This window comes from Kribbella sp. NPDC003505 (assembly GCF_040610875.1).
Classification (GTDB): Bacteria; Actinomycetota; Actinomycetes; order Propionibacteriales; family Kribbellaceae; genus Kribbella.
Genome location: NZ_JBEXNA010000005.1, coordinates 1 through 55035 on the forward strand (window position 1 = coordinate 1; position 55035 = coordinate 55035).

57 protein-coding genes, 1 tRNA gene and 6 pseudogenes (1 of these 64 only partly in view) are annotated in these 55035 nt (G+C 69.1%); 33 read left to right on the forward strand and 31 right to left on the reverse strand.

Annotation, left to right across the window (positions count from 1 at the left end):
- Positions 1 to 130 precede the first annotated feature (130 nt).
- Entirely contained in the window at positions 131 to 1390 is a 1260-nt protein-coding gene (locus ABZX12_RS17790) for an AlkA N-terminal domain-containing protein (RefSeq protein WP_355694317.1), read from the reverse strand.
- An 84-nt stretch (positions 1391 to 1474) separates the two neighbouring features.
- Here ABZX12_RS17790 and ABZX12_RS17795 point away from each other — a divergent pair, with 84 nt between their 5' ends.
- The 3 genes from ABZX12_RS17795 (at position 1475) to ABZX12_RS17805 (ending at position 3604) form a co-directional block, all read left to right on the forward strand.
- Entirely contained in the window at positions 1475 to 2017 is a 543-nt protein-coding gene (locus ABZX12_RS17795) for an AAA family ATPase (protein WP_355694319.1), read from the forward strand.
- A gap of 121 nt (positions 2018 to 2138) precedes the next feature.
- Positions 2139 to 2825 (forward strand): RraA family protein, encoded by a 687-nt coding sequence (locus ABZX12_RS17800; protein ID WP_355694321.1) that lies wholly within the window; start codon positions 2139 to 2141, stop codon positions 2823 to 2825.
- Positions 2822 to 3604, forward strand: a complete 783-nt coding sequence (locus tag ABZX12_RS17805; protein ID WP_355694322.1) for an aldo/keto reductase — start codon at positions 2822 to 2824, stop codon at positions 3602 to 3604. The genes ABZX12_RS17800 and ABZX12_RS17805 overlap by 4 nt, the downstream gene beginning before the upstream one ends.
- A 127-nt stretch (positions 3605 to 3731) precedes the next feature.
- On the opposite strand, the gene ABZX12_RS17810 is transcribed toward ABZX12_RS17805, so the two are convergent.
- Positions 3732 to 4616, reverse strand: a complete 885-nt coding sequence (locus ABZX12_RS17810; RefSeq protein ID WP_355694324.1) for an LLM class flavin-dependent oxidoreductase — start codon at positions 4614 to 4616, stop codon at positions 3732 to 3734.
- A gap of 92 nt (positions 4617 to 4708) precedes the next feature.
- Here ABZX12_RS17810 and ABZX12_RS17815 point away from each other — a divergent pair, with 92 nt between their 5' ends.
- Both ABZX12_RS17815 and ABZX12_RS17820 read left to right on the forward strand, forming a co-directional pair.
- Positions 4709 to 5125 carry a MarR family transcriptional regulator gene (locus tag ABZX12_RS17815; protein ID WP_355694325.1) on the forward strand — a complete coding sequence of 139 codons (417 nt, stop codon included), beginning with the start codon at positions 4709 to 4711 and terminating at the stop codon, positions 5123 to 5125.
- Positions 5125 to 5784, forward strand: a complete 660-nt coding sequence (locus ABZX12_RS17820; protein ID WP_355694327.1) for an alpha/beta hydrolase — start codon at positions 5125 to 5127, stop codon at positions 5782 to 5784. Before ABZX12_RS17815 ends, ABZX12_RS17820 begins: the two co-directional genes overlap by 1 nt.
- Here the strand turns inward: ABZX12_RS17820 and ABZX12_RS17825 are convergent.
- The 3 genes from ABZX12_RS17825 to ABZX12_RS17835 form a co-directional block, all read right to left on the reverse strand.
- Entirely contained in the window at positions 5781 to 6293 is a 513-nt protein-coding gene (locus ABZX12_RS17825) for a YciI family protein (protein ID WP_355694329.1), read from the reverse strand. The two genes, ABZX12_RS17820 and ABZX12_RS17825, sit on opposite strands and share 4 nt — an antisense overlap.
- 49 nt (positions 6294 to 6342) lie before the next feature.
- Entirely contained in the window at positions 6343 to 7434 is a 1092-nt protein-coding gene (locus tag ABZX12_RS17830; RefSeq protein ID WP_355694331.1) for a hypothetical protein, read from the reverse strand.
- A 158-nt stretch (positions 7435 to 7592) separates the two neighbouring features.
- Positions 7593 to 7862: a hypothetical protein gene (locus ABZX12_RS17835; RefSeq protein ID WP_355694333.1), complete on the reverse strand. Its 270-nt coding sequence runs from the start codon at positions 7860 to 7862 to the stop codon at positions 7593 to 7595.
- A 1303-nt stretch (positions 7863 to 9165) separates the two neighbouring features.
- On the opposite strand from ABZX12_RS17835, the gene ABZX12_RS17840 reads away from it, so the two are divergent.
- From ABZX12_RS17840 to ABZX12_RS17865, 6 genes and pseudogenes are all read left to right on the forward strand, one after another.
- Positions 9166 to 9330, forward strand: coding sequence for a hypothetical protein (locus tag ABZX12_RS17840; protein WP_355694335.1), 165 nt, complete (start codon positions 9166 to 9168; stop codon positions 9328 to 9330).
- Between the two features lie 1201 nt (positions 9331 to 10531).
- A complete protein-coding gene (locus ABZX12_RS17845) occupies positions 10532 to 10891 on the forward strand; it encodes a hypothetical protein (protein ID WP_355694336.1) in 360 nt (119 codons plus the stop codon).
- A 30-nt stretch (positions 10892 to 10921) separates the two neighbouring features.
- A pseudogene (locus tag ABZX12_RS17850) lies at positions 10922 to 11797 on the forward strand (IS630 family transposase); the annotation flags it as partial.
- A gap of 66 nt (positions 11798 to 11863) precedes the next feature.
- Positions 11864 to 13058, forward strand: a pseudogene (locus tag ABZX12_RS17855) (IS3 family transposase).
- A gap of 41 nt (positions 13059 to 13099) precedes the next feature.
- Positions 13100 to 13360, forward strand: a pseudogene (locus tag ABZX12_RS17860) (IS630 family transposase); the annotation flags it as partial.
- Between the two features lie 964 nt (positions 13361 to 14324).
- A pseudogene (locus tag ABZX12_RS17865) lies at positions 14325 to 14486 on the forward strand (IS5/IS1182 family transposase); the annotation flags it as partial.
- A 222-nt stretch (positions 14487 to 14708) separates the two neighbouring features.
- Here the strand turns inward: ABZX12_RS17865 and ABZX12_RS17870 are convergent.
- Both ABZX12_RS17870 and ABZX12_RS17875 read right to left on the reverse strand, forming a co-directional pair.
- On the reverse strand, positions 14709 to 15239 hold the full coding sequence (locus tag ABZX12_RS17870) for a hypothetical protein (protein WP_355694338.1): 531 nt from the start codon (positions 15237 to 15239) through the stop codon (positions 14709 to 14711).
- 915 nt (positions 15240 to 16154) lie between these two features.
- A tRNA-Tyr gene (locus tag ABZX12_RS17875) sits at positions 16155 to 16237 on the reverse strand.
- Between the two features lie 82 nt (positions 16238 to 16319).
- On the opposite strand from ABZX12_RS17875, the gene ABZX12_RS17880 reads away from it, so the two are divergent.
- Together ABZX12_RS17880 and ABZX12_RS17885 are read left to right on the forward strand one after the other, a co-directional pair.
- Positions 16320 to 16811: a YajQ family cyclic di-GMP-binding protein gene (locus ABZX12_RS17880; RefSeq protein WP_355694340.1), complete on the forward strand. Its 492-nt coding sequence runs from the start codon at positions 16320 to 16322 to the stop codon at positions 16809 to 16811.
- 57 nt (positions 16812 to 16868) lie between these two features.
- Positions 16869 to 17798: a phosphotransferase gene (locus ABZX12_RS17885; RefSeq protein WP_355694342.1), complete on the forward strand. Its 930-nt coding sequence runs from the start codon at positions 16869 to 16871 to the stop codon at positions 17796 to 17798.
- A 118-nt stretch (positions 17799 to 17916) separates the two neighbouring features.
- On the opposite strand, the gene ABZX12_RS17890 is transcribed toward ABZX12_RS17885, so the two are convergent.
- Positions 17917 to 19011: a vanadium-dependent haloperoxidase gene (locus ABZX12_RS17890; RefSeq protein ID WP_355694344.1), complete on the reverse strand. Its 1095-nt coding sequence runs from the start codon at positions 19009 to 19011 to the stop codon at positions 17917 to 17919.
- Positions 19012 to 19149: 138 nt separating this feature from the next.
- On the opposite strand from ABZX12_RS17890, the gene ABZX12_RS17895 reads away from it, so the two are divergent.
- A complete protein-coding gene (locus ABZX12_RS17895; RefSeq protein WP_355694346.1) occupies positions 19150 to 19890 on the forward strand; it encodes a LuxR C-terminal-related transcriptional regulator in 741 nt (246 codons plus the stop codon).
- On the opposite strand, the gene ABZX12_RS17900 is transcribed toward ABZX12_RS17895, so the two are convergent.
- Together ABZX12_RS17900 and ABZX12_RS17905 are read right to left on the reverse strand one after the other, a co-directional pair.
- Positions 19887 to 20621 (reverse strand): hypothetical protein, encoded by a 735-nt coding sequence (locus tag ABZX12_RS17900; RefSeq protein ID WP_355694348.1) that lies wholly within the window; start codon positions 20619 to 20621, stop codon positions 19887 to 19889. The two genes, ABZX12_RS17895 and ABZX12_RS17900, sit on opposite strands and share 4 nt — an antisense overlap.
- Positions 20622 to 20631: 10 nt before the next feature.
- Positions 20632 to 21414, reverse strand: a complete 783-nt coding sequence (locus tag ABZX12_RS17905; RefSeq protein WP_355694350.1) for a helix-turn-helix transcriptional regulator — start codon at positions 21412 to 21414, stop codon at positions 20632 to 20634.
- A 102-nt stretch (positions 21415 to 21516) separates the two neighbouring features.
- Here ABZX12_RS17905 and ABZX12_RS17910 point away from each other — a divergent pair, with 102 nt between their 5' ends.
- Together ABZX12_RS17910 and ABZX12_RS17915 are read left to right on the forward strand one after the other, a co-directional pair.
- Positions 21517 to 22392, forward strand: a complete 876-nt coding sequence (locus ABZX12_RS17910) for a phytanoyl-CoA dioxygenase family protein (RefSeq protein ID WP_355694352.1) — start codon at positions 21517 to 21519, stop codon at positions 22390 to 22392.
- Positions 22389 to 22685: a hypothetical protein gene (locus ABZX12_RS17915; RefSeq protein WP_355694354.1), complete on the forward strand. Its 297-nt coding sequence runs from the start codon at positions 22389 to 22391 to the stop codon at positions 22683 to 22685. The genes ABZX12_RS17910 and ABZX12_RS17915 overlap by 4 nt, the downstream gene beginning before the upstream one ends.
- Here the strand turns inward: ABZX12_RS17915 and ABZX12_RS17920 are convergent.
- Positions 22682 to 23695 carry a lactonase family protein gene (locus tag ABZX12_RS17920; RefSeq protein ID WP_355694356.1) on the reverse strand — a complete coding sequence of 338 codons (1014 nt, stop codon included), beginning with the start codon at positions 23693 to 23695 and terminating at the stop codon, positions 22682 to 22684. The two genes, ABZX12_RS17915 and ABZX12_RS17920, sit on opposite strands and share 4 nt — an antisense overlap.
- A gap of 18 nt (positions 23696 to 23713) precedes the next feature.
- Positions 23714 to 24322, reverse strand: coding sequence for a GNAT family N-acetyltransferase (locus ABZX12_RS17925; protein ID WP_355694358.1), 609 nt, complete (start codon positions 24320 to 24322; stop codon positions 23714 to 23716).
- 20 nt (positions 24323 to 24342) lie between these two features.
- Between ABZX12_RS17925 and ABZX12_RS17930 the strand changes: the two genes are divergently transcribed.
- On the forward strand, positions 24343 to 25194 hold the full coding sequence (locus tag ABZX12_RS17930) for an arylamine N-acetyltransferase (protein ID WP_355694360.1): 852 nt from the start codon (positions 24343 to 24345) through the stop codon (positions 25192 to 25194).
- Here ABZX12_RS17930 and ABZX12_RS17935 read toward each other — a convergent pair.
- The 11 genes and pseudogenes from ABZX12_RS17935 to ABZX12_RS17985 form a co-directional block, all read right to left on the reverse strand.
- Complete coding sequence (locus ABZX12_RS17935; RefSeq protein WP_355694361.1) at positions 25172 to 26623, reverse strand: NADH-quinone oxidoreductase subunit N; 1452 nt, start codon at positions 26621 to 26623, stop codon at positions 25172 to 25174. The genes ABZX12_RS17930 and ABZX12_RS17935 overlap by 23 nt on opposite strands.
- A complete protein-coding gene (locus ABZX12_RS17940; protein ID WP_355694362.1) occupies positions 26620 to 28149 on the reverse strand; it encodes an NADH-quinone oxidoreductase subunit M in 1530 nt (509 codons plus the stop codon). The genes ABZX12_RS17935 and ABZX12_RS17940 overlap by 4 nt, the downstream gene beginning before the upstream one ends.
- Positions 28146 to 29909: an NADH-quinone oxidoreductase subunit L gene (locus ABZX12_RS17945; protein WP_355694363.1), complete on the reverse strand. Its 1764-nt coding sequence runs from the start codon at positions 29907 to 29909 to the stop codon at positions 28146 to 28148. The genes ABZX12_RS17940 and ABZX12_RS17945 overlap by 4 nt, the downstream gene beginning before the upstream one ends.
- Positions 29906 to 30214, reverse strand: coding sequence for an NADH-quinone oxidoreductase subunit NuoK (gene nuoK, locus ABZX12_RS17950; RefSeq protein ID WP_355482322.1), 309 nt, complete (start codon positions 30212 to 30214; stop codon positions 29906 to 29908). The genes ABZX12_RS17945 and nuoK overlap by 4 nt, the downstream gene beginning before the upstream one ends.
- Positions 30215 to 30216: 2 nt before the next feature.
- Positions 30217 to 30711, reverse strand: coding sequence for an NADH-quinone oxidoreductase subunit J (locus ABZX12_RS17955; RefSeq protein ID WP_355694365.1), 495 nt, complete (start codon positions 30709 to 30711; stop codon positions 30217 to 30219).
- 116 nt (positions 30712 to 30827) lie between these two features.
- Positions 30828 to 31049: pseudogene (locus tag ABZX12_RS17960) on the reverse strand (4Fe-4S binding protein); the annotation flags it as partial.
- 181 nt (positions 31050 to 31230) lie between these two features.
- Positions 31231 to 31983, reverse strand: coding sequence for a methylenetetrahydrofolate reductase (locus ABZX12_RS17965; protein ID WP_355694367.1), 753 nt, complete (start codon positions 31981 to 31983; stop codon positions 31231 to 31233).
- Between the two features lie 38 nt (positions 31984 to 32021).
- Positions 32022 to 33217 (reverse strand): annotated as a pseudogene (locus ABZX12_RS17970) (RNA polymerase sigma factor).
- Entirely contained in the window at positions 33214 to 33558 is a 345-nt protein-coding gene (locus ABZX12_RS17975) for a YciI family protein (protein ID WP_355694368.1), read from the reverse strand. Before ABZX12_RS17975 ends, ABZX12_RS17970 begins: the two are co-directional and overlap by 4 nt.
- Before the next feature lie 34 nt (positions 33559 to 33592).
- A complete protein-coding gene (locus ABZX12_RS17980; protein WP_355694370.1) occupies positions 33593 to 34810 on the reverse strand; it encodes a HAMP domain-containing sensor histidine kinase in 1218 nt (405 codons plus the stop codon).
- Complete coding sequence (locus ABZX12_RS17985; protein WP_355694372.1) at positions 34807 to 35463, reverse strand: response regulator transcription factor; 657 nt, start codon at positions 35461 to 35463, stop codon at positions 34807 to 34809. Before ABZX12_RS17985 ends, ABZX12_RS17980 begins: the two co-directional genes overlap by 4 nt.
- Positions 35464 to 35568: 105 nt before the next feature.
- Here ABZX12_RS17985 and ABZX12_RS17990 point away from each other — a divergent pair, with 105 nt between their 5' ends.
- The 4 genes from ABZX12_RS17990 to ABZX12_RS18005 are packed head-to-tail and all read left to right on the forward strand — an operon-like array spanning position 35569 to position 39054.
- Positions 35569 to 36078 carry a hypothetical protein gene (locus ABZX12_RS17990; protein WP_355694374.1) on the forward strand — a complete coding sequence of 170 codons (510 nt, stop codon included), beginning with the start codon at positions 35569 to 35571 and terminating at the stop codon, positions 36076 to 36078.
- Positions 36078 to 37130, forward strand: a complete 1053-nt coding sequence (locus tag ABZX12_RS17995; RefSeq protein ID WP_355694375.1) for a peptidoglycan-binding domain-containing protein — start codon at positions 36078 to 36080, stop codon at positions 37128 to 37130. The genes ABZX12_RS17990 and ABZX12_RS17995 overlap by 1 nt, the downstream gene beginning before the upstream one ends.
- Positions 37127 to 37792, forward strand: a complete 666-nt coding sequence (locus ABZX12_RS18000; RefSeq protein WP_355694376.1) for an ABC transporter ATP-binding protein — start codon at positions 37127 to 37129, stop codon at positions 37790 to 37792. Before ABZX12_RS17995 ends, ABZX12_RS18000 begins: the two co-directional genes overlap by 4 nt.
- Positions 37789 to 39054 carry an ABC transporter permease gene (locus tag ABZX12_RS18005; protein ID WP_355694378.1) on the forward strand — a complete coding sequence of 422 codons (1266 nt, stop codon included), beginning with the start codon at positions 37789 to 37791 and terminating at the stop codon, positions 39052 to 39054. Before ABZX12_RS18000 ends, ABZX12_RS18005 begins: the two co-directional genes overlap by 4 nt.
- Positions 39055 to 39158: 104 nt before the next feature.
- On the opposite strand, the gene ABZX12_RS18010 is transcribed toward ABZX12_RS18005, so the two are convergent.
- Positions 39159 to 40106 (reverse strand): complex I subunit 1 family protein, encoded by a 948-nt coding sequence (locus ABZX12_RS18010; protein ID WP_355694379.1) that lies wholly within the window; start codon positions 40104 to 40106, stop codon positions 39159 to 39161.
- A gap of 62 nt (positions 40107 to 40168) precedes the next feature.
- Here ABZX12_RS18010 and ABZX12_RS18015 point away from each other — a divergent pair, with 62 nt between their 5' ends.
- Genes ABZX12_RS18015 through ABZX12_RS18025 form a run of 3 tightly spaced genes read left to right on the forward strand, consistent with a single transcriptional unit; the run spans position 40169 to position 42035 of the window.
- Positions 40169 to 41368, forward strand: coding sequence for an NAD(P)H-binding protein (locus ABZX12_RS18015; protein WP_355694381.1), 1200 nt, complete (start codon positions 40169 to 40171; stop codon positions 41366 to 41368).
- A gap of 23 nt (positions 41369 to 41391) precedes the next feature.
- Positions 41392 to 41613, forward strand: a complete 222-nt coding sequence (locus ABZX12_RS18020) for a ribbon-helix-helix protein, CopG family (protein ID WP_355694383.1) — start codon at positions 41392 to 41394, stop codon at positions 41611 to 41613.
- Complete coding sequence (locus tag ABZX12_RS18025) at positions 41610 to 42035, forward strand: PIN domain nuclease (RefSeq protein ID WP_355694385.1); 426 nt, start codon at positions 41610 to 41612, stop codon at positions 42033 to 42035. The genes ABZX12_RS18020 and ABZX12_RS18025 overlap by 4 nt, the downstream gene beginning before the upstream one ends.
- On the opposite strand, the gene ABZX12_RS18030 is transcribed toward ABZX12_RS18025, so the two are convergent.
- The 4 genes from ABZX12_RS18030 to ABZX12_RS18045 are packed head-to-tail and all read right to left on the reverse strand — an operon-like array spanning position 42026 to position 45156.
- Entirely contained in the window at positions 42026 to 42958 is a 933-nt protein-coding gene (locus tag ABZX12_RS18030) for a GNAT family N-acetyltransferase (RefSeq protein WP_355694386.1), read from the reverse strand. The two genes, ABZX12_RS18025 and ABZX12_RS18030, sit on opposite strands and share 10 nt — an antisense overlap.
- A complete protein-coding gene (locus ABZX12_RS18035; RefSeq protein ID WP_355694388.1) occupies positions 42955 to 43752 on the reverse strand; it encodes an NADH-quinone oxidoreductase subunit C in 798 nt (265 codons plus the stop codon). The genes ABZX12_RS18030 and ABZX12_RS18035 overlap by 4 nt, the downstream gene beginning before the upstream one ends.
- Entirely contained in the window at positions 43749 to 44306 is a 558-nt protein-coding gene (locus ABZX12_RS18040) for an NADH-quinone oxidoreductase subunit B family protein (protein ID WP_355482292.1), read from the reverse strand. Before ABZX12_RS18040 ends, ABZX12_RS18035 begins: the two co-directional genes overlap by 4 nt.
- A gap of 4 nt (positions 44307 to 44310) precedes the next feature.
- Complete coding sequence (locus ABZX12_RS18045; RefSeq protein WP_355694390.1) at positions 44311 to 45156, reverse strand: alpha/beta hydrolase; 846 nt, start codon at positions 45154 to 45156, stop codon at positions 44311 to 44313.
- Between the two features lie 80 nt (positions 45157 to 45236).
- On the opposite strand from ABZX12_RS18045, the gene ABZX12_RS18050 reads away from it, so the two are divergent.
- The 7 genes from ABZX12_RS18050 to ABZX12_RS18080 all read left to right on the forward strand — a co-directional run bounded on the left by ABZX12_RS18050 (position 45237) and on the right by ABZX12_RS18080 (position 51755).
- The gene (locus ABZX12_RS18050; RefSeq protein ID WP_355694392.1) at positions 45237 to 46688 is read left to right on the forward strand and encodes a cytosine permease; all 1452 of its coding nucleotides are present in this window, start codon (positions 45237 to 45239) and stop codon (positions 46686 to 46688) included.
- Between the two features lie 2 nt (positions 46689 to 46690).
- Positions 46691 to 47203: a cysteine hydrolase gene (locus tag ABZX12_RS18055; RefSeq protein WP_355694394.1), complete on the forward strand. Its 513-nt coding sequence runs from the start codon at positions 46691 to 46693 to the stop codon at positions 47201 to 47203.
- The gene (locus ABZX12_RS18060) at positions 47200 to 47910 is read left to right on the forward strand and encodes a GntR family transcriptional regulator (protein ID WP_355694396.1); all 711 of its coding nucleotides are present in this window, start codon (positions 47200 to 47202) and stop codon (positions 47908 to 47910) included. The genes ABZX12_RS18055 and ABZX12_RS18060 overlap by 4 nt, the downstream gene beginning before the upstream one ends.
- A 134-nt stretch (positions 47911 to 48044) precedes the next feature.
- A complete protein-coding gene (locus ABZX12_RS18065; protein WP_355694398.1) occupies positions 48045 to 48203 on the forward strand; it encodes a hypothetical protein in 159 nt (52 codons plus the stop codon).
- Between the two features lie 216 nt (positions 48204 to 48419).
- The gene (locus tag ABZX12_RS18070; RefSeq protein WP_355694399.1) at positions 48420 to 48548 is read left to right on the forward strand and encodes a hypothetical protein; all 129 of its coding nucleotides are present in this window, start codon (positions 48420 to 48422) and stop codon (positions 48546 to 48548) included.
- A 13-nt stretch (positions 48549 to 48561) separates the two neighbouring features.
- A complete protein-coding gene (locus ABZX12_RS18075; RefSeq protein ID WP_355694401.1) occupies positions 48562 to 48723 on the forward strand; it encodes a hypothetical protein in 162 nt (53 codons plus the stop codon).
- A gap of 113 nt (positions 48724 to 48836) precedes the next feature.
- Complete coding sequence (locus ABZX12_RS18080) at positions 48837 to 51755, forward strand: AAA family ATPase (RefSeq protein ID WP_355694403.1); 2919 nt, start codon at positions 48837 to 48839, stop codon at positions 51753 to 51755.
- 17 nt (positions 51756 to 51772) lie between these two features.
- On the opposite strand, the gene ABZX12_RS18085 is transcribed toward ABZX12_RS18080, so the two are convergent.
- Entirely contained in the window at positions 51773 to 51994 is a 222-nt protein-coding gene (locus ABZX12_RS18085; RefSeq protein WP_355694405.1) for a hypothetical protein, read from the reverse strand.
- A 218-nt stretch (positions 51995 to 52212) separates the two neighbouring features.
- Between ABZX12_RS18085 and ABZX12_RS18090 the strand changes: the two genes are divergently transcribed.
- Positions 52213 to 53112, forward strand: coding sequence for an ornithine cyclodeaminase family protein (locus tag ABZX12_RS18090; RefSeq protein WP_355694407.1), 900 nt, complete (start codon positions 52213 to 52215; stop codon positions 53110 to 53112).
- A gap of 12 nt (positions 53113 to 53124) precedes the next feature.
- On the opposite strand, the gene ABZX12_RS18095 is transcribed toward ABZX12_RS18090, so the two are convergent.
- Together ABZX12_RS18095 and ABZX12_RS18100 are read right to left on the reverse strand one after the other, a co-directional pair.
- On the reverse strand, positions 53125 to 53481 hold the full coding sequence (locus ABZX12_RS18095) for an NADH-quinone oxidoreductase subunit A (protein ID WP_355694408.1): 357 nt from the start codon (positions 53479 to 53481) through the stop codon (positions 53125 to 53127).
- Positions 53482 to 53491: 10 nt separating this feature from the next.
- Positions 53492 to 54256 (reverse strand): hypothetical protein, encoded by a 765-nt coding sequence (locus tag ABZX12_RS18100; RefSeq protein ID WP_355694410.1) that lies wholly within the window; start codon positions 54254 to 54256, stop codon positions 53492 to 53494.
- Between the two features lie 262 nt (positions 54257 to 54518).
- Here ABZX12_RS18100 and ABZX12_RS18105 point away from each other — a divergent pair, with 262 nt between their 5' ends.
- A protein-coding gene (locus ABZX12_RS18105; protein ID WP_355694412.1) for a 2-oxoacid:acceptor oxidoreductase subunit alpha crosses the window boundary here: on the forward strand, positions 54519 to 55035 show its 5' portion. It continues 1469 nt past the right edge of the window; 517 of the gene's 1986 nt are visible here — the first part of the coding sequence; the start codon lies at positions 54519 to 54521; its stop codon lies off the right edge, out of view.

Genomic DNA, 55035 nt, shown 5'->3' on the forward strand with positions numbered 1-55035 from the left:
GGTGCTCGGTGCGGTAGCTCGGCGTGCGGGAGCGAAGGTCTCGATGCGGCGCATCGTGGCCTTTGCTCACGTGCGGCGAGATGCCGTGCCGAGCACCTCCTCGCGACGGCGCTGGATTATCAGACATGCCCTAGGCGACCAGTTGGTAGACGGCGGCGAGCGAGCGCCAGGGGCGGAGGTGCTCGACCTCGCCGCCGAGCGGCCAGGCATCCCGGGACCCGAGGCGCAGCGCGATCTCCTGCGCCGCCCGGCTGCTGGTGACGGTCTCCAGCGCCGGAACCAGCCTCTCCGAGTCCTCCAGCCTGATGTTGCCATTGACAACTTCTCGGGCGAGCGGCCCGACCAGCTCGGCCGCGGCCAGCGCCTCCGGCCCGGGGAACGCGTGCGTCAGGCCATGGCCGAGCCCGGGCACCGGCACGCCGTACACCTCGACGAGCTTGCGCAGCGCGTCACTCGCCTCGTCCGGAGCGAGCCCGTCCCGGACGACGGCCTGGACGGCGACCTCGAACGGGCCCCACGCCCCAGGCACGCGAACGCCGGGCCGCGCCGTCACCAGCGGCCCGAGCTCCGGATCCGCGGACAGCTGCGCACGCGCACGGACCGGTTCGCCGTCGAGCCCGACCAGGCGCGCGGCCCGGTCGACGACATGGATGACGCCCTCCCAGAAGGGCAGGTGCGCAGACAGGATCAGGTGGTCGTCGCCGCCCGCACCGATCTCCAGCAGGCCGGGCTCGCCGTCGAGCGAGATCGTCCGCCGGTACACACCGTCCACGACCGACTCGACGCCCGGGACCGCCCGCGCACCGAGGTACGAACTCATGGCCTCCCAGTCGTACGGCGGGGTGAACGGCAGCCGCAGCACCAGCCCGCCGTCGGCCGCGAGGCGATCGCCGCGACGGCGCCGGTCGCGCAGCTCCCGGGGCGTGGCCCGGAAGATCTCCCGCATCGCCCGGTTGAACTGCCGCAGGCTGCCGAACCCGGCCGCGAACGCGACCTCGGCGATGCCGAGGTCGGTGTCGTCCAGCAGGCGGCGCGCGAAATGCGCCCGGCGGGAGCGGGCGAACTGGTCCGGCGTGACCCCCAGGTGCTCGTGGAACATCCGCCGGAGGTGTCGCGCCGACACTCCCAGCCGCGCCCCCAACGCCTCCTCGCCGGCCTCGTCGAGCAGGCCGGCGATGATCAGCTGCACCGCGCGGCAGACCAGCTCGGGGGTCTCGTCCGCGACCGTCCCGGCCACCCGGTACGGCCGGCAGCGCAGGCAGGCGCGATACCCGGCCGCCTCCGCGGCGGCGGGCAGCTCGAACGTGCTCACGTTTTCCGCGAGCGGCTTGGCTCCGCAGCCCGGCCGGCAGTAGATGCCGGTCGTCCGCACCGCCGAGTACGTGGTCACGGAAACCACGCTAGAGGCGGCCTCCGACAGTTCCTGACACGCGGTTTGCACCGAGCGTCCGCGGTGCCGGATAAGGTACGGCGGGTGCAGCCGAAACCGATGCTCGTCGTGGTCAGTGGTCCTCCCGGGACCGGCAAGACGACGCTGGCGCACCGGATCGCGACGGCGATCGGCTGCCCGGCGATCTGCCGCGACGAGATCAAGGAAGGCATGGCGCACGCCACCCCCGGATTCGTGCCGGGCCCCGGCGACCCGCTGACGATGCGCACGCTGTCGACGTTCTTCGACGTGATCGGCCTGCTGGTCGGCCGCGGTACGACGGTGGTCGCGGAGGCGGCGTTCCAGGACCGGTTGTGGACGCCTGGTCTGAGCCCGCTGCTCGGCCGCGCCGACCTCCGGATCCTGCACTGCACGGTCCCGGCGGAGGTCGCGCTGGAGCGGATCACCGCCCGGACCACCAACGACCCGCGCCGGGCCGCGCACGAGGACAAGCAGATCAGTCCGGACGCACGGCTGCGGACCCACAACGCCTTCCAGGCCGTCGATCTCCCGGTCCCCTCGCTGACCGTGGACACCAGCACCGAGCCGCCGCTGGACGGGATTCTCGCCTTCCTGCGTCGGGAGTGAGGTACCTAACGACAGGATGTGTCCCCACCGGGCGCCGTTCAGGAGCAAACTGCGAGCAGGGAGGACAGAGCGGCCGGCGGAGACCTCCTGTCGCTAGGGCACAACCTGGAGGGTGATGGGCATGCTGGAGCGGTTTGCCGGGTTGACGACGGCGCATGTGGCGGACGCCTGCGTGCGGGCCAAGGTTCCGGTCCGGACGGTCTCGGTGACGGCGGTTTCCGGCGCCGGCCGGGTCGCGGGCCGGGTGTTGCCGGCGCAGCACGTCGGAAGTGTCGACGTTTTCCTGGAGGCGTTCGAGTCCGCCCACGCGGGCGACGTACTGGTGGTCGACAACGGCGGCCGTCGGGACGAGGCCTGTGTCGGCGACCTCGCCGCGCTGGAGGCCGCCGCGGCCGGCGTCGTGGGGATCGTGATCTGGGGACTGCACCGGGACACCGTCGAGCTCGCCGCGATCGGGCTGCCGGTGTTCAGCCTCGGCGCGTTGCCGACCGGTCCGCTGCGGCTCGACCCGCAGCCGGCCGATGCCTTGTCCAGGGCAACGATCGGCGAGTGGACGGTGACCCGGGACGACGTCGTCCTGGCGGACGAGGACGGCGCGATCTTCGTCCCGGCAGACCGGCTGGAGGAGCTGTTCGGGCTGGCGGAGTCGATCCGGGACACCGAGCGCCGGCAGGCGGACGCGATCCGGGCCGGGCGGTCGTTGCGCGAGCAGGTGAGCTTCGCACAGTACCTCGAGCGCCGGGCCGCCGACCCGTCCCTGACCTTCCGGCAGCACCTGCGCGCGGTCCGGGGAGCGATCGAGGAGTGACCACGTGGCGGTTGGGTGACGTCACCGTCGGGCGGCTCGGCTTCGGCGCGATGCGGCTCACGGACCCGGACCAGGCGATCGCCGTACTGCGCCGCGCGGTCGAGCTCGGCGTCAACCACCTCGACACGGCCGCGTTCTACGGGTCCGCGAACGAGCTGATCCGTGCGGCGCTGACGCCGTACCCGGCCGGGCTCGTCATCGCGACCAAGGTCGGTCCGGGCACCGATCCGGAGCGTGGGTTCTACAACGCGACGACAGCCGCGGAGCTGCGCGCGCAGGTGGAGACCAATCTGCGGCAGCTCGGCGTCGACCGTCTGGACGTCGTGAACCTGCGGATCACCGGCGACGGCTCGCTCGCCGAACGGTTCGAGTGGCTCGCGGCGCTGCGGGACGAGGGACTGATCCGGCAGCTCGGCGTCTCGAACGTGCGGCTCGAGCACGTCCGGGAGGCGCTCGCGATCGCGCCCGTCGTGTGCGTTCAGAACAGTTACGCCGTCGACCGTCGGGGCTCCGAGGACGAGGTGATCAGCTTCTGTGCAGAGCGCGGCATCGCCTACGTGCCCTTCGGTTCCATCACCGACGCTTCCACCTCAGCCGCCGTCGACGCGGTCGCCGCGACGCACCACGCCACACCTCAACAGATCCGCCTCGCCTGGACGCTGCACCGCTCCCCCAACATCCTCGCCATTCCTGGCACCGGGAGCGTCCGGCACCTCGAGGAGAACGTCGCTGCGGGCAAGCTGGAGCTGTCCGCTGCCGAGCTCGCATCCCTCAGCTGATCCCTCGCATCGCTCGGCTGGGCTCGGCCGACCTCGCGCCCTTGGCTGGGTCGAGGCCGACCTCGCGCCCTCGGCTCGGCTCGGGTGACCTCGCGCCCTCGGCTGGGCTCGGCCGGCTTCGCGCCGGTCAGTTGATCGCGGCGCGGACGGCGGGGACGACCTCCTGCGACCAGCGGGAGAGCTGGGTCTCGAACGGGTCGGTGCCGCGCGGAAACAGCGTGAAACCGGCCGCGCCGTGGTTGAGGACCGCGTCGCTGAGCTCCTCGACCCACTGCTCCGGCGAGCCGCCCAGCCAGCGCCCATCCTCGTCGCGGGTACGACGCAGCGGGGTCGCGGTGATCGCGCCGGGGAAGTTGTAGACGGTCGCCACGTCCGACGGTTTCCGGCCGACCGACAGGGCCGCCTCGTCGATGATCGGGCGGGACCAGTGGTACCGGTCGCTGAGCCAGTCGGCGGCGTGGCCGGGGATCCAGCCGTCGGCGTTCCGGCCGGTCGCGGCCAGCGATTTCGGGCCGTTCGAGCCGGTCCAGATCAGCGGCGCGGGTACGGCGGCCGGGCGGAGCGTGCCGATCGGGTAGTGCTTGGTCGGCGCCGGCGTACCGCCGTCGGACAGCGAGTGGACGAGTTGCATGGCCTCCTCGAACGCCTCGACCGCCTGGGCCGGGCGCAACTCCGGGACGCCCATCGTCGTGATCCGGTCCCATGCTCCGCCGGCGCCGAGTCCGAGGACGAAGCGGCCGCCGGACAGCGCCGACAGCGAGGTCGCCGTCCGGGCGAGGACCGGCGCCGGCCGTAGCGGCAGGTTGGTCACGTTCACGAACGCGGACAACCGCTCGGTGCGTCCGAGGACGAATGCGATCGCGGCGCACCCGTCGAGCATGTCCGCGACGTACGGGTGGTCCGCGAGGCTGACGTGGTCGAGACCGTCCCGGTCCGCCTGCTGCGCGAGCCGGACGATCGCGCCGGCCTCCCGCACCGCGTCCGGCGAGCCGTATCCGAACCGCACGTTCATGTCGCACTCCTCAAGTAGTTCGCTGTTCTAACTAGTTGTAGCACGAATCATTCGAACCGCAAACTATTAGGTCAGCGGACTATCATGGGGGCATGGAGACGACGACGGCCCGGGACACCGACCTCGCGAGTGCGCTGGTGCAGACCATGCACCGGCTGCAGGACGTGCACGCCGAGACCAGTCGCCCGCTCGGCCTCACCCCGCAGCAGGCGCACCTCCTGTGCGTGCTGATTGCCGGCCCGCTGGGCATGACCGAGCTCAGCCGCATCCTGAGCATCGAACGCTCCAGCCTGACGAGCATGGTCGACCGCCTGGAGCGCCGCACCCTGGTGACCCGCATCCCCAGCCCCACCGACCGCCGCGCCTGTCAGATCGAACTGACCCCCGAGGGCCTGTCCCTGGCCCACGACGCCCACAACGCCGTCGTCGACCGCATCAACACCTTGACGGCAAACCTCCCCGCCTCAACCCGCCAAACCCTGGCGACCGCCCTGCAATCCATCATCTGATGACCTACCGGTACGTCGAGCGCTCGGGCGCGCGCATCGCGTACCGGGTGAGCGGCGCCGGGCCGGCCCTCGTGCTGATGAAGAACAGTCGCCGCCCGCTGGACTATCCGGTCGTCACCCCGCTCGCACAGCGGTTCCGGGTGCTGCAGATTCATCCGGTCGGCTTCGGCTCCAGTGACCGGCCGGACGACTACGACTTCGGCTCCGTCGGCGACCAGGTCCTCGCGGTTCTCGATCACGAAGGGATCGGCCGGTTCGGGATCTGGGGATTCTCGCAGCCGGCCTGCATGGCGGCACTCGTTGCCAGGTCGACGGACCGGGCCGTCGCGCTCGTCATGGGCGGAGTCACACCGATCGGGTTTCCGACCGACGGCGAGATGCGGCGGATGGAACGGGAGCCTCGGTTGCCGCGTGCTGCACTGGAGTTCTGGCGGGCGTACCGTTCGTTCGATTGGCATCACGAGCTCAGGCTGTACGGCGGCGCCAAGGTTGCCTACCTGGGCACGGCAGACCCGGCGATCCGTCGTCTCCGGCGGCTGCAGCCGGTGCTGGAAGGTATCGGGTTCGAGTACCTGGAGTTCGAGGGGCTGAACCACAGCACGTGCGGGCTGGGCGACGCGTCGGCTGACGGTCGTCGCGTCGCGTCTGACAGGACCTAGCGGCGGCCGCCGAACTCCCACGGGTGTACTTCGGCGGCGTCGGCTTGGATCAGTGCGGCGGCTGCTTCGGCGGACGGGGCTTCCAGGAGTGCGGCGCGACCGATGTGGGTGTCGCCGTCGAGCAGGTCGCCGTACATGATCAGGTGGTCCGAGGTGAACGGTCGCGAGGCGTCCTTGGTGAGTGCCAGGTAGCGGCGTTCGCCGGTGCCGGTGAAGTCCCACATCGTGCGGCCCGGGTAGCGGTTGCGGAAACGGTGGATTTCCACGGTCTCGAAGGCGCCGGCGCGGTAGTACGGCTCGTCGTACGCGAAGGACCGGACCGCCTCGTCGTCGGGCAGGTCGACGATGTGCAGACTGCCGGTGGCCCGTTCGCCGTCCTCGGTCAGCGTCGGGCCGCGGGCGATCAGCCCGTCGGCGTACCTGTCCATGAAGGACCAGTGCTCTTCGTTCAGAGCGACCTTGATCTCGAAACCATCCACCGCGTCCCGGCCGTAGACGAAGTACTCCATAGGCAGACCCTACGGAAGTACCGGCCGGGACACGGTGGCGAGCAGGCGGTCAGCCGTTCGTGGCGAGGTGGAAGCGGAGGATGGTGTCGTAGTCGATGACCTCCACGCCGGCTGCCGGGGCGACCGGCTCCTGGGAGGAGACGATCACGACCTGGCGCGGATCGGCGACGTCGACGTCGTACTTCGACTTCACCTGCGCGCGGTTCTCGGCGTCCTTCAGGTAGTCGGCGTACTGCGCGAGCTCGGCCGCGCTGTCCTGCACCGGCGTACGGAAAACGCGGCGCCGCTTTTTTCCGTTCACGGTGTCGACGACCGGGAGCTCGAGCCGTCCGACGACGTGGCTGCCGTCGGCGCGCTCGAGGATGAAGTCCGGGTGCAGGTCGCCGAGCGCCGGCCGGCGGACCAGCTTCGTCGCGTCGAACGCCGACAGCAGGATGCTCTCGTGCTTGTCCAGGAAATCGTCCACGCCGCTGTCCTGCAGGCCGTGCGCGAGGTAGGTGCTCTCGAACGCGTCGGCCTTCAGCGCGGCCGGGTCGATCGGCAGGCTGATCGTGCCGACCGGGTCGAGGTGCGGGCGGGAGTTGACATAGTTCCGCAGGAAATCGAGGTACTTGTCGGCCGGCTCCGACCGGTGGATCGCCAGCGCGAAGAACACCCAGTGCGCCCGCAGCGAGTCACCGGACGTCTGCACGAGCAGGGCGCGGTCGAACGTCGAGTAGTTTCCGGGCGCGAACCGCAGCAACTCGTCGGCCGGGCCGACGAGCTCTTCGCCGAGCATGTTTCCGGCTTTCGGAAACTGCTCGACCAGCGTTTTCCGGCCGGCCTCGGTCGCGATCGTCGCGTCCTTGAACCAGTTCTGCCCCTGCAGGTTCGCGACCACCGTGCGGCCGCCGCCGAGCCCGAAGTACTCCTCGATGCTGCCCACCTTCTGCCGCCGGACCTCGAGGCTGCGGTACTCGCGACTGAGCCCGACGAGCTCGAGGATGTTCCAGTCCGGCGTCTCGGTCAGCACCATCATCCGCGGGAACAGCATCGGCCCCGGCAACTCGCTGCGGTGACTCACCGGCAGATGCCCGGCCACTCCCTTGAGGTGCTCCCCCCAGAACTGACCGTTCACCTTCACGAACTCGGTGGGTTTCATCGTTCTCCTCGCTCAGACACTCCGTCGCAACCTTCAACTCCCGCCCGAGCCGACCCTATTCCCTGCGGTCCGAGGCCGTTACTCGCCCATGGGGGGATGTCCTGGAATCCGACCTGGGAGGTGTGATTCAGCCCGTTGAAGACCACCGGCGCCCTGCCCTACGACACCATCGCGGTGGCCGTGCCGTCGAACTTGCTGATGCCGTCCAGGTAGCCGGCCTGGGTGTCGTGGTCGACGGCGACGATGACCGTCGGTCGATTGACGCCGCACTTGTCGACGGCCAGTGACTCGAACGCCGTCCACCCGGACTTCCGGACCAGCTTCACCACCGGCTTCGCACCGGCCGTGATCGGGATGTGGATGGTGTAGAGCGCGCCGGCCGTCGTCGTCATCAGCAGGGTGTCGTAGGTCCGCTCCTCGCTGATCATCGTTATCGCCTTGAAGCCCCGGAAACCGGCGAACGAGCCCGCCGACCGGTAGCCGGTGCGGTTCGGGGCGTAGCGGTACAGGTTGCCGTTGGTGTTCAGGCCGTACAGGTACGCGGGCCGGGACCCCTTGAGGGGATAGTTCGAGGTGGCGATGGACTTGAAGCTCCCCCACCCGGTTCCAACCCGAACCGCCTTTGACTGCCACGGACTCGGCCCCGAGAAGACGGTCGTCTGCCGGTACAGATTCGAGCCCAGCAGGGAACTGGCCGAACGCGTAGTACTGCCTGCCCGCGGCGTTCCACACCGAGTACCACCTGTCCATGTAGCGGCTGGCGAAGAACCTCGAGTACACGTACGGCGGCGTCACCGGCGTCACCGGCGTCGGCGGCTTGTGCGTGGTGATGTCGGCCGTGTCCACGACGTTCGCCCTGGTCGGCCAGACGACCGAGTTGGAGCACAGTTGCGCCGCGGCCGCGGGCGCCGCAGAAGCCGTGCTGATGGTGCTGGCAGCCACCAGTCCGAACGCAGCCAGAGCAAGCGCACAGCGCCGAAGCTTTCATCGAGCAGTTCTCCCCAGAACACCTGACCCGGACGCCTGACCCTTGACGGCAACCCGTGAGTAACACCCGAACCCGGCCCCAACCGCCGAGCGAAGCGAAGGCGCCGGGGGTGCGGGTGGCGGAGCCCCCGCCGGCGGCAAGCGAAGCGCAGCCGCACAACACGACGAAGGCGAGGCGGTCAGCGCAGGAACTGCGCGACACACCTCGCCCATCGCCTTCGTGGCGGGTGCAGGGTTCGAACCTGCGTAGGCATACGCCGACAGATTCACAGACCGGCGCGTTGGACCGACTTACCAGCGGGAACGGGTCCCACTGGACCGCCCCGGACACGCCCTCGACACGGACCTGAGAAGCAGGAACTGTCTGCTGGGCGGGTTACCGGCGATGTTACAGATGCCGTCGCGCGGTCAGATGCCTAGGGTCACGCATCGTGATGTCTTTTACGTGTATCGGCGCTGCGGCATGCGGGCGCTGCCGTGAAGTGTCGGCGGCTCTTACCGGCCCGATCCACGGCGTTTGGTGGCTCGTAACGTTTTCTGGGCCCGCGACGACCGGCCTTCATGCCCGCCTGTCGGCTCGGGTCTAGACCTCTGTGCGGGCGTCAAGTTCCCGCGTTGGTTCGTTTCGGCGGGCCCGAGGGAAGGCAGCACCCATGCAGCCTGGCCTGGCAGGGTCGTACATCACGGCATGGCACGCGCACACCAGGCCAAATCAGTAAATGTCAAAATGTGAGGAGAGTTCTCATGGCGAATGAAGAGAAAAAGACTCCAGAACAAGCGGCCGCGGCCGAGGCCGCGGAACTGGAAGCCTTTGACAAGAGATCCCAGCATGCAGTGGCAGGAATGAGGTATCTTGATCGTGAGCGCCAACGCAAAGCAAACCCCCTCACCAGAAGAGGGAGGGAATGAGCTGAGACTTCTGTGCTCGAGGGAAGGCAGCACCAATGCAGAATAGCCCGGCAGGGTCGTACATCACGGCATGACACGCAAACACCAGGCCAAATCAGTAAATGTCAAATGTGAGGAGAGTTCTCATGGCGAATGAAAAGACAAAGACTCCAGAACAAGCGGCCGCGGCCGAGGCCTCGGACGCGGCCAAGGCCGCGGCCGAGGCAAAGCAACGGCTGGATGACAAGAGGGCAGCGCAAGGTGCAGATTCGATCAGGAAAGCTGCTCGCGACAGAATGGACGGTATTACTAGGTAAACTGATTGAGCCGAAATCTATGAGACTTCGGTCTGATCGGCAAACACCCCGGATCTGGCCTCGGTTTTGGTGTCATCCGTGACCGTTCGCCAGTTCGCGGAGGCAGCGAATCCGGATGCTCTGGTCGATATGAACGCGTCGAGCCACTCCCGAACGGATTTTCAAGGAATTGGCAAGCGCGTTGGAGGCAACCCTCACGAGTCGAAACTCGTATCCTCCGCCACTTCCTCAGAGTCGTGGAAACGTTGTGGACGATGAATACCAAACGGGCCGGGCGCTGTGGCATTCGGCCCATCGGCCGTTACAGGACATGCGGACCGCCAAACAGGCCCGAGACGCCCAGGTTGACTCCGTGAGCCTCACCACCGCTGTCGTAGCCGCCGAATTCAGGAAGGGATACCATGTCAACAGAACATGAAGCGATGGATAGTTCAAAGAAGCCAGTCACGCCAAAGCGGACAGGCACGCCAACAGAGAAGCCAACGAAGTCAACGGGCCTGTCGGAGACGGCGAGCCTGCCGGTCGGCCCGGGCCGGAAGCCGTCGGTTCAGACGAGCCCACCGGCCAGGCCAACTGCCTACCAGCGGAGGACAGCACCGAGGGCGACGGGGCGCGGAGGCAGGAGCTGAGCCCGGTGCGCACGTGGCATCTGACCGGGCACAACCCCGTGCGCGACCGATGCCAGAGCGAAAGGGTATGACCGGGATGAAACAACCCCGAACCGGGTGCAACGTAGTCCCGACCTTATCCACGGCTGTCACGCGCCGACTATGATGCGGCATTGGGGGACTCCAACTCCAGCTCGCAGACCACCGCGAGGACCGACCGCTCAAGCACCGTTCCGCGAGGAGTACGCGTATAGTGCCCGCCTGCCCTGAGCTGGTGGCGTTGCTGAGGCGCCCCACTTGAAGGAGTTCGGCACCGGGCCGGGCGGGCGACTGTTCGTGACACAGACTGGCCCGTTCGGACGGGTGCCTTTGAAGGCGTACTGCAACCCAGTTCATCCGAACACGTCGACGCGGTTCTGGGACAAGGCTCGCAAGAAGGCCCTGAGCGCTGCCCAGTACGCGTCACCGCTGGCACGGCGGCCGTACGACCTCCGGCACGCATGTGTGAGCCTCTGGTTCAACTCTGGTGTACCGGCGACGCAGGTGGCCGAGTGGGCTGGGCACAGCGTCAACGTGCTGCTCAAGGTCTCCGCCTCATGCATCGACGGGCAGGACGAGGCGGCTAAACGACGGATCGAGCTAGTGTCCTGCTTCTGAAATTCGCAACATAAGTCCAGGGTGGGTTGTATGCCTAGGACTGGGCGGCCGAAGGCCGAGTTGGTGCTGAGTGTTGATGAGCGTGCGCAGTTGGAGCGTTGGGCGCGGAGGGCGAAGTCGTCGCAGGTGCTGGCGTTGCGGTCGCGGATCATTCTTGCCTGTGCGGTGCCGGGGGCGGTGAGTAAGGAAGTGGCGGCGGCGTTGGGGTGTGGTGAGTCGACGGTGGGTAAGTGGCGGCGCCGGTTTCTGGCGGAGCGTCTTGATGGTCTGGTTGATGAGGATCGGCCTGGTAGGCCGTCGTCGGTGAGTCTGGATCAGGTTGAGGATGTGATCGTGGCGACGCTGGAATCGAGGCCGGCTGACGCCACGCATTGGTCGCAGTCGTCGATGGCGAGGCGGACTGGTTTGTCGCGTTCGACGATCGGGCGGATCTGGCGCGATTTCGGTCTCCAGCCGCACCGGGTGGACGGGTTCAAGGTGTCGACCGATCCGTTGTTCGTGGAGCGGGTCGTCGATGTCGTCGGGCTGTATCACAATCCGCCGGAACGGGCGGTGGTGTTGTGTGTGGACGAGAAGTCGCAGATCCAGGCGCTGGATCGGTCGCAGCCGGTGCTGCCGATGATGCCGGGCATGCCGCAGCGCCGCACGCACGACTACCGGCGTAACGGGATCACGTCACTGTTCGCGGCCTTCAACGTTGCCGACGGCACCGTGATCACCGAGCTGCACCGCCAGCACCGCGCGAGTGAGTTCAAGAAGTTCCTGGCCACGATCGACAAGACCGTCCCCGAAGACCTGGACATCTACATCGTGGCCGACAACTACGGCACCCACAAAACCCCGGCGATCAAGGCCTGGCTGGCCAAACACCCCCGCTTCCACATGCACTTCACCCCGACCGGGTCATTGAGGTGCCCCGAAGCTCCCGGACAGCGACCCGACTAAGATTGGGTTGTCTGGAAAGGAAAGACTTTGCCGCGTCCGAAGAGGGAATTCTCGCCTGAGTTCCGGGCTGAGGCCGTGAGGTTGGTTATTGAGACCTCGCGTCCGATCGCTCAGGTGGCTAAGGAGCTGGGGATTAACCCGGGAACTCTTGGCAACTGGGTTAACGCGTATCGTCGGGAGCATGCCGGCGAGGAGCCGGTGCTCGGTGTGTCGGAACGAGCGGAGCTGGCGGAGTTGCGGCGTCGCACTCGTGAGCTCGAGCAGGAGAACTTGTTCCTGAAAAAAGCCGCGGCGTACTTTGCCAAGGATCATCGGTGAGCGACAAGTTCGAGTTCATCGACGCGGAGCACGCAGCCAACACCATGAACGCCGAAGCCGCGTTGTCCATCGTCAAGATGTGCGCACTCCTGGAAGTGTCCCGGTCCGGATTCTACGAGTGGAAACACCGGCCAGCGTCAGCCACCGCGCAACGACGCGAAGAACTCAAGCTGCTCATCACCAAGTCGTTCGAGGACTCCGACGCCACCTACGGCTACCGCCGGGTTCATGCCGACCTGGCCGACTGGGCGTACAGTGCGGGCCCGAGCTCGTCCGCAACCTGATGCGTGAGCTGGGCCTGGAGCCATGCCAGCCCAAGCCCTGGCGGACCTGCCTGACCGACAACGACGGCCGGACACTCGACATCCCCGACCTCGTCGGCCGCGATTTCACCGCCGACGCTCCCGGGCAGAAAATGGTCGGTGATATCACGTATATCGAGACCTGGGAAGGCTGGGTCTATTTAGCGACCGTCATCGACTGCCACACCAAAGCCGTGGTCGGCTGGGCGATGGATGACAATTACAAGACCCCGCTCATCGAGGCCGCCATCGGCATGGCTGCCCGCAACCACAAGCTTGCCGAAGGCGCGATCTTTCACTCCGACCGCGGCAGCAATTATACATCCACCCAGTTCGCCGAGACCTTGGAGAAATACAACATCCGGCAATCGGTCGGGCGAACCGGGATCTGCTACGACAATGCTATGGCGGAATCGTTCTTCGCCGCACTGAAGAACGAACGCGTCCACCGCACACAGTACCCTACCCGCGCACACGCCTACCATGACGTTGCCCGCTATATCGAACTCCGCTACAATTCACGACGTCGCCATTCAGGACTCGGCTACCGGACCCCACGACAGGCCCACGACGAATACCTGGAACGGCGGTTCGCAGCATAAATCACCCATTGAAGACCTGTCCGGAAAACGCGGGGCGCATCACATCGTGGCTCAACCAGGTCGAACGCTGGTTCGCCTACCTCACCGACCACAAGATCCGCCGCGGAGCCCACAAGAGCGTCCAGGCACTGGAAGCCGACATCCGCGCCTGGGTGAAGTCCTGGAACGACGACCCGAAACCGTTCATCTGGACCAAGACCGCCGAGGAAATCCTGGACTCCCTCAGCCGCTACCTCCAACGCGTCACCGGGCAAACAACCCAAGATCGACTTATGCCACGAACTTCAGAAGCAGGACACTAGCGTTCAAGGACGAGCCTCGAAAGGACGCTGCCTGACTTGGACACGTATTAGACACGGGTACCCGTGGATCGCCGTGGTCATCCGGACACAGCCAGACATCGACGACGGATGCAAATGTCCCCTGATCCGCGTTTCCGCATCAGGGGCCATTTTCACGCTTGCGACAAGCTGGTGGCGGGCGCAGCGTTCGAACCTGTGTAGGCATATGTCGACAGATTTACAGAGGGTGACGTGAAGCGCGCTGACCTGCGTCGATGCGAGCCGGACGCCAAACGTCCGCATTGGTGCCGCACAGACCATGCCGAGCTCGTGCAGGCTTGCACGATTTCGAGGTCCCCTCGAAGCATTCGCTGGGTTATGCGTGGGCAGCCATTACCTCTATAGGTTCGTCATCTGCCCGCACAGCGCCACCCTCGTCTCGAGAATCCAGCCGCTTGCGCCAGGGCCTCTGGGCGCGGTTTGGGTATGAGGACGCTCGCTCACATCCGGGCAGCGGTCGCGCTAACCCAACGAGAACGGGCCTGACGGCGACTCAGCCCGAGCTTCATTCTTCTCGCTCACCTCGACTGGCTTGACGGTGCCAAGCGGCAACTCGATTCTCGGTTGGCACCGCGTGCGACGCGGTTTGCGGGCAGCCGCCCTGATGCGCCGCGCCGTCGATGATCCGAGAGGAATCAACAAGACTGCGGTCCCGAGGAGGACGTACGTCAGCCAGATTCCTCGGTCGCCTTGGCTCGCCAGCGCCTTCAACGGCCCTAGGAGTGGCTGCGCGAATCCCGAGCTGGGCAGGCGATTGATCACGTCGAAAGCTTGAGCAATCGCAGGCAAACCAAAGAGGACCCCGAGAACTACTGCCAGGCCGGCCATGAGATTGGCCCGACGAACTGCATACAGCGCGCGGTCATTGGCGGATCGTTCCTGCAACTGAAGGGCGACAAGCTTGCCACCGGCAACCGGGCGCCGCGACGCCATGATCAACGCACTGCGCGCACCAGCCGAACGCGCGAACGCTTTGCTCAAAAGCACGTTGCGGGCATTCCGCGTGATCACCCTGGACCCCTGGAGAATCGGCGCGATCACCGCCGCCGCGCTCGTCCCACTCCACCTTCACAAACCAAGTAGGTGAGAAAACCTCAGTATCGATAATAGTCCCGGAGACGACGATCGGGCCCCAAACCCGTACTGGGCTTGGGGGCCGATCGTCGTGCTCTGCGGACACGCTTAGTGACCTTCGCAGATCTGACTTTGCACTTGGCCCAGCGGTGCCCCCTCTTTATCGGAGACCTCCCAGTCTACCGATCAGCGACACGCCACGGAGACTGCGAAACACCGCAAAGGCCGGAAGGGGTCACTGGAACCAGTTGAAGTTGTTCTTCGGCCCGACGTAGTTATACGTGGTGATCTTGCTCCAAGAAAACCCGTACTTGTTGAAAACTGCGGAGCTCGTGATCCAGTCAAATCCGGAAGGGTAACCGGCGTTGGCGTTGTCCCAGATATAGACCGCGTTGATCCCGGACTCCTTGACGAGCTGAGCACCGTACATCGACGTCCCAAAAACGCAGGAATCTAGGGAGTCGTTGGCAACCGTTTGGATGCCGGCGTAGCTGTCCCAGAGCTTGAAATATACGTCGCTGGGGATGTAGCGGAGATAACCCCAGGGGTCCACGAGGTACACGGACGAGTACGACGCTTCCTTAACGCGCTGCCCGGAGACCACCGGGCAGGAGGAGGTGAGATTGGCGGCGGTCCTGGGGGACGGAGGTTTCGTGACGGCCGCGGTGGTAGGCGGCGCGGCCACCGCCGAACTGGTGGCAAGGGCTCCCAATCCCAGTGTGGCCATCACCGCGGCCATTACAACGGCCGCCAGTCTCTTCTTCATGACGAGTGTGCGCACTCTACTCCTTTGCGGAATCGACTTCACGTCGGCTGATATACGGGTACGAAGAGGCCACAAGAGATGCACCGAGCGGCACATGACGTCGCCCTCCACGCCTCGGCAGTCTCCGCCGCAGAACGCGGCGCTCGCATCCGCAAGATCGCTAGCGGCGCGATGAGGCCCCGGTGGCCAACCACATACACCGCCTGCCCGCCACACATCAAGGGCGCGCCCCCGGCGCCGCTCCGCAACCGAGCAAGCCCCACGCAGGACACGCCCCTGTTCACCACAACGTCGCCTCAGGCAACGGCATCACACGGCCAACCAACGCCTGGTGAGAAGACCTCAGTGGCATGCCATCGAGAATGTTGGTGTCGATTACCACCATTAGACTGTTGGGATCGACGCCATCAAGCTTTGCTCTCGCCTGCACAGTTTCGCATGCGATCCAGTCCCATCGTCATTCATCAGCTGCCTCGCTATTTCTCATGCATTTCTGAAAGAGCGTGCGACTCAAACGCGCTGCAACCTTACAGGTCCGCACATGCCCGAATCCACGGTCGAGGCAGTCCTGGTGAAGCTCGGCGTTCGTACTCCAGCACTCGAGAACCGAGCGGAGGGGAGTACCCGACCGCGTCGGTGACTGCCCACCCTGGTGCCGGCGAGCCCGGCTGCCGAGTGGGCCGGACACAGCTGCCGCGTGCTGCTGACGGTCTGAGCCAAAGTGCCTCCACCGGACGAGCTGGCGAGGTGGCGGATCCAAGCGGCGCTCAACGAGAGCATGTCGCCGCGAGTCACCGAGGATCAAACTTCCGCACGGACAGCCATAGATCCCCCGGTGTCAACCGGACACAACCGGACACAGCAAGAGAGCCCCTGGTCTGCGTTTCCGCAGGTCAGGGGCTTTTTTCTTGCGTGTGGCGGGTGCAGGGTTCGAACCTGCGTAGGCATACGCCGACAGATTTACAGTCTGCTCCCTTTGGCCGCTCGGGCAACCCGCCAGGGTGCTGCCGGTTCGTGAACCGGCGTGGGAGACGATACAACAGGTAGTGGCCCTGACAGCAAATCGGAAAGGAAGTGCCCATGGCTTCGGAGTCCTCCTTCGACATCGTGAACAAGGTGGACCGTCAGGAGGTGGACAACGCCGTGAACCAGGCGGCGAAGGAGATCAGCCAGCGGTTCGACTTCAAAAACGTCGACGCCGGGATCAAGTGGTCCGGTGAGGCGATCGACATGCAGGCGAACACCGAGGAGCGGGTGAGCGCCGTCCTGGACGTGTTCAAGGACAAGCTGGTGAAGCGGCAGATCTCGCTCAAGGGGCTGCAGGCCGACGAGCCGAAGCTGTCCGGGAAGATCTACAAGATCAACGCGACGATCGACGCCGGCATCACCCAGGAGAACGCGAAGAAGCTCTCGAAGCTGATCCGCGACGAGGGCCCGAAGGGCGTCAAGGCGCAGATCCAGGGCGACGAGCTGCGGGTGTCCAGCAAGAGCCGCGACGACCTGCAGGCGGTCCAGTCCCTGATCAAGTCCCAGGACTACGACTTCGCCGTCCAGTTCGTGAACTACCGCTGACGCGCCCTGCCCGGTAATCGGTTCGCTGCGGACCTGTTTGCCGGGCATGCTGGCGTCGTGGGTGAGACGTTGTTGCGGAAGTGGTTGCTGGCGGACTTCGGGCTCGACGTGGTGGAGCTCACACCGGTGGCGGACGGCGCGGATATCGCCGCGCAGGTGTGGCGGGCGAGTACGGCGACCAACGTGTACGCCGTGAAGTGGAGCGGCGCCGGGACGAACACGGGGCATCAGGTCGCGGCGTTCCTGGCCGATTCCGGGCTTCCCGGCGTACCGGAGATGATCCGGACCGTCGAGGGCGGGCTGTGGAGCGTGCACGCGAAGAAGCGGTTGACGATCACGCCGTGGATCGACGGGCCGCGGGCGGCGCGGACGGGGCTGACGGACGAGCAGTGGTCCGAGTACGGCGCGTTGCTGCGGCGCGTGCACGACGCCGAGCCACCCCAGCGGCTGCGGGACGCGCTGCCGAAGCACAGCCATATCGACGCGCGGACGCCGGCGCTCGCGGTGGAGGTGCGGACGCGGCTGGAGACGCCCGAGGGTGAGGTCGAGGAGGAGCTGGCGGCGGTGTGGAAGCAGTACGACCACATCATCGAGGACCTGCTCACCAACCGGCCTCCCGCGCCGACCGGCCCGCGGGTCGTCTGCCACGGCGACCCGCATCTCGGCAACGTCCTGATCCGGGACGGGCTGCACCTGATCGACTGGGACGACGTCATCTTCGCGCCCCGCGAACAGGACCTGATGTTCATGCTCGGCGGCATGGGCGACGTCGGCCCCACCACGACAGACCAGCTGGACGCCTTCCTGGCCGGCTACGGGCCCCATACCGTCGACCAGGAAGCCGTCCACTACTACCGGCACGTCAGAGCCTTCGAAGACGTCGTCGGCTGGTCCCACCAGGCCATCACCGGCCCGGAGGAGCCCTACGCGCTCCAGGTGACCAAAGGCATCCTCACGACTGGCTTGGCCGCCCTGGCCGGCCAGTAGCGACCCACGCCGCCACCTGGCTGCCCAGCACCTCGCCGTCGAGCATGGAGTGGCGGAAGTGCAGACCGGACACGATCCGGGCCTCACGGACGTCGCTGCGTACTGCGGCCAGGTCTGCTTACGAGCGGGTGGTATTGGTGATCAGACTGGTCATCGTCAGAGGGACCCTGCCCGTGTGGAAGAAGCCCTGCAACGCACCGGTCACGCCCGCGGTGAAGCATGCGTGGCCGGACGGGTACTCCGGGTGGTTGACGTTCAGCAGGGCCTGCCACGTCGGATCGGCCTGAGTACGACGGTTTCCGTCGGTATCGGCGCGCTGGATGGCGTGGACCGGCCGCCACGACAGGTAGTGGAACTTAGCGTCCCAGCAGGCGATGACCGCGTCGCCGGCCGAGACGTGAGCCAGCGCGAGCATCTGCGCGGCACTACCCAGCGAGAGGTGGCGGTCAAAGGCCAACTGCAGCAGCGCCCGGCTCCACTGCTGAGCCGTCTGCTCGGACCAGAACATCGCCGTTTCCGTCTGGACCGCCGTACGCGTCAGGCTGTCCTTGCGACCCACTGAAGCCACCTCGGCGACGTCACGCGCGTAACGCTTGCTGGCCAGCGGATACGGTCCGGCCGGGCGGAACTGCGCACGAGAGCGCAGCGCCAGCGGCCTGACCTGCGTGAGCACGATGTCGACGGGCGGTGTCGCGGCCGTCGGCTCCCACACGCCTGGGCCTGGTGGGGCCTGGATGTAGGGCACTGTGTTGCTCAGACCGTCGCCCGCGCGCCACGCGAGTACGCCCGCCGCCACAGCTCGGCCCAGCTGGATCCCTCGGGTCTTGTCGTCCCCGTCCGGCACACCGGCCAGGTAGTCGGCGTACGTCGCTTCCAGCCCGGGCGACGGTACGCGGGCCCGCAGTACGTCGTACGCCGCGGTGGCCACCGCAGCCGCGGCGGACGCTTTCCGCTCCGGTCGTACGGCGACCTGGAACGGCCGGCCGTACCCGAGCCCGGCCACGGTGTCCGCGATCGCCACGTGCACGATTCCGAGCAGTACCTCGGAACTGGCCGGTGGACGGCCCGTGACGATCACTTGCGTGGCGTACCCGCTCCAGTCGAGCACCGGCGCCGCGTCCACCCGACCCGCGCTCGCAGGTGCGACGACGGAACCTGCCAACGCCAACGTGCCGGTGATGAGCAATACGGCTGGGCGAAACAGCGCTCTCATGATGTTCCCCTCCGAACAGCGGAACAGCACGGCGCTGCCCCACGCTGCAAGCTCACCGCGGCCGATCGCCGACAGCCATACGACGTTCGCCGTATTGCAATCGGCCGGATCGGCCTAGCCTGAGGAGGGGGGATGGTCATGACTGTCACCGAACGCGATCTGCGTCAGATCCTCGACGTCGTCGACTCCGGCCGTCGGGCGGATCCTGGAGAGCTGTTCCCGCGCGAACTGCTGGCCGCGCTCGCCGAACTGGTCCCGGCCGAGGAGATCAGCTTCCAGGTGAGCCGTCCGCTGGACCGCGCGGTCGTCGCGCTGGAGGAGTTCGGCATCGTGCCCGACCCGCTCCCGGACGGCTGGGAGGAGCTGTTCTGGCGGTCCTACTGGGAAGGTGAGACGTGCTGCCGGCCGCAGCTCACCGGCGACTACCGGTCCGTCTGGAAGGTGTCCGACTATCTGTCCGGCCGGCAACTGGCGAACTCGATCGTCGGTGAGTGGTTCCGCGCCATCGGCGCCCGCCACGAGATCGCCGTACCGCTGCCGGTGCGCGGCGCAGAGGACCGCCGGATCCTGCTGTTCCGAACCGCCGGCCGCGACTTCACCGAGCGCGAGCGGCTGCTGCTGACGATGCTCCGCCCGCACTTCATCGAGGTGCTCCGCGCGCACGAACGTCGCCGAGCCCGTGTACCCGACCTGACCACGCGCCAGCTGCAGCTGCTGCAACTGGTCGCCGACGGGCACAGCAACACCCAGATCGCGCATCGCCTCTTCGTCGCCGAGGGCACCGTGCGCAAGCACCTGGAGAACATCTACGAACGGCTCGGAGTCACCAGCCGCACCGCCGCGGTCGCGACCGCGTTCCCCCGCACGCACTCGGCCTAGGCGTGCCGGAGCCAGATGTTCGGTTCGACGTAGCTGCCTGTGCCGGCGTCGCGGTCGATCTCGAGCGTGGTGAGGCCGTCGGGAATGGTGTAGGTGCCGGAGGACGGAAACTGCATTCCGGTCCACTTCTCCCAGTCGGCCACCGAGCCGGTCATCGTCTGTGAGGCCGGTGCCGGCGCCAGGTGGGTGGCGCCCAGGCGGACGTGGGTGCGCAGCCAGGGGTCCAGCGGCAGGCCGTCCTCGCGGGTCCAGGTCATGAAGGTCTCGATCGGGGTCAGCGGGTAGCGCGACTTCAGCGTCGGGCGGACCGGCGCGATCACCTGCCCGAGGCCGGAGGCGACGGCGCGGTCGCGAACGGCGGTGATGACCCGGCCGGCGTGGCCCTGCCCCTGCTCGTCGGAACGCACGGCGGCCGCCATCAGCACGAACGTGTTCGGTACGACGTTTTCCTCGTACTCCGTGACCGACCGCGCGAGCGAGTCCGTGAACCCTCCGGGCAGGTCCTCGACGGTGCCGTCCCAGGCGAGCGGCACGCCCCAGCAGCCCGCGATCAGCCGCCGGGTCTCGTCGACGAGATAAAACTCCCAGTCGCGGAAATACTCGACCCGCCGCTCGCGGAACGGCTTCACGCCCTCGTCGTGGAAGATGAACTCCGGCCACTCCTCCGCGAACCGCTGCCCCGCTTCTTCGTCCAGCTCGGGCGCCTCGGCCACCGGGATCAGTTCGTACATGCCCCGGACACTAACCACCCACCCGTTCACCGGCCACCGCTTTCCCCCGGACGGCGCGCGGTGAGGTGCCGAGTTCGCGGTGGCAGGTCTTGTTGAAGGCCTGCAGGTCGGGGATGCCCACCGACGCGGCGATCGCGGGGATGGACAGGGTGGAGGAGACGAGCAGGTGGCGGGCGCGGGTCATGCGCCGTTGGCGGATGTACGCGATCACCGTGGCGCCGGTCTCGGACCGGAACAGGCGGGTCAGGTGGTTGTGGGAGACACCGGCCACCCGGGCCAGGCCGGGGACGGTGAGCGGCTGGGCGAGGTTGGCCTCGATGTGCGCGATCGCGGTGGCGACGGCCGGATGCCGGGTCTCGGCGGTGGCGGGCGTGAGCTCCGCGATCCGCCACAGCGCGCTCCAGACGTCCGCGGTGGTGCGGGACGAGCCGGACGGAGAGGACTCGATCGCAGAGCGCAGCAGCCCGGACAGCAGCGGCGCGGCCTCGCCGGCGTCCTGGACGACGGGGACCGACGACGGGACGCCCGCGACGACCGGCCGGAAATGCGCGTAAAGATGCTCGGAACGCCCGTGGTAGTCGAACTGCACCTGCGTGCCCGCGGGGGTCAGCGAGACGTAGCCGGGCGCGACGGAAAACGTCGTACCGAGCAGCGTCAGCTCGGCCGAGTAGTTGTAGAGGTGCAGCTGCCACAGGTCCGGGAGGCGGAAGACGTCCCGCCGTCCGCGCACGCCGTGGATCCCCGCGCCGACGTTCAGCACCTCCGGGGGTTGCATGAGGTGCAACGCGATCATGGTGAGAATTTACCAGCAGTGGTGAACACAACCCACGCGAGAACTCGCTTTCCGTACCTAGCCTGGAGGAGTAGCAACCACCACTCCACCATGGGAGTTTTCATGCCCCATCCGCATCGCAAGCACCTGCTCACCTCGGTACAGATGGCGCATTTCGTGGCCACCGGCGCGCTCCGGATGGACGCCGTCGTGCCGGACGACATGAACCAGCAGGCGATCGAGGTCCTGAAGGCCGGCATCCCGGGGGTCCCGTACGGCACCCCGCTGTCGGAGGCGTTCGTGGACAGCGACTTCGTCCAGCGCTTGGTGCAGTTGCCCGAGGTGGCCGGCGCGATCCACAGCCTGGTCGGCCCGGAGCCGACCGTCGACCACCACGCGGTCCACATCCGCAAGGCCCACGAGGGCGAGGCGCAGAACCTGCACGGTGACGCGATCATCGACGTCCGCACCGACGCCTTCGACGTCCAGCTGATGTACTACCCGCAGGACGTGACGCTGGAGATGGGCGGCACGCTCAGCGTCCCCGGCAGCCACCTGCGCCGGACCAACGAGTCCGACACCGGCCGCTACCAGAACCTGCTCGGCCAGACCCGCCTGGTCTGCCCGGCGGGCACCGTCCAGTTCCTGCACCACGGTATCTGGCACGGCGGCCGCAAGAACGACAGCGACATCGACCGCTACATGTTCAAGATCCGGTTCAACCCGACCGTCCGTCAGGTGCGGCTGTGGAACACCGACGACCTGTACGACGACCAGGTCGCGGCCGAGCTGGAGCAGAACTTCCCCTGGTACGAGAACGCCACCGGCCGGCTGGAGCGGTACAACCGCATCATGCTGTGGCGCGCGATCAGCGGCGACGACACCTACGACCCGAACTACTGGGTCACCCGCGTCTCGAACCGCCCGCAGCGCGTGGTGGCCGACCGCGCGAACAACCCGCATGCAGCAAAGCACGCAGCGAAGAAGGAGATGGTATGACCGCGACCGCAGAGACGCCGCAGCAGACGGGCCTTCGCCAGCAGGTGCTGGTCCTCTACCTGGCCTCCTCGGCGCTGGACGCGCGCGTGGTCGGCTGGTCGGTGTACGACGGCACGGGCCAGACGCACCCGACGACGGGTGACAGCGACGTACCGCCGTACGAGACCGGGCTCGACGCGCTCAAGGACGGCTGGCGCCTGTTCCAGGCGGCCCAGCTGAACCCGCCGTACCCGGGGCACGAGTACGACGTGTCCTTCCTCAAGCACGAGTTCTTCTTCGAGAAGCTCGTCTAGACAGGCAGGACGCACACCGGCTTCGGCCACGCGGCCGGCTCGCCCGCCTGGGTGAGCCGGCCGTCGGCGATCGTGAAGGTCGCGATCTGACCGGACCGCTCGTTCGCGGCGTACAGCGTGTTCCGGTCGTTTCCGAAGGCCAGGTGCCGCGGCCAGTCCCCGCCGGACCCGATCGTCTGCACCAGCTCCACGCTCAGCCCGTCGGCCGCGATCGCGAGGACAGCGATCGTGTTGTCGCCGCGGTTCGACCCGTACAGGAAACGGCCGTCGGCGGAGATCAGCAGCTCGGCCGGGAAGTTCTCGCCGGGCGAGTCGGCCGGCCGGGTGGAGACCGTCTGCACGATCGTCAGCTTCCCGTCGGCGTAGCTGCAGACGGTCAGCGTCGAGTCGAGCTCGTTGATCACGTACGCCGCGGCCGCCGTCGGGTGGAACACCAGGTGTCGGGGCCCCGCGCCCGGGTGGATCCGCAGCCGGTCGACCTCCTGGAGCGCGCCGTCCTCGCCGAGAGTCGAGGAGTAGACCGTGTCGGACCCGAGGTCGACGTCGAACACGTACGCACCGGCCGGGTCGAACGCGATCTGGTGCGCGTGCGGTCCCTCCTGGCGCTCCGCGTTCGGCCCGGTCCCGGACCGCTGCACGAAGTACGCCCGCTCGCCGAGCGAACCGTCCGCGCGCAGCGGGTGCACGGCGACGGAGCCCGAGGTGTAGTTCGCCGAGAGCAGGAACCGGCCGGACGGGTCGATGTCCAGGTGGCACGGGTGCATGCCGCCGGTGGACTGCTGGTTGAGCAGCTCGAGCGCTCCGTCCGCCCCGATCGCGAACGCCGAGACCTTGCCGTCCGGCTCCTCGTTGGTGGCGTAGAGGAACCGCCCGTCCGCGGACCTGACCAGGAACGACGGGTCGGCGATCGTCGCCACCGTCACGATGCCGTCCAACGGCCCGAACGCGATTCCCTCCCCGCCGCCGGTCTGACTCGTGTAGCTCCCGACATAGATCCGCTCAGAGGTCATGGCTCATACCCTGCCAGGTCAGGAGCTGACGGGCACACCTCTGTCCATCCCGTAGAGCGCTGAGCCCCAGCCGAGGTCGGCAACGAGCAGCCGCCAGCCCAACCGCCGGTACAGCCGCGGCGCCGGCCGGTCGTCGGCGTACGTCGTCAGCAAGGCTTTCCGGTTCGGGAGATCCCGCATCAGTTCCTGCATCAACGCGGTCCCGAGGCCGTGCCCCTGGGCGGCGGGCAGGACAGCGAGCTCGACCACCTCGAAGTGCCCACCGATCCACTCCGCGGCGAGTTCGGGACTGATCGCCGCCGCGACTCGGTCCGACCACCACTGCCCGAGGTGCCCGGTGAAACCGTAGGCGAATCCGGCAATCGGGCCGCTGCCAGCCATCACGTCCGCGACGTCGAGCGCGCCGACGCCGACGCCGGCGCGCGGCGTGCCGACAGGACGGGGGAGCCGCGCGACGACGAGCTTGAAGTCGTCGCGGGCGGCGTGGGCCGGGAGCTGTTCGCCGGCGAACCGCTGGGCGTCGGCGCGCTCGTCGTCGTACCCCGGAGCGCCGAAGGCGGCCGCGAACACCTCGCCGAGCTCGCCCGCGACATCGAGAGCGGCAACTCGGTCGAACACGTCGATCACCCCGCTTAGCCTAGGTTCCCATGGACACCAGGGCGTTCCTCCGGCGAGTCGGACTCAGCGGGTACGACGGTCCGCCGCGGCTGGATGGTCTGAATCAGTTGCACGCGGCGTTCGTGGATCAGGTGCCGTACGAGACCGTGCAGTACCAGCTCACGCCGGGTGGCGCGTTCGAGCCGGAGGACGTGGCGAAGCGGATCGTCGCGCGCGAGACCGGCGGGTACTGCTTCCAGCTGAACGGGACGTTCGCGCTGCTGCTGACCGAGCTCGGGTACCGCGTGCGGATGCACCGCGGCGGCGTACAGACAGTCAACCGGCCAGGCGACATCGACGGCAGCCACATGGTCCTGACGGTCAGCGGACTGGTCGAGGACCCGGAGCGTTGGTGGCTCGTCGATGCGGGCCTCGGCGACGGTCTGCGCCATCCGATGCCGCTGGAGACCGGCGAGGCCGAGCAGTACCCGTTCACGCTGCGCCTGCGCCCGTCGGACAAGACCGACGGCTGGCGACTCGACCACGATCCGCGCGCGAACCTGATCGGCATGGACTTCGAGTCGGCCCCGGTCACCCTGGACGCGTTCGCCGCGCAGCACAGGCAGCTTTCCGCCGACCCGGCGTCCCCGTTCGTCCGACTCGCCTCCGCGTTCCGCCGAACGCCGGAATCCGTTCTCGTACTGCGTTCCGTCGGGCTGAGCGAAACGTTTTCCGACCGCGTCGACAGCACCCTGCTCGACACCCCCGCCGACTACTTCGCCGCCCTCGCGGACGTTTTCCGCCTGCCGCTGCCGCACTACTCCGCCGCTGACCGGGACGCGCTGTGGCGCCGCGTCTGGTCGCAGTACGAGGACTTCGTCAGGTCGCAAGCGCGAACATGATGCTGGGCAGGACGGAGAGGACGGCGGCCACCGCGGTGCAGAGGGAGATCATCGTGACCGCCGGGGTCTCGATGTCCACCGAGAACGGATCGTCGGCGGGCAGGCGGAAGAGCTCGGCGATCCAGCGCAGGTAGACGGCGAGGCCGATCATGACGTTGACGGCCATCACGATCGCGAGCCAGCCGAGATGGCCGTCGATCACGGCCTGGAACGCGGCGAACTTCGTGAACAGACCCGCGAGACCAGGCGGAAGTCCGGCCAGGACGACCAGGAAGAAGATCAGGGCGGCGGCCAGGCCGGGCTCGGAGCGGACCATGCCGCGGTAGTCCGTGAGCAGTCCCCCGGGGCGATGGCGCTGCACGACAGCGACCGCTCCGAAGGCGCCGAGCGTGACGACGACGTACGCCGCCAGGTACCCGACGACGGCCTGTGCGTCGTCGACGGCGAGCGGCGCGAGCAGGAAGCCGACCTGCCCGATCGACGACCACGCGAGCAGCCGCACCGCCTCGACCTGACGCAGCGCGGCCAGGTTTCCGACCGTCATCGTGACCGCGGCGAGGATCGCGACCACGGTGCGCAGTTGGGAGCCGTCCGGCGCGATCCCGGACGTGACCAGGACCAGCAGCCCGGCGACGCCGGCCGACTTCGACACCACCGCGAGGAAGGTGGTGACCTCCACCGGCGCGCCGACGTAGGTGTCCGGCAGCCAGGCGTGGAACGGCACCGCCGCGATCTTGAACGCGAACCCGACGATCACGAACAGCCCGGCTGCGAACGCCACCCGGGCCAGGTCCGGATCCAGCCCGGTCAGCCGGTTCGCGATCGTCGACAGGTACAGCGAGCCGGTCACGCCGTACACGTAGGAGATGCCGAACAGCATCACGGCCGTCGACAGCACCGAGACCAGGAACGCCTTCATCGCGCCCTCGGAACCGCGCCGGTCCCGGCGCAGCCCGACCATCGCGAAGCTCGGCAGGGACACCACCTCGAGCGCGATCACGAGCGTCGCGAGGTCCCGCGCGCCGGCCAGCACCGTCGCGCCGGTGAGCGCGCTGAGCAGCAGGAAGTGGTACTCCCCGATCGGAATGTCCGCGGCCAGCAGGCGGTACGCCGAGAGTCCGACGACGCCGAGCCCGCCGATCAGCAGCACCGCCCACAACCCGGCCGTCAACGGCTCGAAGACCAGGCTGCACTGCGCCGGCCCTTCGACCGCGGGCCGGCAGAACGCGGGCTTGAAGTCGTCGCGCTGCGCCCACGCGAACACGAGCCCGAACAGAATGACCGCGCTGGTCAGCAAGGTCACGACGGTGTGCCGCAGCTCGGCCGAGGCACTCTTCCAGAAACTGTCGACCAGCAGTACGGCGACGGCGCCGATCGCCAGCACCAGCGGTACGGCGATCGCCTGCCAGTCGGTCCACGTGAGCGTCACAGCGCACTCCACTGTTGCAGGAGGAGGCCGGGCCAGACGCCGAGCAGCACGGTCAGCGTGACGAGCGGCGCCCAGGTGATCAGCTCGATCCGGCTGAGGTCGACCGCGAACGCGGCGGGCGGGTTCTCGGCCGGGTCGCCCTGGCACAGGTTGCGGACCAGCCGCAGGAAGTACGCGGCGGTCAGTACCGTGCCGAGTCCGGCGATCACCATGAACACCAGGAACGTGCTCCGCGGTAACCACGCGGCCGGGTCGTAGGCACCGAGCAGCACCAGCATCTCGCCCCAGAACCCGGCCAGCCCGGGCAGCCCGAGCGAGGCGAGACAGGCGAACGTCAGCAGCGCGGCGATCCGCGGCAACCGCGCGTACAAGGCCCGGCCGATCGCGCGCAGGTCGCTGGTGTCGTGCCGGTCCTTGATCGCTCCGGCCAGGAAGAACAGCAGCCCGGTGATCAGCCCGTGCGCGATGTTCGCGAACAGCGCGCCGCGCAGGCCGGCCGGCGACATGGTCGCGATGCCGAGCCCGATGAAGCCCATGTGCCCGACGCTCGAGTACGCGATCAGCCGCTTGACATCGGTCTGCGCGAGACAGGCCAGCGACCCCGCGACGATCGCCACCGTCGAGAACGCCCCAAGGTACGGCGCGATCGTCGCCGTCGCGTCCGGCAGCACCGGGACCAGGATCCGGATCAGGCCGTACGTCCCGAGCTTCAGCAGCACGCCGGCCAGCAGCACCGACCCCACCGTCGGCGCCTTCGCGTGCGCGTCCGGCAGCCAGATGTGCAGCGGCCACAGCGGCACCTTCACCGCCAGCCCGACCGCGATCAGTACGGCGGCGGCCAGCGGGATCCCGTGCCCGCCGGCGACCGGCGCGTTGGTCAGCGCGACGATGTCGAACGTCCCCGTCACCCGCTGTACGAGCAGGAAACCGAGCAGCATCAGCGCGGAACCGAACACGGTCATCAGCACGAACGTGTTCGCGGCGCGTTTCCGCCCGGCCGGGTCGTGGTGGTCGCCCCAGATGTCGATGACCAGCCACATCGGGATCAGGACGATCTCGAAGCAGACGAAGAACAGCACCAGGTCCATCGCCGAGAACGTCCCGATCACGCCGGTCTCGATCACCAGCAGCAGCGCGATCAGGGAGCGGGTCCGGCCGATCCGCGGCGTGATCTTCAGCGAGTACAGGCAGCACAGGAAGGTCAGCAGCGCCGTCAGCACGATCAGCGGCACCGAGATCGAGTCGACGCCGATGTGGAACCGGACGTCGAGGGACGGGATCCACGGTACGTCGATGACGGCGTCGAGCGGGTGGACGGCGTCGCCGAGCAACTGCTCCTGCGCGGGTACATAGGCGAACCATCCGCCGGTCCGCGGCCAGAGGATCAAGGCACCGACCAGCACGAGCCCTGAGATCACCGACCCGTACGCCGCCGCGAGGCGGTCCCCGATCGCGGCCGGGATCGACCACAACGCTCCGGCGGCCAGCGCCGGCAGCACGAGGATCGCCAGCAGGATCGCGTTCACGAGCCGATCACCCCCGCAAGCACGGCGAGCGCGACCGCGCCGATGACGGCCGCCGTCAGGTAGGTCTGCACGTTCCCGGTCTGCAGCCGGCGGAACCCCTGTGACGCCAGCGTCCCGGTCCGGCCGGCCGCGCGGACGTACGCACCGATGACGTCGCGGTCACCCGCCACGGTCAGCTTGGCCAGCCATCGCACGGGCACGACGACCAGACCGTGGTACGCCGGGTCGACGCCGAACTCGCGCTCGAACACCACCGGCCGCGGGTCCGCCCCGCGCCGCCACAGCGAGTACGCCGGGAGCGCGCCGAGCAGCACCAGCGCGGTCGAGACCAGCCCGATGACCCAGTTGAGGTGCACGCCGTCGACGTACCCGAGCACGATCGAGGCGACCGCGAGCAGCACGAGCGGCGCCAGCATCACCCACGGCGCGTCGCGGAGCTTGGAGGTGTCGGGCTCGTCGAGGTCGGCCGCCGCGTCACCGTCCTCGAACGCGCCGATGCCGCCGGCCAGCGCCGGCGTCCGGAAGAAGGTCCACAGCCACAGCCGCACGCAGTAGAAGGCCGTCAGCGCCGCGGTCAGGCAGACGGACAGCAGCACGACCCACCCGACGACGGACCCGTCGTGCGCCTGCTCCCAGGCCGCTTCGATCACCGCGTCCTTGGAGAAGAACCCGGCGAACCCCGGGACGCCGGCCAGCGCCGCGAGACCGACGGTCATGGTCAGGAATGTCACCTGCAGCGCTTTCCGCAGCTTTCCGCGGCGCGTGTAGCGGCGCAGGACGACGAGGGCCGCGCTGCCGACCTGGTGCAGCAGCACTCCCGCGCAGAGGAACAGCAGACCCTTGAACGCGGCATGCGTGACGAGGTGGAAGAGCGCCGCGTGCCGGCCCTCGGCCGTGCCGAGCGACAGCGCGGAGAACATGATCGCGAGCTGGCTCACCGTCGACCAGGCGAGGACGCGCTTCACCTCGACCGCCGCCGACGCGCAGAGCGCGGCGACGAGCATCGTCACGCAGGCGACGATCGCGAGCACGGTCAGCGTGGTCTCCGACGCGGCGAAGACGTCGTAGAGCCGGGCGATCAGGAAGACGCCGGCGGCGACCATCGTGGCCGCGTGGATCAGGGCGCTGACCGGGCTCGGGCCGGGCATCGCGTCCGGGAGCCAGGTCTGCAACGGGACCTGCGCCGACTTGCCGATGACCCCGACGAGCAGCAGCAGCGTGCCGGTCGTCAGCACCCCGGCGGAAATCCGCGAAGGATCGAGTTCCGAAATCCGGAACGTCCCCGCGCCGACCCCGAGCACGAAGATTCCGAACAGGAACCCGACGTCGGCGAACCGGGTCATCAGGAACGCCTTCACCGCGCCCGAGCGGGCGTCCCGGCGCTCCCAGTAGTGGCCGATCAGCAGGTACGAGCAGGCGCCCATCACTTCCCAGCCGATCAGCAGGAAGAACAGGCTGTCCGACACCACGACGGTCACCATCGCGGCAGTGAACAAGGTGACCAGCGCGTGGTACGACGCGGGGCGCTGGTGCAGGTAGCCGAGCGAGTAGACCTGGACGCAGGTCGCGATCACGCCGACGACCGCGAGCATCAGGACCGTCAGGTCGTCGGTGCGGACCGCGAAGCCGATGGTGAGGTCGCCCACCTGCGAGTTGAGGAACGCGGCCTGATCCGGGGCAGCGCCGTACAGCAGGGCGGCGAACAACAGGATCAGCAGCGAGAAGGCCACGCCGGTGACGCGCCAGACCGTCGCGATCATGGCCGCTCCACCAGGTCACGGGCCGCGTCGGCGTCGACATGACCGTGACCGCGGAACAGCAGCAGCACGATCGCCAGGCCGAGACCGATCTCCGCCGCGGCCAGCGTGATCACGAAGATCGCCAGCGTCTGACCGGTGGCCTCATCCACCCGCCAGGCGTCGAAGGCGACCAGGTTCAGGTTCACCGCGTTCAGCATCAGCTCGAACGACATCAGCATCGTGATCACGTTGCGGCGCGCGAGGACGCCGTACACACCGATGCAGAACAGGACGACGGCCAGCAGCAGCGGGAGGATCAGCGGCACCGTCAGTCCTCCTTCTTGCGCTGCGACAACGCGATCGCGCCGATCAGCGCCGCCAGCAGCAGCACCGACAGGACCTCGAACGGGAGCACCCAGTTCCGGAACACCTGGGTGCCGATCGCCGTCGCCGACCCGCTGCTCACCGGCTTGATCTTCTCGTTGCCGAAGGCAAGAACTACGCCGGCCCCGAGGATCAGCGCGAGCACGGCGGCGACCACGGCCGCGAACGGGCTGCGCCCGGTGGTGAGCTCCGGCAGCGGATTCGTCGGCGCCTTCGTGAGCATCAGCGCGAACAGCACCAGGACGACGATCGCGCCGACGTACACCAGGATCTGGACCAGCGCGACGAACTCGGCGTGTAGCGCGCCGAAGCAGCCGGCGACGGCGCCGAGCGCGACCACCAGCCAGAGCGCGGCGTGCACGATCCGGCGGGAGACCACCACGAGCACGGCCGCCGGCACCGCCACCGCGCCGGCGACGGAGAACAGGACCGTTGTCACGCTTCTTCCTCGGGACCCGGGTCGATCGGCTGCGGCGCCGGCACCGTCCACATCCAGTCGCGGAGCCGGTCCTTCTCGTGGGTCAGGTTGCGGATGTCGGTCTCGGCGTACTCGAACTCGGGCGACCAGAACAGCGCGTCGAACGGGCAGGCCTCGATGCAGATTCCGCAGTACATACAGAGGCTGAAGTCGATCGCGAACCGGTCCAGCACGTTCCGGCTGCGCTCCCGGGCCTGCTCACCGACCGACGGCGCGGTCTCGGTGTGCGAGTCGATGTAGATGCACCAGCTCGGGCACTCGCGGGCGCACAGCATGCAGGAGGTGCAGTTCTCCTCCATCAGCGCGATCACGCCGCGGCTGCGCGGCGGCAGCTCCGGCAGGACGTCCGGGTACTGCTCGGTGACGGAACGACGGGCCAGGGTCTTCGCGGTGACCTTCAACCCCTCGACCAGGCCCTTACCAGGCAGTCCCACGCTCCACCTCCCGTCTCTTAGCAGGACATTAGCCGATCTGCACGCCTTACAGCTCGCGTTCGAGGCGGGCCGCGACCTGGCGGTACCGGCTGACCGGTATCAGGTGAACGCCCTCGAAGGCCCCGGAGTCACGGATCTTCAGGATCTGCTCGCAGGCGTGGTCGACACCGGCGTCCCGGTCCCGCTCCACCGCGTCGACCAGCTCGGCCGGGATCGTCAGCTGCGGCAGCCCGGCGAGATTGCGGGCCATCCGGGCGGACGCGAGCACCATCACCCCGGCGTACACCGGGATGTCGAGGTCGACCGACGCACGCCAGCGCAGCAGTTCGTCCAGGTCGTAGCTGACCTGGACGTAGAGGAAATCGGCCTCGGCCTTCCAGCGCGGGACCTTCGACAAGCGGGTGGCCGCGCCGACCTTGAACGGGGCACAGCCCGGGTACGTCGTCTCGCGGGTCTGCTCGATCATCCGCCGTACGGTCAGCTGGCTCGTGCGCGAGCCCTCCGCCGGGTCGTCGCCGTGGACGAACAGGAACTGCTCGACGCCGTACGCCGCCGCGGTCAGCAGGTCGCGCCGGAAACCGAGCAGGTTCCGGTCCCGCGAGTTCAGGCAGGCGATCCCACGCGCGCCCATCAGCTGCACCTCGTTGGCGACCGCGACACTCGACACGGTCGCCCGCCCGATGTGGTTGTCCGGGATCAGGAAACCGTCCGCGATCGGACTCATCACGCCGATCTGGTGCCGCACCTTCTTCAGGTCCGGCCGCGTCGGTGGCTCCACCTCACAGATCAACTCGAACACCCTCGGGACCCTACCGAAGGTGCGCGTCGCCGGCGGGGCTATCTCATCCGGGTCTTGAGGAAGTCCTGCTCGGCTTCGTTCGAGGTGAGGTCCAGCGCCGACTCGTAGGCGGCGCGAGCCTCGACAGAACGGTCCAGCCGAGTGAGGAGATCGGCCCGGATGGCGTGGAAGGGTAGTAGGAGTCGAGGTTCAACGCATCGACCAGGGCGAGGGCGGCGGCGGGGCCTTCGACTTCGGAGACGGCGACGGCTCGGTTGAGCGCCACGACGGGCGTGGGGTCGAGGGCGAGCAGGTGGTCGTAGAGCTGGAGGATCTGCGGCCAGTCGGTGGCCTCTGGGGTCGGGGCGTCGGCGTGGACGGCGTTGATCGCGGCTTGGAGCTGGTACGGACCGGGCTGATTGCGGCGCAGGCATCGCCGTACGAGCGTGTGGCCTTCGTCGATCAGCCGACGATCCCAGAGCGTGCGGTCCTGGTCGCGGAGGCGGATCAGCGTTCCGTCGGGCGCGACCCTGGCCGGGCGCCGGGACTGCTGGAGCAGCATCAAGGCGAGCAGGCCGACCGCTTCGGGTTCGTCGGGCATCAGGCCGACCAGGAGCCGTCCCAGCCGGATCGCCTCGGCGGCGAGCTCGTCGCGGACGAGGGTGTCGCCGGACGAGGCGGCGTACCCCTCGTTGAAGATCAGGTAGACAACGGCGAGGACGCCGCGGACGCGCTCCGGCAGGTCCGCCTCGTACGGGACGCGGTACGGGATGCCGGCGGCGCGGATCTTGGCCTTGGCACGGACCAGGCGTTGCGCCATCGTCGGCTCGGGGACCAGGAACGCGTGCGCGATCTCGGCGGTGCTGAGGCCGCCGAGCATGCGCAGCGTGAGCGCGACCCGGACGTTCAGGGCGAGCGCCGGGTGGCAGCAGGTGAAGATCAGCCGCAGACGATCGTCGTGCACGGCACCCTCCTCCACCGGCTCGGTCTCCGCGTGCAGCAGCGCGGCCTCGGCGTGCTTGCCGGACCGTGCGGCCTCGCGTCTCAGGCGGTCGATCGCGCGGTTGCGCGCGGTCGTGATGATCCATCCGGCCGGGCTCGGCGGTACGCCGGAGTCCGGCCACCTCTCCAGCGCCGTCGCAAACGCGTCCTGGACGGCGTCCTCGGCGATCTCCAGGTCACCGAACACGCGCGTGAGAACAGCCACCGCCCGCCCGTGCTCGGCCCGGAAGATCGCAGCGAGGTCAGCTGTCACGACTGGAACGGCCTGACCTCGACAGACAGGTTGCGGAGCACCTCGGCCAGCCGCTTGGCCCAGTGCAGCGCAGCGTCCAGATCCTCGACCTGGATGACCGTGAAACCGCCGAGATGCTCCTTGCCCTCGGTGAACGGCCCGTCGGTGATCAGCACGTCGTCGCCACTCGCCTTCAGCACGGTCGCCGTCTCCGGCGGATGCAGGCCGGCCGCGAACACCCACACACCGGCCGCCTGCATCTCCTCGTTCAACGCCTGCAGGTCCCGCAGGATCGGCTCCAGCACCTCGGGTTCCGGAGCCGGACCACCGGGCTGGTAGATGCTGAGCAGGTACTGGTTCATCGTCGCCTCCTTCTCGCCCTCTACACGAACGGCCTCAGCCTGGATCGACAGGCAGCACCACAGTAATTTCCAGCCCGCCTCCGGCGCGGGGCGCGGCGGTGACGGTGCCGCCGTGGGCCTCGGCGACCGACCGGACGATCGACAGGCCGAGCCCGGCGCCCTTCCCGCCGACCAGCCGCTCGGCGCCCAGGCGGTAGAACGGCTTGAACAGGCTCTCGACCTCGTACGGCGGTATCTCGGGCCCGGTGTTCGTCACGGTGACGCGCACCTGGTCGGCGGCGCGTTTGCTGATCACCCGGACCCAGCGCTCGTCGCCGGGCGTGTTGTGCCGGATGCCGTTCTCCACCAGGTTGTGGACGAGCCGTTCGAGCAGGAGCGCATCGCCCCGCGTCGGCGCGTCGCCCGGACCGCGGATCAGTTCGACGCCGGCCGCGGACGCCTCGCCGGCGAGCTGGCCGGTCACGTGCGTCACCACGTCCGCGAGGTTCACCGGGTAGACCGTCGTCAACTGCTTCTCGGAGTCGGCCAGGATCAGCAGCCCTTCGATCAGCTGCTCGTGCCGGGCGTTGATGGTCAGCAGGCTCTCGCCCAGTTCCTTCACGTCCGGGGACGCCGTACGCCGGTGCATCGCGACCTCGACCAGGGCGCGGCCGAGCGTCAACGGCGTCCGCAGTTCATGGGATGCGTTGGCAACGAACCGCCGCTGGCCGTCGAACGAGTGGTCCAGCCGCTCGACCATCGTGTCGAACGCGTCCGCCAGGTTCTTGACCTCGTCGTCGGGGCCTTTCAGTGCGATCCGTTCGTGCAGCGCCGCGGGCGACGCGGCGATCCGGCGCGCCGTGTCGGTGACCTGGTGCAGCGGCGCGAGCACCCGCCCGGCCACCAGCCATCCGAACCCCGCTGCCAACGCGCCGACCGCGACCAGCGCGATGCTCCCTTGGGCCAGCAACGACTTGATCGCTGCCTGCCGTACTTGTTGCCGCTGCTGTTCCAGCACCCGTTCCGCGTCCGAGCCGGTCAGGACGGCGCCGTCCTTGTTCATCACGTACACGTCGTTGGTCGGTGGCGCCGGCGGAGCGGTGGCGCCGCGGGACGGGCTGCTCAGATAGGTGCCCTTGACGATCACCCGGTACTGCTGGCCGAGGTTCGCGTTGAACAGCGCATAGGTGACGCCGAGCAGCAGTACGCCGGCGACCATGAACAGCCCGCCGTACAGCAGGGTCAGGCGGCCGCGGAGCGACAGTCGTTTCAAGGGATGCGGTAACCGACGCCGGCGACCGTCTCGACCAGTCCCGGCTCGCCCAGTTTCCGGCGTAGCTTCAGGATCGTCAGCCGGACCGCTCCGGTGAACGGGTCCACGTGCTCGTCCCATGCCTTCTCCAGCAGTTGTTCGGCCGACACGGTCGCGCCGTCGGCGCGCAGCAGCTCCGCGAGGACAGCGAATTCCTTCTTCGACAACGGCACGTACCGGCCGTCCCGGAAAACCTCGTGCCGGGCCGGGTCCAGCGTGACGCCGGCGCGGCGCAGGACGGGCGGATCGGCGGGCCGGCTGCGCCGCCCGAGGGCGAGCACCCGCGCGGCCAGCTCGGCGAACGCGAACGGCTTGGTCAGGTAGTCGTCGGCGCCCAGCCCGAGCCCCTCCACGCGGTCCGTCACCGCAGCCGCCGCGGTCAGCATCAGCACCCGCGTGGCCGACCCGGACGCGACCAGCTGCCGGCAGACCTCGTCGCCGTGGACGACCGGGAGGTCGCGGTCCAGCACGAGGACGTCGTACGCGTTCACCGACAACCGTTCCAGCGCCGCGCCGCCGTCCGTGGCCACGTCGACGGCATGTGAATCGTCGCGCAGCCATTCCGCGATCGCTGCCGCCAGCAACGGCTCGTCCTCGACCACCAGTACCCGCACGCACCCCATGATCCCCGACGGCTCTGTTTCCGCCGCGTTTCCGGACTCGGAAACGGCCCGGAAACGGGGCACCGAGAAAGGTTTCCGGAAACGAGAGGAGCAATGATGCGCAAGACCATTCTGGCTGTTTCCGTCCTGGCGGCCGGCCTGATCCTGACCGGGTGCGGGGCCGACGAGCCCGACGCCCAGGTCGCCTCCGGGACCGGAGCTCAGCAGTCGGCGGCGCCGAGCAGCGCGCCGGCCAGCCTCAGCCGCGACGAGATGGCGGTCAAGTTCACCCAGTGCCTGCGGGAGAACGGCCTGAACGTGCCGGACCCGGAGCCGGGCAAAGGGCCGATGCTGAAGTTCGACAAGAACTCCGGAGTCACCCAGGAGAAGGTCCAGCAGGCCATGGAGGCGTGCCGGCAGTACGACCCGCAGGCGCAGGGCAGCGCGAACCCGCAGCAGCAGGAGAACGGCCGGAAGTACGCCGAGTGCATGCGGAAGAACGGCGTCGAGAAGTTCCCGGACCCGAAGCCGGACCAGCGCGGGATCATGATCGGCCCGGGCGTCGCGGACGATCCGGACTTCACGAAGGCGCAGGACGCCTGCCAGAGCATCCTGGCGGCGCGCTGATGCGCAAGGCACTGACGGCTGTCGTCGTCCTGGCCGCAGGCGGCGCCGCCAGCGCTTTCCTGGTGAGCCGGGGCGACACCAGCCAGGCATCCGACCAGACCGCGCAGGCCGTGCCGGTCAACACCACGAAGGTCACCCGGCAGACCCTCAAGGACACCGAGACCGAGGACGGCCGGCTCGGCTTCGGCACGTCGTCCTCCGCGGTCAACCGGGTGGCCGGCACGGTCACCTTCGTCCCCGACAGCGGGCAGGAACTCCGGCGCGGCAGCACCGTCTACAGCATCGACAACGTCCCGACGACGCTGCTGTACGGCGCGCTCCCGGCGTACCGCAGGCTCACGGTCGGGACCGAAGGGACCGACGTCCTGCAGCTCGAGCAGAACCTGAAGGCGATGGGGTACACCGGCTTCACGGTGGACGACGAGTACACCGACGCGACCGCCGAGGCCGTCGAGGAGTGGCAGGAGGATCTCGGGAGGGACGAGACAGGAGCCGTGGAGCTCGGCAGCGTGCTGTTCGCACCCGGTCATCTGCGGGTGGACAGCGTGCAGGCCGAGGAGGGCTCGCCGCTCGGACCGAACCAGCCGGTGCTCACGTACACCGGCACCACCCGGGCCGTCACGGTGCAGCTCGACGCGGCCGACCAGCGGCTCGCCAAGCTCAACGCCGCGGTCACCGTCGGGCTGCCGGACGGAAAGTCGGTCGCCGGAAAGATCCAGAAAGTTTCCACGGTGATCATCCCGGCGGAGAGTCCGGACCAGGACCCGGAGACGAAGGTCGAGGTGATCGTTTCGGTCGCCGACCAGAAAGCGGTGGCCGCGTGGTCGTCCGCGGCGGTCGACGTCACGTTCACCGCGTCGGAGCGCAAGAACGTCCTGACCGTCCCGGTCGCGGCGTTGGTGGCGCTCCGCGAGGGCGGGTTCGGCGTCGAGGTCATCGACGGTACGACGTCGCGGTACGTGCCGGTGAAGACCGGGCTGTTCGCGGGCGGTCAGGTCGAGATCAGCGGCGCCGGCATCACCGCCGGCACCGCGGTGGGGATCCCGAAGTGATCGAGCTGACCGAGGTGACCAAGGTGTATCCGGGAGGCGTGCACGCGCTCGGCGGGGTCAGCCTGCGGATCGACCGCGGCGAACTGGTCGCGATCGTCGGCCCGTCGGGCTCCGGCAAGTCCACGATGCTGAATGTGCTCGGCACGCTCGACCGGCCGACGTCCGGGACGGTCCGGATCGACCGGTACGACGTGGCGCGGCTGTCCGACGCCGGGTTGTCCGCGCTGCGGGCGACCCGGATCGGGTTCGTCTTCCAGCAGTTCCACCTCGCCGCCGGGGTGCGCGCGGTCGACAACGTCGCCGACGGGTTGCTCTACTCCGGCCTCCGGCTCGCAGTACGACGGAAGCGGGCCGCGGCCGCGCTGGAACGGGTCGGGCTCGCGCACCGCCTCGATCATGAGCCGCACGAACTGTCCGGTGGCGAGCGGCAACGAGTCGCCGTCGCGCGGGCAGTCGCCGGCGAACCCGCCGTACTGCTGGCCGACGAGCCGACCGGCGCCCTGGACTCCGCGTCGGGCGCCGGCGTGATGCAGCTCCTGCGCGACCTGCACACGGCCGGCACCACGGTCGTCGTCATCACCCACGACCGCGACATCGCCGCCTCCCTCCCCCGCCAGATCCGGATGCGCGACGGCCACATCGTCGAGGAGATCCACGCATGAACGACGACTTTGTGCACCAGATCCGCAAGAGTTCCGACGAAAAGCACGGACGTCGTGCACAAAGCGGCCGGGAGCTGAGGCCCGCGACGCTGGGGCTGCGGGACGTGGTGCGGGTCGGGGCGGTCGGGTTGCGGACGCGGCCGATGCGGGCGTTCCTGTCCGCGCTCGGCATCGCCATCGGGATCGCGGCGATGGTCGCCGTGGTCGGCATCTCGTCGTCGTCGCGGGCCGAGCTCGACGGGCAACTCGATGCCCTGGGCACCAACCTGCTGACGGTCACGCCGGGCACCCGGCTGACCGGTGAGCAGGCCCAGCTGCCGCTCGCGGCCGAGTCGATGGTCCGCCGGATCGCCCCGGTCCGCGCCGAGTCCGCGATCGGCAAGGTCGACGACGCCTCGGTGTACCGGACCAGCAAGATCCCCGACGTCGAGACCAACGGCATCATCGCGTACGCCGCCCGAACCAACCTGCTCGACACGATCGGGGCCACGATCCGCAGCGGCAAGTGGATCGACGCCGCCACCGGCTCGTACCCGGCGACCGTCCTGGGCGCCGCCGCCGCGGAGCGACTCGGGATCACCAAGGCCGGACCGGACACCCAGGTGCTGATCGGCAACACCTGGTTCACCGTGCTCGGCATCCTCGAACCGGCCGCGCTCGCTCCGGAGCTGGACAGCGCCGCGCTGATGGGCTGGCCGGCGGCGGGCGAGCTCTCCTTCGACGGGCATCCGACCACGATCTACACCCGGTCGGACGACGCCCAGGTGCCCGCGGTCCGATCGGTGCTCGGCGCAACGGCCAACCCCGAGGCGCCGAACGAGGTCGAGGTGTCGCGCCCGTCCGACGCCCTCGCCGCCAAGCAGGCCGCCGGTCAGGCATTCACCGGACTCCTGCTCGGCCTGGGCGCCGTCGCGCTGCTGGTCGGCGGCGTCGGCGTCGCGAACATCATGGTGATCTCGGTGCTCGAACGTCGCGCCGAGATCGGCCTGCGCCGCTCGCTCGGGGCGACCCGCGGCCAGATCCGGACGCAGTTCCTGACCGAGTCGCTGCTGCTGTCCGCGCTCGGCGGGATCGGCGGCGCGATCCTCGGCTCCGCGGTCACCACCGGCTACGCGTCGTACCAGAACTGGCTGACAGTCATCCCGGTCTGGGCACTGGCCGGCGGCGTGCTGGCGACACTGGTGATCGGCGGCCTCGCGGGGCTGTATCCGGCCGTCCGCGCGTCCCGCCTGTCCCCGACCGAGGCACTGGCGACGCCCTAGCGGATCCCAGGCACTCACCAACCGCCGCAGCTCGTCGACGGCCACGCTCAGCCGACCGCCGAGGACCGGCCAACAGCGCGGTTTGTGAGTGCTGCAGGTCCGCCTCAGAACACCACGACGCCGATGCCGGTGAGCGCGAGTTGGACCAGCGCCACCGGCACCAGGCCCTGCCAGGCCAGCTTCTGCAGCTGGTCGGCGCGCATCCGCGGGAACGAGACCCGCACCCAGATCACCACGACCGACACGAACGCGATCTTCAGCAGCGCCCAGATCCACCCGATCGACTCCGGCCCGGGACCGCTCCAGCCGCCGAGGAACAGCACCGTCGTGAGCGCCGCGAGAACCACGATCCCGGCGTACTCCGCGAGCAGGAACATCGCGAAGCGGAGCCCGGTGTACTCCGTGTACGGGCCGAAGATCACCTCCGAGTCCGCGACCGGCATGTCGAACGGCGGCCGCTGCAACTCGGCGAGACCCGCGACGAAGAACACCACCAGACCGGGGAGCTGCCACAGCAACCACCACGGGTTCCAGGCGTGGCCGATCGCGGTCAGGCTCAACGACCCGGCGGCGACGGCCACACTCGCCGCGGCCAGTACGAACGGCAGCTCGTAGCTCATCAGCTGGGCCGCGACCCGGAGCCCGCCGAGCAGGCTGTACTTGTTCCCGCTGCCCCAGCCGGCCATCAGCGATCCGAGGACGCCGATGCTCATCACCGCGAGCACGAAGAACAGGCCGGAGTCGAGGTCCGCGCCGACCAGGCCCGGCGCGAGCGGGATCGCGGCGAGCGCGGCGAGGTACGGCAGGATCGCGACGATCGGGGCCCACTCGAACACCCGCTTGTCGGCGGCGGCCGGGACCACGCTCTCCTTCTGGACGAACTTCACCCCGTCCGCGACCAGCTGCGCCCAGCCGTGGAACCCGCCGGCGTACATCGGGCCGAGCCGCGACTGCATGTGCGCCATCACCTTGTGCTCGGCCTGCCCGACCAGCAAGGGCGCCACCAGGAAGGCGACCAGGACGCCCACCACCCGCACCACGAACTCCAGCATGCGCATCAGCGTAGTGCGTCCGGCTTGACCTCAACCAACGTTCAGGTCTGAGGGTGGGTCGTATGACCACGATTCTTGTCACCGGAGCCACCGGCCGCGTCGGCCGCCATGTCGTCGACGGGCTGCGCGCCGCGGGCGTGACCGTCCGGGCCCTCGTCCGTACGCCGGACCTCGCCGGGTTCCCGCCGGACGTCGAACTGATCCGGGGCGACATCCACGACCCCACCGCCGTACGCCGGGCCGCGGCCGACGTGGACGCGGCCTTCCTGCTCTGGCCGTCGTTCAGCGCCGACGGGGCCGCGGACGTGATCGGCGAACTCCCCCGGCGCGTCGTGTACCTGTCCTCGCTGAGCGCGCCGTCCGGCGGAGTGTGGGGCGACGTCGAGCAGCTGCTGAGGGACGCCGGCAAGGAGTGGACGTTCGTCCGGCCGGGCGGGTTCGCGGTGAACGCACAGGGCTGGGCGGACGCGTTCCGCACCGACGACGTCGTCCGCGTCGCGTCTCCCGAGGCGGGCCGGTCGTTGATCCACGAGCGCGACATCGCCGCGGTCGCCGTCCTCACGATCCTGGACGACCGGCACATCGGCCAGACCTACGACCTCACCGGGCCCGAGGTCCTGACCCAGGCCGAGCAGATCCGGACCGTCGCGCGGGCGATCGGCAAGGACATGCGGGTCGAGGCGCTGACCGACGCGGAAGCACGGCAGGCGATGCTCGACCTCGGCGCCGACCCGATCCTCGCCGAGAGCTCGGTCGCCTACTGGGCCTCGCTCGTCGACAACCCCGAGCCCGTCACCACGACCGTCACCGAACTCACCGGTCGCCCCGCCCTGACCTTCGCCGAATGGGCCGCCGAGCACGCCGCCGAGTTCCGGGTCCTGTCCACGGCCGAGGTCGCGCAACGGTACGTCGACGCGCTGTCGGCCGGCCGCCTCGACCAGGCCGTCGCGCTGACCGCACCGGAGGTCGTCCGCGTCGCACCACTCGAGACCGGCGGCGAAGAGGTCGAGATCAAAGGCACCGACGCCATCCTCGAGAACGCCCGCCGCCTGAACGCCGACATCGAGTACCTCGGCGTCGACGTCGTCGGCCCGCTCCTGTTCGACAACCACTTCGCGATCCGCTTCACCTTCGACCAACTCGACGTCCGCACCGGCACCCGCTCCCGAACCACCAAGCTGTCCCTCTTCACGGTCGACGCCGGCCGAATCACCCACGAGGAGGTCTTCTACTACACCCCGCCGCGCTCCCGATATCGTTAGATATCGAACGAGAGGAGGTGCGTATGAGCGACGTACTGATTCGCGACGTGCACGACGACGTGCTCGCGGTGATCGACAAGCGAGCAGCCGGCCAGGGCCTGTCCAGGAGCGAGTATCTGCGCCGGCAGCTCAGCCAGGAGGCCGCCCGCTCCGAGGTTGCCGTGACGCTCGCGGACCTCCAGCGGCTCTCCGAACTGGCCCGCGACGTGGAGGATCCTGAGGTCATGGACCAGGCCTGGTCATGACACCGACGCTCGGCTCCCGGCGCTGGCTGATCGACAAGTCGGCCCTGGTGCGCCTGAGCACCGCTCCCGATTGGGAGGACTGGGCGAGCCGGATCAACCGCGGGCTCGTCCACATCACCACCATGCCCTTGCTCGAGGTCGGATTCTCCTCCCGATCCGCGGACGAACATCGCTCGCTTCTGCGACAGCCACCTGTCGCGGCGATGCCGGTGGAGAACGTGACGCCTGCAGCCGAACGTCGCGCCGTCGTCGTGCAGTCCCAGCTCGCTTCCGCGGGTCAGCATCGGGCACCCTCGGTGGCGGACCTGTTGATCGCTGCCACAGCCGAGCAGACCGGCCTTGTCCTCCTCCACCTGGACAAGCATTTCGAACTCATCGCCGACCTCACCGGCCAGCCGACGGAGCGACTCCCTCAGGCTTGACCGAGGGGGAGTTGGAGCCAGCCGCCGATGTCGTGGCGGCCGGCGGTGAGGGCTGCGGTGCGGGCGGACTGGTTGGCGTGGTGGATGGTGCCGACGAGGATGCGGGTGGGGTCCGGGAGGGCCTGGGCGAGGAGGGTGCTCAGGTGCGGGCCGTAGCCGTGGCCGCGATGGTCGGGGGCGAGGATCAGTTCGCGGACGACGTACGCCGGGAGGCCGAGGGCGTCGTCGGGCTTGATCACCGCGGCGGCGTACCCGGCCCACTCGTCGTGCACCGTGACGTCGAACAGGAGTCCCTCGTCCGCGGCGTCCTGCAGGTCCTCGTGGTCCTGGAGGATCGCCTGCTCGGCATGGTCAGGGTGGTCGGCGTCGACCGCGGCGTACGCGCGGCGGGCCTCGTCGTAGTGGTCGACGCTCTTCGCCGGGCGGAGCGCGAGGCCGGGCGGTACGTCGTGCGGCCGGAGCTCGCGGATCGGTGCGGCGAGGAAGCGGCGGTCGGGGACGGTGCCGTCGACGCCGGGGGCCGCACTCCACAGGCGGACGTACAGCGGGTGGTGGATGCCGTAGTAGTCCAGCGCGGCCGCGGTCAGGGCGGGCAGGTCCGGCGGTTCGGGCGATCGGCTCATGGGGGTTGCGTCGACGAACGGCCTGGTCGCGTCGAGGTGCTCGAAGCGGATGCTGAACATCACGGACAAGTCGTTGCCGACGGCAACCCATTGGTTGAGCATCGAGCCGGCCGGTTTGCCGGGGGCCAGGCGGTGCGCGCGCTGGGCCGCGATGTCCAGGTCCTCGGCCAGCAGGATGTCGAGGGCCGCGTGCTCCTCGGCCAGGATCGCGAGCCGTCGCGCGTCGTCCACCCAGGTCCGGGTGAGCGGGTGCTGCCGTTCGAGCGTGTACCGGGCCAGTTCCTCGGCCGAAGGGATCACGACTCGGCCGACGAACCGTCGCCACCCGCAGGCTCCGGAGGCGCCTCGTCGGCGGCGGGCGAAGCCGGGGCGGCGGGTACGGCTGGGGCGGCGGGTGCGGCTGGGTCGGCAGTGGCGGTTTGGCGGCGGGTGCGGCGTTCTCCCGGTGCGGCGCCTCGGCGGGGGCGGGCCGGAGTGGCGGCTGCTTCCGCCGGGGCGAGCGGATCGGGGTCGGGTGAGCCGGGCTGGCGTGGGCCCCACGTCTCCGGGTCGGGTACGCCGGGCGGGAGCGTCCGGCGGCGGCTCGGTGCGCCGGCGGGTGCGTGGTCGGACTCGCCCGGCTCCTTCGCGCCCGGCCACGGCTTCGCGACCCGTGACGCGAGCACGAACTCCTTGCGCAGCGGGTGCCCCTCGAACTCGTCCGGCAGCAGCAGCGTAGTCAGGTTCGGATGCCCGTCGAAGGCGATCCCGAACATCTCGTACGTCTCCCGCTCGTGCCAGTTCGCCCCGGCGTACAACTCCGACAGCGACGGCAGGACGGCGTTGTCGCGCGGCACCAGCGTCCGCACCAGGACGTGGTCGACATGCGATCCGCCCCAGAAGTCCGCGAGGTGCGTCACCACCCGGAACCCGTCCTTGAGCTCGTCGGACGCGCTCAGGAAGTCGAAGAACGTGAGACCGACCGCGTCCCGCAGGACCTCGTGCGCCGCGACCCACGCTTCCGCCGGTACGTCGACCGCGGTCGGGCCGAAGCTGTCCGCCGCCGTCGCGGCGATCCCGGCGCTCGTCAGCGCCTCGAGTGCATCGGCGCTCAAGGCTGCACCAGCCCCCGCGTCAGCGCCGCCGCGGACGGCTCGTCGTACCGCGAGGTCACGTTCTCGCCGGCGATCTTCTCCTGCAGCTTGAGGATGCCCTGCAGCAACGCCTCCGGCCGCGGCGGGCAGCCGGGCACGTACACGTCGACGGGGATGATCTGGTCGACGCCCTTCGTCACGCAGTACGAGTCCCAGTACGGCCCGCCGGAGTTCGAGCAGGAGCCGAAGGAGATCACGTACTTCGGCTCCGGCATCTGATCGTAGAGCCGCTTGATCGCAGGCGCCATCTTGTCGGTCACGGTGCCCGACACCACCATCAGATCGGCCTGCCGCGGACCGGGCGCGAACGGGATCACCCCGAGCCGGATGAAGTCGTGCCGGCCCATCGACGCCGCGATGAACTCGATCGCGCAGCACGCCAGCCCGAAGTTGAACACCCAGAGCGAGTACTTCCGGCCCCAGTTCAACAGGTACCGGACCGGCTGCGGTGCGAGCTTCGCCAACGCACCCACCGCCGGCCGCACGGTCGGCATCCCCAGCTCGATCTCGGCCATGTCCTCAGCCTAGTCCGACGATCTCTTCCGCGAGGATTTCCGGGTACTCGAGTGGCGCGTAGTGGCCGACGCCGTCGACCAGACGCAGCCGTACGTCGCTGAAGAAGTCGTCGAGCCGGTCGGACCAATGGCGCGGGAACAGCGGGTCGAACTCCGGCCACAGCACCACGGTCGGTACGGCGATCCGGTCGTACGACGGGGGCGCGGTCTCGGCCGCCGACACGGCCACCGACCCGGCGCCCGCCCGGTACCAGTTGAGCGAGGCGGTGAACGCGCCAGGCGCCGAGTACACCGACACCAGATGCTCCAGGTCCGGCTGGAAGACCGGCCCGGACCAGTGCGTCCAGAAGTGCGTCAGATAGGACCGCACAGCGTCCTCACGACCGTCGATCAGCTCCTCGATCACGGGCAGTCGATGGAACGCCTGGTACCAGAACTCCGCCTGCGCGTGCTCGGAGAACACCCGCTTCCCGATCCCCGGCAGCGGCGGCGCGACCACCATTCCTTCCACCAGGCCGGGCCGGCTCCGGGCGATGCCCTGCGCGATCCGGCTGCCGATGTCGTACCCGGCGAACACCGGGCGCTCCAGCCCGAGCTCCTCGACCAGCGCCACGACGCTGCGGGCCTGCGCGTCGACGCCGTACTGCGTGACGTCGGCCGACAGCCCGCTGGTCGCGCCGAACCCGCGCAGGTCCGGCACCACCACCTCGAGCCCGCGCTCGACCAGCATCGGCGCCAGCAACCGGTAGTCCGTCCGGTCACCCGGCCAACCGTGCAGCAGGACGACCGCGGGACCTTCGCCCGCACGGTCGTAGGCCAGCCGGAAACCGTCCACCGCTTCGCTCAGCATGCGCCCCATTGTTGACCATGCCGCCGGCCGGGCCTACCGTCGTTTGAACAGGACTGAACAGGTCCATCGAAGGAGCCGGAATGACCGAACAGGTCGAGGTGCAGCAGTCCCGCGCGCTCGCGGTGGAGAGCAACGGGTTGAACGTGATCGCGGACGCCGACCGGAAAGGGCGGCCGAGCCAGTTGTTCTGGCCGTGGTTCGGCGCCAACGTGTCGGTGCTCGGACTGAGCTACGGCGCGTTCGCGCTCGGGTTCGGGATCTCGTTCCGGCAGGCGGTGGTGGCCGGGCTGATCGGAGTGGTGTTCTCGTTCCTGCTCTGCGGGCTGATCGCGCTCGCCGGAAAACGTGGTTCGGCGCCGACCATGGTGCTCAGCCGGGCCGCCTTCGGGGTCCGCGGAAACAAGATTCCGTCGCTCGTTTCCTGGCTGCTGACGGTCGGCTGGGAGACCGTGCTGACGATCCTCGCGACGCTCGCGACCGCCACCGTCTTCGAGCGGCTCGGCTGGGGCGGCGGCTCGGTGACCAAGGTGGTCGCGCTGATCGTCGTCGGCCTGCTGACGGTGGCCTGCGGCGTGCTCGGGTTCGACCTGATCATGCGGGCCCAGACGGTGATCACGATCGTGACCGGCGTGCTCACGGTCGTCTACATCGTCCTGGTCGCCGACCAGATCCACTGGAACACGGTTTCTGCGCTGCCGAGCGGGTCCGCGCAGGCGGTGGTCGGCGCCCTCGTGTTCCTGATGACGGGCTTCGGACTCGGCTGGGTGAACGCGGCCGCGGACTACTCGCGCTACCTCCCGCGCCGGTCGTCGAGCCGCGGCGTGGTCGGCTGGACCACGTTCGGCGGGTCGCTGGCTCCGGTCGTCCTGCTGGTGTTCGGTCTGCTGCTGGCGGGATCGTCGGAGGAGCTGAGCAAGGCGATCGCCGCCGACCCGATCGGTGCGCTGGCCGAGGCGTTGCCGACCTGGTTCCTGGTCCCGTTCGTGATCGTCGCGGTGCTCGGGCTGGTCGGCGGCGCCGTGCTGGACATCTACTCGTCGGGCCTCGCGCTGCTGTCGCTCGGGCTGCCGGTGAAGCGGTACGTCGCGGCGTTCATCGACGGTGTCGTGATGATCGCGGGGACCGTGTACGTGGTGTTCTACGGCGGCGAGTTCCTCGGCGAGTTTCAGGGCTTCCTGATCACGCTCGGCGTACCGATCGCGGCGTGGTGCGGGATCATGCTCGCCGATATCGCGTCCCGGCGCCGCGACTACGCCGAGGACGACCTGTACCGGCCGGCCGGGCGGTACGGCGATGTCCGGTGGCTGCCGGTGCTGACGATGCTCGTTGCCACCGGCATCGGATGGGGCCTGGTCACGAACACGCTGGCGTCGTGGCTGACCTGGCAGGGCTACCTGCTCGGTGCCTTCGGCCTCGGCGGCAAGGACGGCGCGTGGGCCTACGCGAACCTCGGCGTCCTGGTGGCGCTGGTGCTCGGCTTCGTCGTGCAGTGGTTCGGCGGACGGCCCGCCGTACGGCGGCAGGAGGCTTGACGGTGCTGGCCCTGATCGACCTGCAGCGGATCTTCGCGGACCCCGCGTCCGGCTGGGCGGCGCCGGATTTCCGGCGGGTCGTCGAGCCGACGCGTGAGCTGATCAGGATCTTCGCTCCCGACGTGGTGTTCACCCGGTTCGTCGCGCCGCGGCGGCCGACCGGGGCGTGGGTCGGCTACTACGAGGAGTTTCCGTTCGCCCTGCAGCCGCCGGACGCCGACGACTACCAGCTGGTCGACGAGTTCAAGGGCGCTCCGACGCTCGACAAGACCACGTTCGGCGCCTGGGGCCCCGAGCTGGCGGCGAAGGCGGACGGACGGCTCGTCCTGGCCGGCGTGTCCACCGACTGCTGCGTGATCAGTACGGCGCTTTCCGCGGTGGACGCCGGCGTCCGGGTCCAGGTCGTCGAGGAGGCCTGCGCCGGGTCGACCGCGGAGAACCACGCGAAGGCGATCGACGTGATGCGGCTGTACGCGCCGATGCTGGAGATCGTGAGCGTGGAGCAGTTGCGATGATCCGGCGGGTCTCCCTGAAGCACGAGCGGATCGCGCGGGTGCTCGCGCGGGAGATCAAGTCCGGCGTCGTACGGCGCGGCACCCAGCTGCCCGGCGAGGTCGAGCTGGCGAAACGGTTCGCGGTCAGCCGGAACACGGTCCGCGCGGCCCTCGCCGTCCTGGCCGACGACGAGCTGATCGCGACCCGCACCGGCAAGGGCTCGTACGTACTGTTCGACGGCCGGCCGTTGGACGGGCGGCTCGGATGGACGCACGCGCTGTCCGAGCAGGGCGTGCAGACCCGGATGCGGACGGTCCGGATCGAGCTCGAGGACGATCCCGCGCTGGCCGGCCGGCTGGGGCTGGAGTCGTCGCAGGTCGTGGTGATCGAGCGGGTCCGGCAGCTCACCGACGGTACGGCGATCTCGCTCGAGCGCAGCCGGGTCCCGGCCGTCGAGGCGCTGCGGGACCTGCCCGAACGCGGCCTCGACAACGGCTCGATCAGCGTCACGCTGAACCGCGCCGGCCTGTACCTCGACCACTGCGAACAACGCCTCCGCGGCCGTCCCCTCACGCCGGTCGAAGCCGGTCACCTGGCCCGCCCCGACGGCACCTGGTTCCTGCACACCACCCGCACCAGCTGGACCGCCACCGACCAGTTCGCCGAGTACGCCGACGAGCTCCTCGACCCCACCCACTACGAACTCAACCTCACCTACCGCAGCTGAGGCCCGCCGCAGCGGCTCGGCGCCGGTGTAAGGCCTCTAAGGGGTTCGTTGCCGGGGGCATAGGGAGTTGTGCTGATGTGGGCGGCTTCCTCAGGCGCGCACTGTTCTGGGACAGAGAACAGCCGGAGGAGATCATGTTCGCTTACTCGACCGAGGCGGTACGAGCGGAGATGGCGTACCGCCAGGACCGGATCCGCCGCGACTTCCAGCGCCCCTTCTGGTTCCAGCGCAAGCGTGCACCGCAGCCGCCCCAGCCCTGCGCGCCCGAACTGCGGGCACGTCCCGCGATGTGACCGCACGATCACCGCCCCAGGCCCCCTCCCCCCAAGGCGCGGCCGGCTCTCCGGAGCCGGCCGCGCCACTGTCTTTCCGGGGTCCTAGGACCCCCTGAGTCGCCCTAAGGGAGGGCTGCTCGCGGGGATAGGGAGGACTTCCGATGTGCGGGTCCTCCTCAGACGAGCAGATTTACCTCTGTCGGCAGGCAGCCGGCGCAGACAACGGAGGAACACATGTACACGAACGCATCGGTCAAGGCCGAGGTCGACTACCGCAGGGAGCGCCTCGCCCGTGACTTCCGGCAGACCCGGAGCACCCGGAGCCGCCGGACCATCAGCCACCTGTTCGGCCGGAAAGCCTGAAGGGAGGACAACCATGTTGACGATTCCGATCACCCCCGACGCCATGAAGGCGGAGACCGAGTACCGCCTGGAGCGCGCCAAGCGTGACTTCCGGCTCGCGGGCCGCCGTCGGCGCCCGGCGAAGGGCTCCCAGCCCGAGCCGCGGCACGCCCTGCGACCCCGTCCGGCCGCATGACCGCCGAAACCGCCGTCCCTGAGCGAGAAATCGCGATCAGGGACGGCGTTTCTGCGACTGGGAGACACCCGCGGACGGGATGCCGTCGATTTGTGTCGGCGCCAGGGGCGAAGATGGACGACGTGCCCTGGAATTCGACACCTCTCGTCGGCCGCTCGACCGAGATGGCCGCCCTGCTGAGCGCCGTGGACGACGCCAAGACTCGTCGGGCCGGCGCCGTTGTGCTGTCCGGTGACGCCGGCGTCGGCAAGACCCGGCTGCTGGACGAGGTGGCCACCGGCGCGCACGAGCGCGGGTTCGGCGTGCTCGTCGGGCACTGCACCGACTTCGGCGACGCCGGCCTGCCGTACCAGCCGTTCTCGGAGATCTTCGGCCGGCTGGCCGGTGACCGCCCTGACCTCGTCGAGGGCGTCCTGCGGAACTTCCCGGCGATCGGCCGGCTGCTGCCCGCGCACCGCCTGCTGAGCGCCCAGCCGACGCCGCAGGAGGGCCAGCTCGACCGCGCCGCGCTGTTCGACGCCGTCCTCGGCGCGTTCACCGCGCTCGCCACCAGCGAGCCGCAGCTGGTGATCATCGAGGACGCGCACTGGGCCGACGACTCGACCCGGGACCTGATCGGTTTCCTGATCACCCGGCTGACCTCGCAACGCCTGGCGCTCGTGGTGTCGTACCGCAGCGACGACCTGCACCGCCGGCACCCGCTGCGCCGCCCGATCGCCGAGTGGTCCCGCAACCCCCGCGTCCGCCGGGTCAACCTGCTCCCCCTCGACGCCGACGAGGCCCGCACCCTGCTGCACTCGCTGCTCAGGAGCCCGCTGCCCCCGGTCGAGGAGCGCCGCATCCTCGAGCGCGCGGGCGGCAACGCATTCTTCACCGAGGAGCTGGCCGCCGCGGCGTCGATGGGCGACGGCGACGTCGTGCCGCCCGATCTCGCCGACCTGTTGCTCGTCCGCCTGGATCCGCTGTCCGACGACGCCCGCCAGGTCGCGCGGGTGATCGCGGTCGCCGGCCGCCGGGTCCCGCACACCCTGCTGACCGCGGTCGCCGACCTCCCCGACCGCGAGCTCGACGAGGCGCTGCGCGAGCTCATCGACGCGCACATCATCGACCAGCCCACCAGCGATCGGTACTACTTCCGCCACGCCCTCCTCGCCGAGGCGGTGTACGACGACCTGCTGCCGGGCGAGCGCGTCCGCCTGCACTCGGCGTACGTGCAGGCGCTGAAGGACCAGACCGTCGCCGGTACGGCGGCCGAGCTCGCGGGGCACGCCACCCGCTCGCACAACCTGCCGGTCGCGTTCGAGGCCCGGGTCCGGGCGGGCGAGGAGGCCATCTCGGTGGCCGCACCGCAGGACGCGCTGAAGCACTACGAGCTCGCCCTGGAGCTGTTCCCGAACCGGGCGCCCGACCACGCGATCGACAAGACGACGCTGATCGTCTCGACCGCGACCGCGGCGACCTTGTCGTCGCAGCACCTGCGGGCGGTGAAGATCCTCCGCAAGGCGCTCGCCGACCTGCCGCCGGACGCCCCGAAGCTGGAGCGGGCGCAGCTGTTGCTGCCGCTGGCCGACATCGCCCTGGTCATCGACCAGGACCAGGAGGCCAACGAAGCCATCACGCAGGCCCTCAAACTCGTCCAGGACGAGCCCGCCAGCGTGTTCAAGGCGCAGGTCGCGTCGTTGTATGCCAGGGTGTCCGACGCGCTCGGCCGTCCGATGGAGGCGGAGCGCTGGGCGCACAAGGCGCTCGAGATCGCCCGCGACGCCGGTCAGGAGTCCGCGGCCAGCGACGCCGGGATCACGCTGGCGCAGCTGCGTCGCCGGGCCGGTGACCCGGAGACCGCCGTGAAACAGCTCGAGGAGGCCGCCGTCCGGGCGCAGCTCATCGGCGACCCCGCCGCGGAGGTGCGCAGCCGGTTCCTGGTCGGATCGACGCACTACGACCAGGGCGACCTGCTGAACGCGAAGGCCGCGCTGTCGTTCGCGGCGAAGCGCGCCGGTGAGCTCGGGCGCCAGTGGGCGGCGTACGGGTTCGACGCGCGCCGGATGCTGGCCCTGACCCAGTTCATGCTCGGCGAGTGGGACGCGGCGGCGGCGACCGCCAGGACCGACGCGATGACGCCGGCGGCGGCCGCGGCGGCGCTGCGGGCGGTGGACTTCTCGGTCCGCGGCGGGCGCGGCGACACCGCGGTCGCGGAGGAGTTCGAGCTGTCCCGGAAGTGGTGGGACCTCGACGTGATGCTGCCGATCCTCGGGCTGCAGCCGGCCGTCGACGCCTACCGCGTGCTCGACAAGCCGGCCGAGGCCGAGAAGCTGATCACCGACGTGTCCGCGCTGTGCGCCGACGTGTTCCAGACCGAGTGGTTCCTCGGCCGGATCCGGTTCTCGACGCTCGGGCTGCAACTGCTGTGTCACCGCGCGGTCAGCGAGCCGTCGGCCGCCGCGGAGCTGGTCGCGCGCGGTGCGGAGCTGGTGTCAACCGGGCAGGCAACCGCGGAGAAGGGCCTGCCGCCAGGGCGCCTGATGGGCGTCGAGGGGCTCGCCTGGCTGGCCCGGCTGGAGTCGGAGTGGGACCGGCTGCGCTGGCTGGCCGGGATCGACGCGCCGACGCCGGAGGAGCACGTCGCCTCCTGGCAGCGCACCACGGAAGCCTTCGGCTACGGGTATGTCTTCGAGCAGGCCTGGTCACGGATCCGCCTGTCGGCCGCTCTCCGCGCCGCGGGCCGGGTCGGCGAAGCGAACGAGCAGACCGCGCTGGCGGCCGAGGTCGGGCGCGAGCTGACCTCCCGCCCGCTCCTGGAGGAGGCCGGCGGCGTCGACACCGGCGGCGCGAGTGCGCTCACATCGCGCGAGACCGAGGTACTGCGGCTGCTCGCCGAGGGTCGCACCAACCGGCAACTGGCCCGCGAGCTGTACATCTCGGAGAAGACGGTCAGCGTGCACGTCTCGAACATCCTTGCCAAGCTCGGCGTCCGCTCCCGCACGGAAGCCGCCGCCGTGGCCCGCCGCGACGGGTTGCTCGGCGAGGACTGAGCCAGGACCCGCCGCGGTCAGCCGTGGCTGCGGCGGCGGTCGGGCTGGGGATACAGGTGCCGGGCCCGGGCGCGGGCCAGTTCGTCACCGGCAGATGCCGGTTCTGCGGGCGCCGGTGTGGGCCGATCGAGTTCGGTGATGTCGTCGAAGACCTTGCGGGCGTGCCGCATCCGCGCTGCGGCCAGGAGCACAAGTCCGGCCGCAGCCAGGGCTATCAGCACCCACAGTTGCCACGACATAGCCTCACCGCCACGTATTCGCCCCGTTCCCCCGAGTAATCACCATAGCCCCGATATCGGCGGTTGGCGACCGGCCGTACGCATTCCGTTGACACCGGTGCTTGAAACTCGCGTTTTGTTGCGTCGGGCAATCACAAACGGTGATCAGGCAACAAGGTGACCACCTGGGCCGCCGATTACTCTCAGTGACTCAGGAGGAGGGGAATATGCTCGGGCCGGTGAGAGTGCTGTCTGCTGACGACGTCCGCCGGGCCGTGCCGATGAGCGCGGCCATCGACGCCGTGCGGGACGCGTTCCGCGAGCTCGCGGCCGGGCACTTCGTGCTGCCGCCGCGGCAGATCTTCGGCGACGGCGCGGTGCTGGTGATGTCGGCGTACCATTCCCCGACCGGGACCGCGGTGGTGAAGAAGATCGGGATCGCGCTGGACCAGGTGCCGGCGATCCGCGCGACGCTGATCTGGACCGGGCGCGGCGAGCAGCTGGTCGCGGACGGCAGCTCGATCACCACGCTGCGGACCGGCGCGGTCGTCGGCGTCGCGACCGATCTGCTGGCCCCGGCCGACGCGACCCGCCTGACCGTGATCGGGTCCGGCGCACAGGCACCGGATCAGATCCGCGCGGTGCTCGCCGTCCGCCCGATCGCCGACGTCGCCGTCACCGGCCGCTCGGCCGGCCGCGCCGAGGCTCTGGCGCAGGAGCTCGCGGCCGAATTCCCCGCCGTACGGTTCACGTCGGGCACGGACGTCGACGCGGCGGTCGCCGACGCGCACGTCATCTGCTGCGCGACGTCGTCCAGCACCCCGCTCTTCGCCGCCGACACCCTGCCCGCCACCGTCCACGTCAACGCGATCGGCGCCTTCCGCCCCAGCATGCGCGAACTCCCCCGCGACCTGATCGCCTCCGCCGGCACCGTCCTCGTCGACCAGCGCGAAGCCGCCCTCGAAGAATCCGGCGAAGTCATCGACGCCGTCCGCGCAGGCAGCATCACCACCGACGACCTGGTCGAGCTCGGCCCCGCCCTCGCCGACCCGCCGGCGCCGTCGGGCCGCACGGTCTTCAAGTCCGTCGGCGTCGGTTGCCAGGACTGGGCGATCGCCGCCGCGCTCGCCGGACGGTAGCCGCGGAGCCGCTCAGGTCCAGCGAAGGACGCCCTTGCGGTAGGCGTACAGCAGGCCGACCGCGACGAAGGCGAGGAAGACGAACATCTCGATCAGCGTCGCGAAGCCGAGGGCGGCGAAGATGGTGGCCCACGGGAACAGGTAGATCGCGTCCACGGCGAAGATCACGTACAGGTAGGCGAACAGGTAGTACCGGATGTGGACCTGGGCCCAGCCCTCGCCGACCGGGTCGACGCCCGACTCGTACGTCTTGAGCTTGCCCTCGGTCGGATAGGTGACCGTCAGCGCCTTGTTCAGCGCGAAGGCGCCGAGCAGCCCGACGAGGCCGAGCGCGACCACCGCGGCGATGACGCCATAGCTGTCCGACACGAGCAAGAGTCTAGTTCGTGCAGAGCAGCAGGGAGTCGACCGAGACGTACGGGCCGTAGCCGGAGCGGATGTCGGCGGCCTGCAGCCTCAACCGCGTCACGCCGGAGATGTCGTAGTTGAGCCACGTCTCGGTCTCCTGCTGCATCCGGACCGAGGTCAGCGCCGTCGTCCCGTTGTGCAGCGACACCCGGACCAGCCCATCGGTGAGGTTGCCGAGCCAGTTCCGCGAGTACCGGCAGCCGGTCGAGTCGACCTCGCCCCAGACGTACCCGCCCTGGTTCGCGAGCAGGTCGGCCTCGGCCCGCCGTGGCCCGTCCGCCGGCGGTACGACGGTGAACTGCGGCTGTCCTGCCCCGCCGGCCCGCACCAGGCCCTTCGCGAACATGCCCCGCCAGACGTAGTGCTTGAAGCTGATCATCGGCGAGATCGCCGCGGCGTACGGCGCCTGCGGGCCGATCGCGATCCGATAGGTCCGGACCGAACCTGGCTGCACCGTGGTGATCGTCACGCTGCCGCCCGACGAGTACCCGTGCGCGACCTCCTGCCAGCGCTTCAGCGACGGGATCCACTGGTGCAGCGGGATCCTGGTCCCGGCGGCGGGCGCCGGCGACAGCGTGCCGACGACGGTGATCACGCCCTTGGTCGCGTCCGTCGTCCGGATGCTGTAGATCTTCGCGGTCCGTGCGGGCGAGGTGGACGCACTCTGCGCCGAGGCGAGCGGGACGGCGCAGCCCAGCAGGAGCAGAGACAGCAGTCCGATCAGCACACGGCGCATGAAGCAACTCCCTGAGGTCACAACTGGATGACGACACCCTGCCGCTTCTCACTTCGGATCGCAAGCGAGCGCTTGCGCACGGTGACACCTCGGCGTTACCGCACGATCTCGCCTTCTAACACCGTGTCCCAGGCTGTGGACCACCGGGGCTTCCGCATGGTTCCGTACTAAGGGCGAACTAATATTGGGGTTATCGCCCTGGACTGGGGGGATCGATCTGTCGTCCACGAGACGGCGGACCGACCCAAGCTTCGACTTGGAGATGAACAGAACAGTGACCATCGAGGTCAAGCAGCTCGACCGCGTGGTGATCCGCTTCGCCGGCGACTCCGGCGACGGGATGCAGCTCACGGGGGACAGGTTCACAGCGGAAACGGCATCGTTCGGCAATGATCTGTCGACGTTGCCCAACTTCCCCGCAGAGATCCGGGCACCAGCCGGGACCCTGCCGGGCGTCAGCTCCTTCCAACTCCACTTCGCCGATCACGACATCCTCACGCCGGGTGACGCACCCGACGTGTTGATCGCGATGAATCCGGCGGCGCTGAAGGCGAACCTCAAGGACGTGCCGCGCGGCCGGACCCTGATCGTCGACACCGCCGACTTCACCGCGCGCAACCTGAAGCGGATCGGGTACGACGAGAACCCGCTGGAGACCGGCGAGCTGGACGCGTACCACGTGGTCGCGCTGAACCTGACCGGCATGACGGTGGAGTCGGTCAAGGAGTTCGGGCTGACCCGCAAGGACGCGTCGCGGGCGAAGAACATGTATGCGCTCG

Excerpts from the sequence above, each read along its gene's own strand:
- ABZX12_RS18070 (WP_355694399.1), top strand. The coding sequence starts at position 48,420 with ATGTACACGAACGCATCGGTCAAGGCCGAGGTCGACTACCGCAGGGAG.
- ABZX12_RS17840 (WP_355694335.1), top strand. The coding sequence starts at position 9,166 with ATGGCGAATGAAGAGAAAAAGACTCCAGAACAAGCGGCCGCGGCCGAG.
- ABZX12_RS18025 (WP_355694385.1), top strand. The coding sequence starts at position 41,610 with ATGACACCGACGCTCGGCTCCCGGCGCTGGCTGATCGACAAGTCGGCC.
- ABZX12_RS17870 (WP_355694338.1), bottom strand. The coding sequence starts at position 15,239 with ATGAAGAAGAGACTGGCGGCCGTTGTAATGGCCGCGGTGATGGCCACA.
- ABZX12_RS18080 (WP_355694403.1), top strand. The coding sequence starts at position 48,837 with ATGGACGACGTGCCCTGGAATTCGACACCTCTCGTCGGCCGCTCGACC.
- ABZX12_RS18045 (WP_355694390.1), bottom strand. The coding sequence starts at position 45,156 with ATGCTGAGCGAAGCGGTGGACGGTTTCCGGCTGGCCTACGACCGTGCG.
- ABZX12_RS17995 (WP_355694375.1), top strand. The coding sequence starts at position 36,078 with ATGCGCAAGGCACTGACGGCTGTCGTCGTCCTGGCCGCAGGCGGCGCC.
- ABZX12_RS17945 (WP_355694363.1), bottom strand. The coding sequence starts at position 29,909 with ATGATCGCGACGGTCTGGCGCGTCACCGGCGTGGCCTTCTCGCTGCTG.
- ABZX12_RS17880 (WP_355694340.1), top strand. The coding sequence starts at position 16,320 with ATGGCTTCGGAGTCCTCCTTCGACATCGTGAACAAGGTGGACCGTCAG.
- ABZX12_RS18075 (WP_355694401.1), top strand. The coding sequence starts at position 48,562 with ATGTTGACGATTCCGATCACCCCCGACGCCATGAAGGCGGAGACCGAG.
- ABZX12_RS18100 (WP_355694410.1), bottom strand. The coding sequence starts at position 54,256 with ATGCGCCGTGTGCTGATCGGACTGCTGTCTCTGCTCCTGCTGGGCTGC.
- ABZX12_RS18050 (WP_355694392.1), top strand. The coding sequence starts at position 45,237 with ATGACCGAACAGGTCGAGGTGCAGCAGTCCCGCGCGCTCGCGGTGGAG.
- ABZX12_RS17920 (WP_355694356.1), bottom strand. The coding sequence starts at position 23,695 with ATGACCTCTGAGCGGATCTATGTCGGGAGCTACACGAGTCAGACCGGC.
- ABZX12_RS17835 (WP_355694333.1), bottom strand. The coding sequence starts at position 7,862 with ATGATCAGCGAGGAGCGGACCTACGACACCCTGCTGATGACGACGACG.
- ABZX12_RS17810 (WP_355694324.1), bottom strand. The coding sequence starts at position 4,616 with ATGAACGTGCGGTTCGGATACGGCTCGCCGGACGCGGTGCGGGAGGCC.
- ABZX12_RS17990 (WP_355694374.1), top strand. The coding sequence starts at position 35,569 with ATGCGCAAGACCATTCTGGCTGTTTCCGTCCTGGCGGCCGGCCTGATC.
- ABZX12_RS17890 (WP_355694344.1), bottom strand. The coding sequence starts at position 19,011 with ATGAGAGCGCTGTTTCGCCCAGCCGTATTGCTCATCACCGGCACGTTG.
- ABZX12_RS18085 (WP_355694405.1), bottom strand. The coding sequence starts at position 51,994 with ATGTCGTGGCAACTGTGGGTGCTGATAGCCCTGGCTGCGGCCGGACTT.
- ABZX12_RS17825 (WP_355694329.1), bottom strand. The coding sequence starts at position 6,293 with ATGGAGTACTTCGTCTACGGCCGGGACGCGGTGGATGGTTTCGAGATC.
- ABZX12_RS17975 (WP_355694368.1), bottom strand. The coding sequence starts at position 33,558 with ATGAACCAGTACCTGCTCAGCATCTACCAGCCCGGTGGTCCGGCTCCG.
- ABZX12_RS17830 (WP_355694331.1), bottom strand. The coding sequence starts at position 7,434 with ATGAAACCCACCGAGTTCGTGAAGGTGAACGGTCAGTTCTGGGGGGAG.
- ABZX12_RS18015 (WP_355694381.1), top strand. The coding sequence starts at position 40,169 with ATGACCACGATTCTTGTCACCGGAGCCACCGGCCGCGTCGGCCGCCAT.
- ABZX12_RS17815 (WP_355694325.1), top strand. The coding sequence starts at position 4,709 with ATGGAGACGACGACGGCCCGGGACACCGACCTCGCGAGTGCGCTGGTG.
- ABZX12_RS17910 (WP_355694352.1), top strand. The coding sequence starts at position 21,517 with ATGCCCCATCCGCATCGCAAGCACCTGCTCACCTCGGTACAGATGGCG.
- ABZX12_RS18020 (WP_355694383.1), top strand. The coding sequence starts at position 41,392 with ATGAGCGACGTACTGATTCGCGACGTGCACGACGACGTGCTCGCGGTG.
- ABZX12_RS17905 (WP_355694350.1), bottom strand. The coding sequence starts at position 21,414 with ATGATCGCGTTGCACCTCATGCAACCCCCGGAGGTGCTGAACGTCGGC.
- ABZX12_RS17895 (WP_355694346.1), top strand. The coding sequence starts at position 19,150 with ATGACTGTCACCGAACGCGATCTGCGTCAGATCCTCGACGTCGTCGAC.
- ABZX12_RS18010 (WP_355694379.1), bottom strand. The coding sequence starts at position 40,106 with ATGCTGGAGTTCGTGGTGCGGGTGGTGGGCGTCCTGGTCGCCTTCCTG.
- ABZX12_RS18005 (WP_355694378.1), top strand. The coding sequence starts at position 37,789 with ATGAACGACGACTTTGTGCACCAGATCCGCAAGAGTTCCGACGAAAAG.
- ABZX12_RS18060 (WP_355694396.1), top strand. The coding sequence starts at position 47,200 with ATGATCCGGCGGGTCTCCCTGAAGCACGAGCGGATCGCGCGGGTGCTC.
- ABZX12_RS17930 (WP_355694360.1), top strand. The coding sequence starts at position 24,343 with ATGGACACCAGGGCGTTCCTCCGGCGAGTCGGACTCAGCGGGTACGAC.
- ABZX12_RS18040 (WP_355482292.1), bottom strand. The coding sequence starts at position 44,306 with ATGGCCGAGATCGAGCTGGGGATGCCGACCGTGCGGCCGGCGGTGGGT.
- ABZX12_RS17820 (WP_355694327.1), top strand. The coding sequence starts at position 5,125 with ATGACCTACCGGTACGTCGAGCGCTCGGGCGCGCGCATCGCGTACCGG.
- ABZX12_RS17915 (WP_355694354.1), top strand. The coding sequence starts at position 22,389 with ATGACCGCGACCGCAGAGACGCCGCAGCAGACGGGCCTTCGCCAGCAG.
- ABZX12_RS17900 (WP_355694348.1), bottom strand. The coding sequence starts at position 20,621 with ATGTACGAACTGATCCCGGTGGCCGAGGCGCCCGAGCTGGACGAAGAA.
- ABZX12_RS17800 (WP_355694321.1), top strand. The coding sequence starts at position 2,139 with ATGCTGGAGCGGTTTGCCGGGTTGACGACGGCGCATGTGGCGGACGCC.
- ABZX12_RS18065 (WP_355694398.1), top strand. The coding sequence starts at position 48,045 with ATGTTCGCTTACTCGACCGAGGCGGTACGAGCGGAGATGGCGTACCGC.